This is a genomic window from Alistipes provencensis (genome assembly GCF_900083545.1).
In the GTDB taxonomy this organism is placed as follows: domain Bacteria; phylum Bacteroidota; class Bacteroidia; order Bacteroidales; family Rikenellaceae; genus Alistipes; species Alistipes provencensis.
In genome coordinates, this window is record NZ_LT559262.1 from 2,133,446 (window position 1) to 2,191,116 (window position 57,671).

Below are 57,671 nucleotides of genomic sequence, written 5' to 3' on the forward strand. Positions count from 1 at the left end.
CGTCGAGCTCAACAAGGAGCAGTGCCAGACGGGATTCGCCGTAGGGGACATCTACCTCGGGAAGGTGCGCAAGATCATGCCGGGTCTGAACGCGGCATTCGTCAACATAGGGCACGAAAAAGACGCCTTTATCCACTACCTCGACTTGGGAACGCAGTTTCCCTCGCTGCAGAAGCTCGTCGCCTCGCAGCAGCCCGGAAAACGGGGCCTGCGGGTCGAGAGTATGAAGCTCGAGCAGCCTGTCGAGAAGACCGGGAAGATCGGCGAATACCTTCAGGTGGGGCAGCAGATCATGGTTCAGGTGGCCAAGGAGGCCATTTCGACTAAGGGCCCGCGCCTGACGGCCGACATTTCGCTGGCCGGCCGCAACGTGGTGCTGGTTCCCTTCACCTCGAAGGTGTTCCTCTCGCAGAAAATCCGCTCGGCGGACGAGAAGAAGCGCCTGAAACGCATCGCCGCGGCGGTGCTGCCGAAGAACTTCGGCGTCATCATCCGCACGGCGGCCATGGAGGCCAAGGACGAGGACATCGAGCACGACATCCAGACCCAGATCGACCGCTGGCGCAAGACCTGCGCGGCGATCAAGAAAAATGCGGCGTCGGCCCCGGCGCAGTTGATGAGCGAGATGAACCGGGCCAACACGATCATCCGCGACTCGCTGAACGGCTCTTTTTCGCAGATCGCCGTCGACGACGAGGCGATGTTCAACGACATCCGCAACTACATCCGCCAGATCGAGCCCGAGAAGGAGAAGATCGTCAAGCTGTACAAGGGCAACGTACCCATCTTCGACAACTTCGATATTTCGAAGCAGATCAAGTCGCTGTTCGCCAAGTATGTGTCGCTGAAGCGCGGCGCCTACCTCATCATCGAGCACACGGAGGCCATGAACGTCATCGACGTCAATTCGGGCAACCGCACCAAGGCCGAGGACAATCAGGAGCAGACCGCCATGGATGTGAACCTTGCCGCGGCGAAGGAGATCGCCCGCCAACTGCGTCTGCGCGACTTGGGGGGTATCGTCATCATCGACTTCATCGACCTGCACAAGGCGCAGAACAAGCAGGCGCTGTTCGACGAGATGGTCCAACTGATGTCCACCGACAAGGCCAAGCACACGGTGCTGCCGCTGACGAAGTTCGGCCTGATGCAGATCACCCGCCAGCGGGTGCGCCCGGTGGCCGTCGAGAGCGTTTCGGACGTTTGTCCGACGTGCAACGGCACGGGCAAGATCGAGCCGACGGTGCTGCTGGACAAGAAGATCGAAAACCAGATATCGTTCCTCACGCAGGACCGCGGGCAGAAGTTCATCAAACTGGTGGTGAGCCCCTATGTGGCGGCCTTCCTCCGGAAAGGACTGCTGTCGCTGCGCCGTCGCTGGGAGTGGAAATACAAGGTGCGCCTCGAGATCGCCGAGGACCAGAGCGTCGGCATCGTGGAGGTGCATTACCACGACAAGAAGGACAACGACCTGATAACGAAATAAGGCATGGCAACTGCCCGCGAGCAGATGGCGCAGTTCGCCGCCGGGTCGAAGGCCCTCGGCAAGCTGTGCCGCGAATACAAAAACAGGAGTGCTACCGTCCACCTCGAAGAGCTGGTCGGCGGTGCTCTTTCGTTTTATGCCGCGGCGGCTGTGGAGAAGACCGGCGGCATACATGTCTTCGTGGCCGAGGACCGCGATGCCGCGGCCTACCTGATGAACGACTTCTACAACCTGCTCGAGGAGAAGCAGGTTTATTTCTTCCCCTCGTCTTGGAAACGTTCGGCGGCCTACGGCGCCGAGGATGCGCAGGGCGTCGTGCAGCGCACGGCGACGATGAATGCCGTGCGGGGATTTGCGGGGAAAGGCTATCTGGTCGTCTGCACCTATCCGGACGCCCTCGCCGAGCGGGTCGCCGATGCCGAGACGCTCCAGAAAGGGACGATCGCCGTGCGGGTGGGCGACAAAATTTCGATCGAGGTGCTCGAGCAGGCGCTCGTCGACGCCGCTTTCACGCGGGTGGATTTCGTCTACGAACCCGGGCAGTATTCGGTGCGCGGCGGTATCGTCGACGTCTTTTCCTATTCGGAAAGCAAACCCTACCGACTGGATTTCTTCGGCGACGAGGTGGATTCGATCCGGCGGTTCAACATTTCGAGCCAGTTGTCGTCGGACAAGTTGGACCGTGTGGAGATCATCCCCGACCTGAACGTCGGGGCCCCGGCCGCGGCGAAGGTCTCCTTCGTGCGTTTTGCGGGTGCGGAGGCCGCCTACTGGTTCTACGACGCCGATTTTGTACTCCGGCGGGTCAACGACGTGCGCCGCAAGACGCTGGCGGACATGGAACATCCCGAAGAGATCGACTCGCTGCTCACGAGCCGCAACGGCCTCGTGGCCGACCTGACCGGGTGTCGCGTTTTCGCCTTGCGGGACAATCTGCCCGAACGGCCGGCGGTGGAAACGATCCGATTTTCGACAGCCCCGCAACCGAAATTCAATAAGAATTTCGAGATGCTGGCGGACGACATGATCCGCAACGCCCTGCGGGGATACGACACTTATATTTTATCGGAGAACAAGGCGCAGGTCGAGCGTCTGGAGAATATCTTCCACCAGATCGGCCGCGGACAGGCCGTCGTGCGGTCGCTGTCGACGACCCTGCACGAAGGGTTCGTGGACAACGACCTGAAGCTGTGCCTCTATACCGACCACCAGATCTTCGACCGCTACCAGCGTTACCGCATCAACGGCGAGATCCGGCGCGACGAGCAGATGACCGTCGCCGAGCTGAACCAGTTGCGTCCGGGCGACTATGTGGTGCACATCGACCACGGGGTGGGGCGTTTCGACGGGTTGGTGAAGATCGCCGCGGGCGACGGCCGCATGCAGGAGGCGATCAAGCTGGTTTACAAGGACGGCGACGTGTTGTTCGTCAACGTCCATTCGCTCCACCGCATTTCGCGCTACAAATCGGGCGACGGCGAGCCGCCGAAGGTTTACAAACTGGGCAACGGCGCTTGGCAGAAACTCAAGAACGCCACCAAGAAGGCCGTCAAGGATATTTCGCGCGAACTGATCGCCCTCTATGCCAAGCGCAAGGCTTCGAAAGGATTCGCCTTCTCGCCGGACAGCTACCTGCAGCACGAGCTGGAGGCCTCTTTCAAGTGGGAGGACACGCCCGACCAGCAGTCGGCCACGGCGGCCGTGAAGAAGGACATGGAGTCGGACCAGCCGATGGACCGGCTGGTGTGCGGCGACGTGGGCTTCGGCAAGACCGAGGTGGCGATCCGCGCGGCGTTCAAGGCCGCCGTCGACGGCAAGCAGGCCGCGGTGCTGGTGCCGACGACGATTCTCGCCCTGCAACATTACCGTTCGTTCACCGAGCGCCTGCGCAATTTCCCGGTGCGCGTGGAGTATATCAACCGCACCAAATCCACGAAGGAGGTCAACCAGATCCGCGAGGACCTCGCGGCGGGCAAGATCGACATTCTGATCGGCACCCACAAGATGCTGGGCAAGGGGATCGTCTTCCGCGATCTGGGACTGCTCATCATCGACGAGGAGCAGAAGTTCGGCGTTGCGGCCAAGGAGAAGCTCACGCAGATGAGCGTCTCGGTCGATACGCTGACGCTCACCGCCACGCCGATTCCGCGCACGCTGCAGTTTTCGCTGATGGGCTCCCGCGACCTGTCGGTCATCTCGACCCCTCCGCCCAACCGCCAGCCGATCCTCACCGAGTCGCACGTCTTTTCGGAGGAGATCATCCGCGACGCTATCGAGGCGGAGCTCGCGCGCGGCGGGCAGGTCTATTTCGTCCACAACCGCGTCGAGGACCTCGCGGCCCTGCAAGGGCTCATCACGCGCATCTGCCCGAAGGCCCGCGTGGCCGTGGGGCACGGCAAGATGCCCGCCGAGCAGTTGGAAAAACTCATCATGGACTTCATCTACGGGGAGTTCGACGTGCTGGTCTCGACGACGATCGTCGAGAACGGCATCGACATTCCCAACGCCAATACGATCATCGTCGACAACGCCCAGAACTTCGGCCTGAGCGACCTGCATCAGTTGCGCGGCCGCGTGGGACGTTCGAACCAGAAGGCTTACTGCTACCTGCTCTCGCCGCCCGACGAACTGCTGTCGTCCGACGCGCGGCGGCGTCTGCGGGCCATCGAGGAGTTTTCCGATCTGGGTTCCGGGTTCAACATCGCCATGCAGGACCTCGACATCCGCGGAGCGGGCAACCTGCTGGGGGCCGAACAGAGCGGGTTCATCGCCGACATCGGGTTCGAGACCTACCAGAAGATCATGAACGAAGCCGTCGCCGAGCTGCGCGCCGAGGGGCTGAACGTCCCGGGGCTGAGCGACGGCGAACAGGACGTGGTGGAACAGATGCATTTCATCGACGACGCGCACATCGACATCGAGGTCGAAGCGGCGCTGCCGGACGCCTATGTGGCCCAGCAGGCCGAGCGCCTGAAACTCTACCGCGAACTCGACTCGACGAAGGACGAGGAGGCTTTGCAGGCTTTCGAGAGCCGTCTGGCGGACCGTTTCGGGCCCCTGCCGCGCGCCGCGAAGGAGCTGCTCAGCGTCGTGCGCCTGCGCTGGGAGGCCATCCGTCTGGGCATGGAGCGCGTGAAGGTCAAGAACGGGCTGATGATCGTGCATTTCGTGGGCGAGGAGAATTCGCCCTATTACAAGAGCGAGACCTTCATGACGCTGTTGCAGCGGGTTACCAAACACCCCGACCGATTTGTGCTCAAACAGCACAATAATCGGCTGGCGATGACCGTTAGGAATGTCAAAGACGTCGAGGACGCATACAAAACGCTGCAGCAACTTTGAATTTGGTCGTGGACATAGGCAATACCCTTGTCAAACTCGCCGTTTTCGACGACGGGCGGCTCGTTGCACAGCATTGCGTGGAGCGGCTGCTGCCGCCGATGCTCGACGAACTGCTCGGGGGCCGCAGGGCCGCCAAGGCCGTGGTGGCCTCGACGCGCGGCGAAGCGGACGACGTGGTGGAGACGGTGCGTCCTTTTGCGGATTACCTGCTGGAGTTCACCTCGCAAACCCCCGTGCCGATAGGCAACGCCTATCATACGCCCGAGACGCTGGGCCGCGACCGGCTGGCCGCCGCCGTGGGCGCCACGGTGCTCTACCCGGGCCGCGACGTGCTGATCGTGGACTTCGGAACGGCGGTGACGATCGATTTGGTGACGGCCGACAACACCTTCCGCGGAGGCTGTATCTCGCCGGGGATGAAGACACGCTTCCGGGCGCTGCACGACTATACGGCCAAACTGCCGCTGTGCGGGCCGACCGAGGACGAACGATTGCAGGGACTCACCACCGAAGAGGCCGTCCGGCTGGGGGTGATGAACTCGCTGACCTTCGAAATAGAGGGGTATATCGCCCGGATGCGGGAAAAAATCGACGATTTATGCGTTATTTTTACCGGCGGGGATGCGAAATACTTTGCGAAAAGAATTAAAAACACGATATTTGCAAATTGTAATCTCGTCTTTTGCGGATTGGATAGAATATTAGAGTATAATGCAAGTGAAGAACACCTTGATTAAGCTGATTGTCGCGGCCGTGGCGATAGTCCCCGCTGCCGTTGCAGCCCAGACAAGCAGTATTAACGCATTCTCGCCCTATACGATGTACGGCATCGGCGAACAGAACACCCCCGGTACGCTGTCGATGCGCTCGATGGGCGGTGCGGGTGTGGCCATGCGTATGCCGGGTACGCTCAACCTGCTCAATCCCGCGGCGTACAGCGCGGCTCCGCAGAAGACCTTCCTCTTCAACTTCGGGTTGGAGGGACAGAACTACTACAACTCGCAGAAGGTGGCCGGGGAGTCCAAGCGTACGGCGTACAATACGTTCAACTTCCACGACATCGCCTTTCAGATGCCGCTGGCCAAGAAACTGGGACTGGGATTCAGCCTGACGCCTTACAGTTCGGTGGGTTACCGGACCAAGTACTACCACGAGTACGATCCGAACGACCCGGTGTACGGCAATGTGGGTAATATACAGTATAACTATCAGGGCGAGGGCGACGTGACGGAGGTGAAGCTCGGCATCGGCTGGGAGGTATTCAAGAACTTCTCGATCGGCGTGGCCGCCCAGTACTACTGGGGCGATATCGACCGCACGTTCGTGATGACCCCGACGGCGATCGTCGGCGAAGGAACCTTTACCTCGACGGTGGGGACCGACAATTACAGCATCTCGAGCATCAAGGGGCAGGTCGGCGTGCAGTGGGCCGCGATCCAGAACCGGAAGCGTATTCTGACCGTCGGAGCCGCTTATGATTTCGGCGGGGACCTGAACCCGGAGGTGACCAAACAGCTCTACATCGGCGACCTTTACAACACCATCGTCAAGGGCGATACGACGCACCTGAAACTGGTGCTGCCGAGCCAGTTGGCTGCGGGACTTACCTATCAGACCGAGAAATGGGTCATCAGCGCGGATTACGTCTACCAGAACTGGGGCGGCCGCAACAAGGGTTACGAAATGACGGGCGTGAGCGGCAAGGGCGACGAAAAGACCTCCTACAAGGTCGCGTATACCAATACGAGCACGTTCAAGGTAGGTGTGGAATACACGCCGAACCGGTATGACATACGTCATTTCCTGAAGCGCTGGTCCTACCGGGCGGGTTTCCGCTACGGCAGCTACAACCAGACCTTCAACGGCGACCGGCTTGCGCAGTACGCCGTGACGGCGGGCATCGGGATTCCGGTGAAGCTATGGGCCGTCTCCGGAATCGACGTGGGTGTCGAGTACGGCCGCCGCGGTTACAACGTGGCCGACCGGTTGGGACTGGTCCGGCAGCAGTATTTCAAATTCGCGGTGGGCTTCACGCTCTTCGCGGGTCAGGAGAACGGCGAATACTGGTTCATGCGTCCCAAATACGAATAAGACAGGCAAACAACACAAAACAAAAATTAATCTGACCGATGAAAAACGTTAAATTCCTGCTTTCTGCCGTCTGCGCGCTCTTTGCAGTCGCGGCGATGGCGCAACAAGATTTCAGCGACCCGAAGTATGCGGCTTGGGGGGATACGCCCGAGGAGCGTCAGCAGAACATTCTGAACAGTAACTTCCTCAAGGAGTCGTGCGACAACAAGGACTACAATGCCGCCGCACACTACCTCAAGGAGCTGCTCGACAAGTGCCCGAAGGCTTCGGAGAATACTTTCGTGCGCGGCACCACACTCTATAAGAACAAGATCAACCGTGCCAAGAGCCTCGATGAGAAGAACATGTACATCGACTCGCTGATGCTGATCTACGACCTGCGCAACGAGTACTTCGGCGATCATCCGAAGCGCGGCACGGCCTACATCCTCGACCGTAAGGCCCGTGAGTACCTGATCTATAAGCCTGCCGACCGCAAGGGCATCCGTGAGGCGTTCCGTGCGGCCCTCGAGGCCGGCGGCGAGAGCACCGATCCCGAGACCGTAGTGGCTTATTTCTCGAACCTCTGCGACGACTACAAGAATACCGACGAGGTGATGCCCGACGAGATTATCGCCGAGTACGACCGCCTGACGCCGTTCTTCGAGAAGAACCCCGAGGCTGCCGAGTACAAGAGCCAGTTCGACGCCGCATTCGGACTGAGCGGCGCCGCCAGTTGCGAGAACCTCGAGAAGCTCTTCCGCAGCAAGTTGGAGGCCAATCCCGATGACGAGGCGCTGCTGGCGCAGGCCGTGGGTCTGATGTCGCGTGCCAAGTGCGACGGCGACTACTACTTCTCGATCGCCGAGAAATACTATCAGGTAAAACCGTCGTCGGAGACGGCGATGTTTCTGGCTCAGGCATTCCAGAATAAGAAGGATTTCACGAAGGCCAAGACTTACCTGAACGAGGCGCTGGAGGTGGAGAAAGATCCCGCCGAGCGTCAGAAGCTGCTCGTGCGCATCGCACTGGTGGGTCTCGTGTCCAATGACATCCCGGGTGCCGCCGCCGCTGCGCGTCAGGCCCGCGACCTGAATCCCGAGGACGGTGTTCCCTACTTCGTGCTGGCACAGTGCTACGCTTCGTCGGCTGCGGCCTGCGGCGGGTTTACCGGACAGGCGACCTATTGGGCTGCTTACGACACGATGGCCAAAGCCGTCGAGCTGCTGCCGAGCGATTCGGAATACCTCGAACACGCCAAAACCTCGATGAGTGCATTCCGCAGCCGCTTCCCCAGCTCGGAGGAGTGCTTCTTCAACGAGCTTCAGGAGGGCGCACGCTACACGGTGAACTGCGGTACCGCTGCCGGTATTTCGACCACCGTGCGCACCCGCTAAGCCGTTCCAACGGGGTTTCCGATGGGAAAACGCACTGCAAGATATCTCAGGGTAGCACTCTCCGTAGCGGGGAGTGCTATCTTGCTATTCTCTTGCGGGGAGCCCGACGCGGCCGCATCGGGTTCCGCAGAGACGATGATGACCGAGTACAGCGAGAACCTCTCGGTGGTGATGTCGCAGAACGGCCGCCGTTCGTACCATTTCCTGACACCGCTGCTCGAAGGTTATTCGCAGGCCCGCGAACCCTACCGCGAATTTCGCAAGGGGGTGAAGATCACTACCTATAAGAACGATTCGCTTTCGGAGGTCGACGCCGTGCTGACGGCCAACTACGCCATCTATTACACCGACCGCGAACTGTGGGAGGCCAAGGGTAATGTCGTGGTCGAGAAATCCGACGGCAAGACGCTCTATACCCAGCAGTTGTTCTGGAATTCGCGTACCAAGAAGATTTACTCGAACGTCGATTCGAAGATCGTGCAGAACAACGGCCGCGACGTCTTTATCGGCGAGGGATTCGAATCGGACGAGGAGTTCAAGGACTGGCGTTTCCGCCGGATGAAGGGCCGGATGGAGGTCGAGATGAAGCAGGCTGCCGACTCCACGGCGACGGATTCCACGGCCGTGCGGCCTGTGCGCCCGCAGCCCGAAACCCCGGAAACCGCCGAGGCCGCCCGTACGGAGGAACCGTCCGGGGATTCCCTGAAAGTTCTCCCGGTAGCCCGGACAAAACCCCGGCCGGAAGAGGGGCAGGGCCGGAAAACCCTAAACTGAAAACGATGTTATCCACTGTCATCCTGATCGTCGTGATGCTGTTGCTGTCGGCCTTTTTCTCGGGGATGGAGATTGCCTTTACGAGCAAGAACCGCCTCAAGCTGGAGATCGACCGCAAGCAGAGCCGCGTGTTCGACCGGATCGCCGCGGTTTTCGCCCGCCATCCGGGGCAGTATATCACCACGATCCTCGTGGGCAACAACATCGCGCTGGTCGTCTATTCGCTTTCGATGTCGCTGCTCCTGCGTACCACTTACGGCGCGCTGGGGTGGGACCATCTGGCTCAAAGCGGCTCGGTGGTGGCCGATACCGCCATCTCGACCGTCATCATCATCTTCTGCGCGGAGTTCCTGCCCAAGTCGGTTTTTAAGAACAATCCCAACTTCTATTACCGCACGCTGGCGCCGGTAATCTATTTTTTCTACATTCTCCTTTATCCGATCGCGCGTTTCACGACGCTGCTTTCGCACGGCATCCTGCGCCTGATGGGTCGCCGCGTCGAGGAGAAGGACATCACGCCGAGTTTCGACCGCGAGGACCTCGCGGCGCTGCTCGACACGAACAATTCGGAGGCGCATTCCGAACCCGACAACGAACTGAAACTTTTCCAGAACGCACTGGATTTCGCCGATCTGCGGGTCCGGGACTGCATGGTCCCGCGTGTGGACATCGAGTCGGTGGATGTCGACGACACCACGATCGAACAGCTCACGGCGCGGTTCGTCGATTCGAAATATTCGCGCATCTTCGTCTGGCGCAAGTCGGTCGACAACATCATCGGTTATGTCAATTCGAAGAGCCTTTTCACACGTCCCGCGCAGATCGCCGACGTGATGATGGAGGTCAATTTCGTGCCCGAGACGATGCCCCTGCAGGCGATGCTGGAGAATTTCATCAAACACCGGTCGAACATCGCCGTCGTGATCGACGAGTTCGGCGGCACGGCCGGCGTCATCTCGCTGGAGGATGTGCTGGAGCAGATTTTCGGCGAGATCGAGGACGAACACGACATCCCGGATCTCACGGAGAAACAGGTCGGCCCCGACGAATATGTGCTTTCGTGCCGTCTGGAGGTGAAGTATCTCAATGAAAAATACAACCTTGGCATCGAGGAGAGCAAGGAGTACGACACGCTGGCCGGACTGATCATCTTCAACTACGAGGGCATCCCCACCGCCGGTGAGACGGTTTTCATCGGCGGCCTGCAACTCCGGATTCTCCGCACGACGCGTTCGCGCATCGAACTGGCGCGGGTGAAAAAATTATAGCGGCAGCCGCAGCGAGGGGCGGGTCCGGCTTGTAAACACGGCAGTGCACCGGGAGTATATTTTTATTTTTATTCTGTTATTTTTACAATTAATTTTACTACCTTTGGCTGATAATTCGAAACAAACGAATAATTAACAATTTATATGGCAAGTTTAAACACTTTACGAACCAAGTTCGGCATCGTGCTTTCGATCATTATCGCACTGGCCCTCTTGGCATTCATCCTCTCTCTGAAGACCGAAATGGGATTTTCGGGTAACGATCCCCGTGTCGGTGTGATCGACGGCAAGAAGATCAACTATTCGGAGTACTACGACCAGTACGAGCAGATCAAGCAGCAGAACAACGTGCAGGAAAGCGACGAGCAGCAGTCGGCCATGCTGGCCAATGCCGCTTGGCAGACGCTGATCGCCAAGCATGTGCTGACGCCCGGTTTCGACCGGATGGGTCTTCGCGTCACGGAGCCCGAGCGTCTGGCGATGATCAGCGGGCAGACGCCTTCGCAGGCCTTCTACAACGCCTTTGCCGATCCCCGCACGGGTCAGTACGACGTGGCTGCCATCAGCCAGTTCCTCGCTCATGCCGAGACCAATCCTCAGGCTGCGGACGCTTGGACGCAGATCAACGAGCAGGCACGTCTCGAGCGCGAAGTGCAGAAATACCTCGGTCTGGTGAAGGGCGGCGTCTACGTCAATTCGCTGGAGGTTGCCGAGGGTGTCAAGGCTGCCAACAACACCTTTGCGGGCAAATGGGCCGGCAAGAAATATTCGGCTGTTCCCGATTCGCTCTTCAAAGTGTCGTCGAGCGACCTGAAAGCCTATTACAACAGCCACAAGGACATGTTCAAGCAGACCCCGTCGCGCACGATCTCCTATGTCGTGTTCGAGGTGGCTCCCACGGACGACGACCTGCTGGCGCTTGAGAACAGCGTTGCCGAGGTCGGCCGTGGGTTTGCCGCCGCCGGGGAGGTGAAGACCTTCGTGCGCGCCAACCGCAACGGCAAGATCGCCGACAGCTTCGTTTCGGCTGCACAGCTTCCCGACGAGGAGGCCAAGGCGCTGATGGCCGGCGAGATGTACGGTCCCGTGCTGAAGAACAACGAGTGGACGATGGCCCGCGTACTCGATTCGAAAATGGCTCCCGACTCGCTGGGCATTCGCCACATCGTGCTGCCCTATACGCAGGAGGCGCTGGCCGACAGCCTGCTGACGACGTTGCGCAACGGGGCCGATTTCGCACAGACCGCCCGCAACTACTCGGTTTACGACGCTACGGCTGCCAACGGCGGCGAGGTGGGCGTGATGCCTTTCTCGGCTTTCTCGGGTGAGTTCGCCGCGGCGCTTGCCAACGCCAAGAAGGGCGACATCGTGAAGATCGCCGCCGGCGACGCCATCCAGCTCATGCAGGTATACCGCGCCGACAAACCTTCGAAGCACATTCAGGTAGCGACGATCACCTATCCCGTGGAGGCTTCGGCCGCTACGCGCCGCGACATTCACAATCAGGCCGGTTCCTTCATGGTGACCGCCAAGGGCGGTTCGTCGAGCGCTTTCGCCGACGCCGCTTCGACGGCTGCCGTGACGCCCCGCGTGGCGGGTATCGCTCAGGGCGACCGCACGATCCGCGGTCTGGACGATTCGCGCGAGGTGGCCCGCTGGGCTTACGGTGCGGAGAAGGGCGATGTTTCGGATATCTTCAACGTAGGCAAGGACTATGTGATCGCCATGTTGACCGAGATCGACGACAACGAGTACGCTCCGCTGGAGAAAGTTTCGGCTCAGGTTCGTTCGCAGGTGCTCCGCGACAAGAAGTACGATTATATCGTCAAGGACCTTTCGGGTGCGACGCTCGCCGAGCAGGCTGCAAGCCTCGGTTCGGAGGTGGAGGATTTCTCGGATGTGACGTTCGGTGCGTTCTATGTCAACGGCGTGGGTGTCGAGCCCCGTCTGGTCGGTGCCATCGCATCGGCTGAGAAGGGTGCGCTGTCCGCTCCCGTGAAAGGCATGTCGGGAGTCTATGTCTTCGAGGTCGAGGATGTCCAGACCGCCGACAAGCAGAATTCCGAAGGCGAAAAGGTACGCGCACAGGCCATGGCCGAGGGTATGGCCCAGCAGTTCTCGATTCCGGCGCTTCAGCAGATGGCCAAGATTCAGGATTTGCGAGGCCGTTACTTCTAAATTTTCGATGATTGCGGCGCATCTGCCGCACATCGCTCAAATCCCCGAACGGGACGTACTTCAGTACTACCCGTCCGGGGATTTTTCACGATGCACGACATCTGCACCGCACTGATCGAAAATTTGCGGGTAATTTCTTGTGTAATCCGGCGTTCTTTTTGTTATTTAAGGTGTCGTAACACACTTTCAGGAGCCGGAAGGCCGTGCTGAACAGGATGACCCGGGTTTGGCAGTTGTCCGGTTATTTATTATCTTTGTGTTAAGATAAAATATTCGCCATGAACAACTTCATCTACCACAATCCCACCAAATTGGTTTTCGGCAAGGGCCAGATCGCCCGCCTGCCGAAACTCATTCCCGCCGATAAGCGCATCATGATTACTTTCGGCGGCGGCAGCGTCAAAAGCAACGGCGTCTACGATCAGGTCGTCCGGGCGCTCGAGGGACGCGATTTCGTCGAGTTCTGGGGTATCGAACCGAACCCCTCGGTCGAGACCCTGCGCAAGGCCATTGCGCTGGGCAAGGAGCAGAAGGTCGATTTTCTGCTGGCCGTGGGCGGCGGTTCGGTGATCGACGGCACGAAACTCATCGCCGCGGGACTGCTCTACGACGGCGATGCATGGGAGATCGTGCTCCGGGGCCGTGCCGAGAAGACCGTGCCTTTGGCAACTGTGCTGACCATCTCGGCGACGGGTTCCGAGATGAACTCCGGAGCTGTGATTTCGCGCTATGAGACCAAGGAAAAATATCCTTTCTCGGGCAACTATCCGCTCTTCTCGATCCTCGATCCCGAGGTGCTCTATTCGCTTCCCAAGCGGCAGGTCGCCTGCGGGCTTTCGGATACTTTCGTGCATGTGCTGGAGCAGTATCTCACCACGCCCGGGCAGTCGCGCCTGATGGACCGCTGGGCCGAGGGTATCCTGCACACCGTGTCCGAGATCGCGCCCAAGGCATTGGCCGACGAGCGTGATTACGACGTGATGTCGGAGTACATGCTCTCGGCGACGCTGGCGCTGAACGATATGATCCGCATGGGCGTCCGGGAGGACTGGGCGACGCACATGATCGGCCACGAAATCACGGCGCTGCACGGGCTGACGCACGGCGCGACGCTGGCCATCGTCATCAACGGTACGCTGCGCGTGCTGCGGGAGCAGAAGCGCGGCAAACTGCTGCAATACGGCGAGCGTATCTGGGGCATCACCGGAGGTACGGAGGAGGAGCGCATCGACCGCACGATCGCGGCTAACGAGGCGTTTTTCCGTTCGCTGGGGCTCTCGACGCGGCTCTCGGAGGAGGGCATCGGCGAGCAGACCATTGCCGAGGTCGAGCGGCGCTTCAACGCCGGGGGCTGGAACTACGGCGAGGAGGGGAATGTCGACGGCGCCATGGCCCGCCGGATTCTCGAAGCCTGCCTTTGACGCTGGTATATTGCATAAGAAAATCCCCGCAGCAATGAAAGTTGCGGGGATTCTTTATGTGGAGCGGGCTATTTGTCGACGCCGAATGTCGAGACGGTCAGGCTGCCCGGAGCATCGACCGTGATGCCGTATTCGCCCACCTGAACGCCCTTGAGGATAATCAGGTAGGAGCTGTTTCCGAACCGGCGTGATGTGAACGGCTGGCGTTCCAGCGTGTTGGTCTGCCGGTCGCCGAAGGTTCCGACCGAGGCGTATTCGGCGATCCGCATCTTCTTTTTGACCTTGAACCGGAAGACGCTGATGGACGACATCGGGTCGAGCCGGTTGTCCGGAACCCGGATGATGAAGGCGATGCCGTCGTTTTTCTTGAACCGGACGAACGCCCGCGGTCCGTTGAGCGTCATTTCGTCGATATGGTCTTTGCCGATGCCGAACAATTTTTGTCCGGTGGAGGCGCGGTGGCGGGGCGCCAAGCTCTCCTGAACGAGCTGTTCGGTCGTGTTGTCGGTGCGGATGGCCAGACACTGGCCGATGAATTCGGGCTCGGGGAACTCCGGAGCCTGCGCATGGAGCGCTGTTCCGGTACAGCAGGCCGCGAGGAGCGTGATGAGAAACTTTTTCATGATTGGATAAATTGACGCAACAAGATATAACAAATCGTCCCGCCGGGCAAATTTAAGGCGGAAAAAATCCGGATATTTCCACGAAAAACCCCGCAGACCTTTCGGCCGCGGGGCTTTTGTCATTCGGTATAGACCGTTTATTCGATGGCGAAGGTCGAGACGATGGTCCCTTTTTCGTCGAGACTGTTCGGGTTGCTGACCGTGATGCCGTATTCCCCGGCAGGCTTGTCGATCAGCGTCAGCAGGTAGGATTTCTCGCCGTATTTCTCGGCCGAGAAGCGCAGCCGTTCCAGTTTGTTGGATTTCACGCTGCCGAACGAGCTGACCGAGGACAATTCGGCAAGCCGTTTCTTCTTGTTGGTCTCGAACCGGAAAACGTTGATGATCGAGATCGGGTCGGTGGCGTTGTCCACGGCCTTGACGATGAACTGGATGTCGTTGTCGCCCTTGAGGCGCACGGCCGCTTCGGGGGTGTCGATGATGAGCTTCGTCTTGGCCTTGCCGATGCCGAAGATCTGGGCGCTGGCATTCGCCCGTGTGCGGAGCAGGACGGTCTCTTTCTCGAGTTTGGACGTGTTGCCGTCGGGCAGGATGGTGACGACCTCACCGATGAAATCGGGTTCGGCGATCTGGGGCGTTTGTGCGAAAGCACCGCCGAGGAACAGCCCGAGGAGGGCTGTGCAGAAAAGTTTCTTCATAGTCTGAATCGTAAAAAGGCGTTTAGTCGCACAAATATAGACATTGCCTGCTTTTACAACAACTTTTCCGACAATTTTTCGGACCGAACATACAAAAAATCCTCCCGGCCAAAAGCCGGGAGGATTCGATAGTGTGATTGCTGCCGGGATTTACTCGGCGAGCAGGATCTCGAGGATCTTGATGGCTGCCGTGGCGATCGGCGTGCCGGGGCCGAAGATGGCGGCGGCGCCGTCGCGGTACAGTTCGTCGTAGTCCTGATGGGGGATCACACCGCCCACGATGACGATGATGTCCTCGCGGCCGAGTTTCTTCAGTTCGGCGATGATCTGCGGCACAAGCGTCAGGTGGCCGGCGGCCAGCGACGATACGCCGACTACATGCACGTCGTTCTCGACGGCCTGCTTGGCGGCCTCCTCGGGGGTCTGGAACAGCGGGCCCATGTCGACGTCGAAGCCGATGTCGGCGTAACCCGTGGCTACGACCTTGGCACCGCGGTCGTGTCCGTCCTGACCGAGCTTGGCGATCATCACGCGCGGCTGACGGCCCTCTTTCTTGGCGAATTCGGCGCACAGTTCCTTGGCGCGCTCGAAGGATTTGTCGTTTTTCACTTCTGAAGAGTATACACCTGAAATGGAACGGATAACTGCTTTGTAGCGGCCTACGACGACTTCGCAGGCGTCGGAGATCTCACCCAGCGATGCGCGGACCTTCGCAGCCTCGACGGCCAGCTCCAGCAGGTTGCCCTGCTTGGTCTTCACGCACTCGGTGATGGCGGCCAGCGCCTTCTGTACGGCTGCCTCGTCGCGGTTGGCGCGCAGCTCCTTCAGACGCTTGATCTGGCTCTCGCGCACGGCCGTGTTGTCCACGGCGAGGATGTCGATCGGGGCCTCCTTTTCCAGACGGTATTCGTTGATGCCGATGATCTTCTCCTCGCCGGAGTCGATACGGGCCTGCTTGCGGGCCGAAGCCTCCTCGATACGCATCTTCGGAATGCCGGTCTCGATGGCCTTGGCCATGCCGCCCAGCTTCTCGACCTCCTCGATGCGCTCCCAAGCCTTGTGCGCGATCTCGTTGGTCAGCGTCTCCACATAGTAGGAACCTGCCCACGGGTCGACCTCGCGGCAGATGTTGGTCTCCTCCTGAATGTAGATCTGCGTGTTACGCGCAATACGCGCCGAGAAGTCCGTCGGCAGGGCGATGGCCTCGTCCAGCGCATTGGTGTGCAGCGACTGGGTGTGTCCCAAAGCGGCGCCCATGGCTTCGATGGTCGTGCGGGCCACGTTGTTGAACGGGTCCTGCTCGGTGAGCGACCAACCCGAGGTCTGCGAGTGGGTGCGCAGGGCCAGCGACTTGGGGTTCTTGGGATCGAACTGCTTCACGATCTTGGCCCACAGCATACGCGCGGCGCGCATCTTGGCGATCTCCATGAAGTGGTTCATGCCGATGGCCCAGAAGAACGACAGGCGCGGTGCGAACGTGTCGACCGACATGCCTGCGTTGACGCCTGCACGGAGGTACTCCAGACCGTCGGCCAGCGTGTAGGCCAGCTCGATGTCGGCCGTGGCGCCCGCCTCCTGCATGTGGTAACCCGAGATCGAGATCGAGTTGAACTTGGGCATGTTCTTTGACGTGTATTCGAAAATATCGGCGATGATGCGCATCGAGAACTCGGGCGGATAAATATAGGTGTTGCGCACCATGAACTCCTTGAGGATGTCGTTCTGAATCGTACCGGCCAACTGGTCGAGCGTGCAGCCCTGCTCCAGACCCGTGACGATGTAGAATGCCAGCACGGGCAGCACGGCGCCGTTCATGGTCATCGACACCGACATCCGGTCGAGCGGAATGCCGTCGAAGAGCACCTTCATGTCCTCCACCGAGCAGATCGACACGCCGGCCTTGCCCACGTCGCCCACCACGCGCGGGTGGTCGGCGTCGTAGCCGCGGTGCGTGGCCAAGTCAAAGGCCACCGACAGACCCTTCTGTCCGGCCGCGAGGTTGCGGCGGTAGAAGGCGTTGGATTCGGCGGCCGTCGAGAATCCGGCGTACTGACGCACCGTCCACGGACGCATCACATACATCGTCGAGTAGGGACCGCGCAGGAACGGGGCGATGCCTGCCGCATAGTTCAGGTGCTCCATGCCCTCGAGGTCTTCGGCCGTGTAGACGCCCTTGACGGGTATCTGTTCGGCCGTCAGCCACGGCTCTACCTGTCCGCAGCCTTTCGAGGCGCAGCAGCTTTTCTGCCCGCCTCCGTCATATTTCAGTTCTGAAAATTTAGCTCTCATAGTAATAATGCGAAAGATTGGTGCTTAGATTCCCATCTCTTTAAGGTAGAACTTCAGTGTTTCGAGGACGTTCGACTTCACGTTGATGAAGTTCGTGATGCCCTGTGCCTCCAGTTCGGGTGCGCAGGCGGGGGCTCCGGCGACCACGAGGATCGCTTTGCCGCCGAGCAGCTCCTTGACTTTCGGTGCGGCCTCGGCGTAGTCGTCGTCGGCGGCGCATACCACCACGATCTCGGCTTTCGACTCGAGGGCGGCTTTCACTCCCTCCTCGATCGACTTGAAGAACGTGTTGTCCTGCACGCGGATACCGGCGCAGCCGAAGAAATTGCACGAGAACTGGGCGCGGGCGCGGGCCATGGCCAGACTTCCGCAGGTGAGCATGAACGCCTTGGGCTGACGGCCCGAGCGGTCGACATGGAGACGCATCTCCTCGAAGGCCATGGCGCCGCGGTAGGGCACCAGCGTGTTGCCCTCGGCCGGCTTGCGCGTCACGGCATCGGCGGTGATGGCTTTGTCGGCGACCTCCGTGAAGTTGGGATACTGGTTGGCGCCGAGCAGCGTCTGGCGGCGCGTGGCGATGGCCTTGTCCTTGGCGGCGGCCGAAGCGGCGATGCGCTCCTTGATGAAGCCGGCCTTGTAAGCCGCAGTGTAGCCGCCCTTCTCCTCGATCTCGAGGAAGAGCTTCCACGCCTCGGCGGCGATCGACTGCGTGAGGTTCTCGATGTAATACGAACCGCCGGCGGGGTCTACCACCTGATCGAAGTGCGACTCGTTCTTGAGCAGCAGCTCGACGTTGCGGGCGATGCGCTTCGAGAACTCCGTGGGATCTTCGAAAGCGGCGTCGAACGGCGTCACCTCCAGCGAGTGTACGCCGGCGATGGTGGCCGACATGGCTTCGGTGGTGCCGCGGAGCATATTTACATAGGGATCGTAAACAGTCTGGTTCCAGTCCGCGGTGCGGGCGTGGATCATCATCTTGCAGGCGCAGTTCTTCGCGGGGTTGTACTCCTTGACGATGTTGGCCCAGAGCATGCGCGCCGCGCGGAACTTGGCGATCTCCATGAAGTAGTTCGAGGTCACCGAGAACGAGAAGCGCAGTTTGCGGGCTGCCGTGTCGGCATCGATGCCGGCGTCGGTCAGGCGCGCGAGGTAGTCGTTACCGGCCGCGAGGGCGAATGCCAGCTCCTCGACGATGGTCGATCCGGCGTTCGAGAAGATGCCGGCCGAGACGGTCACGATGCGGATGTGCTTGTACTCGCGGGTGCGCTCGATCAGCTCGGCGATCTTGGCGAAGCACTTTTCGCCGTCGGGCGAGCAGAAGTCGCCCTTCTGCGAGAGGCCCTTCACGAGCGGGTCGATCACGAACGCCACATGTGCGTCGGCGGCGATGCCCTCCCTTTCGAGTTTGGCGATCACCAGATCGGCCATGTTGGCCGTCTTCATGCCGCAGAAAGTGATCTCGACGGCCGGGATTTCGATCCCTGCGAGCAACTGGTCGATGTCACCGGCCATGAAGCCCTCTTTGGCGATGCAGAAGCCGAGCGAGTCGACGCCCGAGTTGAGGAGTTGCAGCGCCTCGGCGTTAGCCTTCTTGGGGAACTGCACCTCGATGGTCTGATGCACGCGCCAGCGGTTGTGGGTACGCGTACCTCTCACGAACGGGAACTCGCCTGCCTGCGAGCCCAGAAACCGGATGCCTTCGAGGTTCTCGGCGCGGTAGTAGGGGCGGACATTGAAGCCTTCGCCCGTGCGCCACACCAGTTTGCGCTCGTAATCGGCACCTTTCAGGTCGGCTGTAATCACCTCTTCCCATTTCTCGGTCGGGACCGGCGGGAACTCGGTGAACAGCTTTTCACGTTTGGAAATTGCCATAACTATTTAGAGATTAGTATGAGTGATGTTTCTTTTTGTTTCGAAATAGCGCATAAAGGTACAAATTAATTACCGAATTGTAACAAGAAATTGTTACGAAAATAACAGTAGTCCGGGGTTTTTGTCGATTTCGCTGCCGGAGGTGTTTGCCGAAACCCGGAGCCCGAAATTTCGCCCGTTGAGGTGTTATAGTTGAAAATTGTTCTTAAATACCTCGATTTTTAAAGAAATCAAAATTCGTTGTTTTTCGGAAAGTGGCGTGAAAAATAGGGTGTTTTTCGGAAAATGACTGAAAAAATCGGGGTGTTGTCGGAAAAATAGCCTTATTTTTCGGAAAAATGCTGAAAAAATCAACTGTTTTTCGAAAAAATAGTGATTTTGTAAAAACAACGTAACGATAATATTCGTACATTTGTCACCAGAACAGAAAACATGCCGTCGCGGGGAAGTGATCCCAAGGTTAGTTAGGTCGGTGGACCCTGCCGGGAGGCAGTCATCCGCTTGAATTTTAGGTTAGGTTTTAGTTTGCAATTGTCAGGACCTTCCCCGCGCGGTTTTTTCGAACCCCAAAAATTCCTCTAAACTATGTCATTACTCAGGTTTAAGATGGTCGACGCGGCGATAAACCATACCGCCGTGAAGGTCAAGGCTCCCGAGGGACGTCCTTCGGACTACTTCGGAGAGAAGGTATTCGGACGCGCAGCCATGCGTAAGTATCTCGACAAGAAGACGTATGCGGCACTGCTCGACACGATGGACAATCGCACGCCGCTCACGCGCGAAGTGGCCGACAGTATCGCCGCAGGCATGCGCCAATGGGCGTTGGAGCACGGCGCCGACCACTACACCCACTGGTTCCAGCCCCTGACGGGCGGTACGGCCGAGAAGCACGATGCCTTTGCCGAGCCCGACGGATTCGGCGGCGTGTTGGAGGAGTTCTCGGGAAAACTGCTCGTGCAGCAGGAGCCCGACGCCTCGTCGTTCCCCAACGGCGGCATCCGCAATACCTTCGAGGCGCGCGGTTACTCGGCTTGGGACCCTGCGTCGCCGGCCTTCATCGTCGATACGACGCTTTGCATCCCGACCGTCTTCATCGCCTACACGGGCGAGGCCCTCGATTATAAGGTACCCCTGCTGCGTTCGCTGACGGCCGTGGACAAGGCCGCCACGGAGGTGTGCCGCTACTTCGACAAGAATGTCCAGAAGGTCTTCTGCTACTTGGGCTGGGAGCAGGAGTATTTCCTCGTCGACGAGAGCCTCTGGGCCGTGCGTCCCGACCTGATGCTCACGGGCCGCACGCTGATGGGCCACGAGTCGGCCAAGAACCAGCAGTTGGAGGACCACTATTTCGGGGCTATCCCGACCCGCGTGATGGCGTTCATGAAAGACCTCGAATACGAGTGCCTGAAACTGGGAATTCCCGTCAAGACCCGTCACAACGAGGTGGCTCCCAATCAGTTCGAGCTGGCTCCGGTCTACGAGGAGGCCAATCTGGCCAACGACCACAACCAGTTGCTGATGACCATTATGGACAAGATTTCCCGCCGCCACCAGTTCCGGGTGCTGTTGCACGAGAAGCCTTTCAAGGGCATCAACGGCTCGGGCAAGCACAACAACTGGTCGCTGGGCACCGATACGGGCGTGAACCTGCTGGGGCCGGGCAAGACTGCCTCGGAGAACCTACAGTTCATCACCTTTCTGGTCAATGCCATCTCGGCCGTGTACAAGCACAACGGCCTGCTGAAAGCGTCGATCATGAGCGCCACGAACGCCCACCGATTAGGAGCCAACGAGGCGCCCCCGGCCATCATCTCGACCTTCCTCGGCACGCAGGTGTCGGCCGTGCTGGACAAGCTGGCCGCTTCGAAGGGCGACGACGCCATCCGTTTCGACGCCAAGAACGTCTTCAAGATGAGCGGCATTTCGCATATTCCGACGCTGCTGCTCGACAACACCGACCGCAACCGCACCTCGCCGTTCGCCTTCACGGGCAACCGCTTCGAGTTCCGCGCCGTGGGTTCGTCGGACAACTGCGCCGAGGCGATGATCGTGCTCAACACGGCGATGGCCAGCGAACTGACCGAGTTCCGGAAGGCCGTGGACGCCAAGATCGAGGCCGGGGCCAAAAAGGAGAAGGCCATTTACGAGGTGCTCAAGCAGATGATCAAGGCTTGTAAGGCCATCCGCTTCGACGGCAACGGTTATTCCGACGAGTGGAAGGCCGAGGCGAAGCGCCGCGGGCTGGATTGCGAAACCTCGACGCCATTGATCTTCGACCGCTACATGGATGCGGCGAGCGAGAAGCTGTTCGGCGATATGGGGGTCTTTACGAAAGTCGAGCTCGAGGCTCGCACCGAGGTGAAGTGGGAAACCTATACCAAGAAAATCCAGATCGAGGGCCGTGTGCTGGGCGATCTGGCGATGAACCACATCGTGCCTATCGCGTCGAAATACGAGGCGCAGTTGCTCGACAAGGTCTATAAGATGTCGCAGATCGGAGGACTGGATGCTTCGTCTGATATCCTGCTCATCAAGAAGATACAGAATCACACGGCGGAGATTCAGAAGCTCACTGCCGAGATGGTCGATGCCCGCAAGGTCGCCAACAAGATCGAAGATCCGCGCGCGAAGGCGATCGCCTACCACGACACCGTCGCCGTCTGCTTCGACGAAATCCGCCGCCACATCGACAAGCTGGAGGAGATCGTCGACGACCAGATTTGGCCGTTGCCGAAATACCGCGAGCTGCTTTTCCTCCGCTGATTTTCGATTTATAAGCGGCGATTTCCGCATATCCCCCGAACGGGGCGAATGGAATGTACCTGAATACTGCCCATTCACATCCAGATAGAGTTGTAACTTAAAAAGTTATGACTCTATTTGCATATAGCAGGTAATGGTTAGGAAACGGTTGTATGCATTTGTTCGCATCTGCTTTCCTTCATGCCAAACAACTCCTGTTATTGAATACAAATTCAATAAAAAGTCCCGATTTTTCAGATAGGCATAATTTATGTCATAGTAACTCATTTTAGGAAATAGACTGTTCTTCGATGGTCATATTCCATCAAAGGTCGTGAGCAACGAAACCATTTCGGAGGATATGTCGTTCTCGTTCCGGAATATTGAGGAACATAAACACATTGACAAGCGCTTGTACGCTATATAAAGCGTATGATTTTGAATATTTGGAATACGAATATCAAAGCGCATTGTATGGATCGCCGATAGCGCAGCATTCGAGCAGGCAGGCCAGACATTCCCGGAACGAGCATATGCAGAGAGTTCAGTTTCAATAGGCTCTCCCGTTTCGAAATAGGTTGAACCTGATAGATAAGCCGATTATATGCGATATTGAGCCGTCCACATTCCGGTTCGGAAAGGTCCTTGTTTACCAGCATGTGCAACAGAATCATAAAGTTGCTTTTTTCAAGTTTTCTGATTCCTTTCGGCATAAATATCGATCGCTTCTGAACCGTACGATAAGCCCCGGAAATCTTTGATTTTGAAAACTCGTAAATCTCCGGGCCGGTTTATGACGGGTCGGTTATCGATCGGGGTACTTACTGAAAGCTTGTGTTCGTGATATTGTCCCCTGCAAATTCACCCTCGACCGCAAACCGGTAAGTTCCGCTGCCGACCCTGTAAACCCGGTATCCGTCGACAGTGAACAGGTAGTGCACGTTCTTGCTACGGTCGGCACAGACACCCGATTCGGTTACGGCGTCGTCCGGAGCTGCCGGAATCCATATCTGAGCGGTCGTGTTGGCCGGGACCGCGACCTTCATCCGGAAGCCGCCGGGTGTTATCTTCCAGTCGGTCGAGATCGTGCCGTAGGGCGATTCGAACGAGGTTCGGGCGAATGTGATTTTCCCGATGACAGAGGGTTTTACGATGAAATGTTTATAGGCCGGACTCTCCGGGTCGCGCTGGATGCCTCCGACTTGCGTGTAAAACCACTCCTGCAGGTGGCCGAGCATCAAGTGGTTGTGCGAATGGTCCGTACGGGCGTCCCATGTTTCGGGCAGGGCGGTCGCTCCTTGTGCGATCTGATAGCCGTAACCGGGCACGTCGTAGCGGGAGTTCATGGCGTAGATGATTTCCGACATGCCGTGTGCCTCGAGGGCCCGCAGCACGAAGTTGTAACCTACATCGCCGGCTGTCAAGGCATTGCCCCGGGCACGGATGTCCGACGCGATGTTCTCGGCCACAGCCCGTTTGTCCTCCGGTGCGACCAGACCTGCACACAGGGCAATCGCATTGGCGGCCTGACTGCCCCGGTCATAGGATTTGGTGTCGGGGTGGAAGAATTTTGCATTGTAGGAGCATTTTATAGACTCCGCCAACTGCCGGAACCGTGCGGCATCCCGTCCCCTGCCAAGCAATTCGGCGGCTTGGACCATCGTTACGGCATCCATGTAGAATACGGGCGTTGCGGTGGCCGCGAGCGACGTATGCTGCGACACGCCGGGGCGCTTGGGCCCAATGTCGCACCAGTCGCCCAGTCCGTGATTGAGGATGTAGTCCGTCGCTTTGGATTCGAGGTACTCCAGATAGCGTTTCATGCTGTCGTAGTGCCGCTTGACGAGCGACGGATCGCCGTAGTATTCGTAAACCTTCCACGGGACCAGAATCATCGAACTTCCCCATTCGGGCGAATCGACAAATCCGCCGTTGAAAAGGAAATACATCGGAGCCACGTCGGGTATGAGCCCGTTTTCCCACTGGGCCGCCGCCATGTCCGCCGCCATCTTTTCGTAGAGTTTGTAGAGGTCGAAACTATGTTGCAGCGACCCGAACATCAGGTGCAGTTGCTCGATCCACGGCAGCTTTTCGCGGTGGGGGCAGTCGGTCAGGAAACTTCCCATATTGCCTTTGATGCCCCATTCGATCAACGTGTTAATCCGGTTGAGCAATTCGTCCGAGCAGCGGAAAGTGCCGGCCGTGGGAGCCGAATTGCGGACGTGCAGTCCAATGATTTCTTCGATGACGGGGAGCTCTCCGGGATTCTCCTCCCCGGCAGGCACGGCGTCCGTCACCTGCACATAGCGCAGTCCATAGTTGGTGAACTGCGGATGCCAGGTTTCCGGACAGCCGTCGCAGCCGATGGTGTAGGAGAAACGCACTTCGTCCTTGTAGCCGCCGAACCGGTGCACCGAGTCGGCTTTCTCGTCGTAGAGTTCTGTGGCGTGCAGCACCACGCGCTGTCCTTTTTTGCCCGTTAGGGTCAATTGCACGATTCCTTGGAAATTCTGCCCCAGGTCGTAGAGCCATCTACCGTGACGGGTCAGGCGGCGGGTTACGGGGCGGAACCGCTGCATGACACGCAGGGGATAGGAGGTCTGTGCTTCGAGAACGGTCCCTTCGGCCAGCGGCGCGGGCAGCGCCCGCTGCCATGTCGAGTCGTCGTAGCCTGGTTCCATCCAGCCTGTCGACAGGCGTGTGGCATCGTAGTCCTCGCCGCCGTAGACGCTGCTGTAAGTCACGGGGCTTTCCGTCGTGCGCCACGATGTGTCGGAGACGACCGTTTCCCGGCTGCCGTCCTCGTATTCGAGCGCCAGTTTGAGAATCATTTTGGGATACATGTAACTCGTCAGCCCTTTGTAATAGCGTTCCCGGGGAATACTGACGAATCCGTTGCCGAGCATCACACCCAGCGCATTGCACCCCTGCCGCAGCAGCGGGGTTACTTCGAAAGGAACGTAGTTCACGAGTTTGTCGTAGTCTGTGGCTGCCGGATCGAACAGGCGGTCGCCGACTTTTCGGCCATTGAGGAAGAAGTCGAAATGCCCGAGCCCCGAGACGTAGGCTACGGCCTGTTTCAGGGGTTTGCGGATTTCGACCTCACGGCGGAACTGCGGAAGTTTGTTCCGGCCCGGATTGCGGTCGCCGAGCCGTTTCCGAAGCGTTGCGTCGTTGGCCGCACCCGGAACCAGTCGCTCCTTTTCGGGCATCAACTCCATGGCGATCCACTGTGCGCCCTCCCAGTCCTGCTCATCCAACAGTCCTATTCCGAACCGGGCCGGTTCGCTCCACGCGGAGGTTTTTCCGGCCGCGTCGTGGATGCGGACGCTCCAATAATAAAATCCGCCCGGACGGAGCGCCGTCCCCGCATAGGGAATATGCAGCGATTGCGTACTGCGCACCTTTCCGCTGTCCCACAGGCATTCCTGTTGTTTGCCGAGCTTCTCCGGGGCATCGGCAACGCGGATTTCGTAGGCTTGCTGGATGAATCCCTGCCGCTCCGATGCCGCTTTCCAACTGAATTTCGGGGTGAGGGTGTTCACGGCCAGCGGATTCTCAAGGTATTCGCACTTCAGTTCATAGGCGGAAAAGGAACCTGCGAATCCTTCGGTCGTTATGAATACCGACAGGCAGAGGAGAATGAGGCGGATGCAAACGGTTTTCATGGGGGCTTCGTTTTGTGATTGTCAGATATTCAATTTTTCGCAGGCCGGTTTTTCCCCGAGCCACTGCATGCCGTCGACACGGGCCGAAAGTTCCCGGTTGCCGAATAGGGTCCTGATTTGAACGGGGACAGCCGTATTCATGTGTATTCCGGTGATGCAGGTTTCAGCAGGCGTTACTTCAATGACGTTCCCGCGCCGCCGTGCCGTGCAATTCCATGCGGCCAGCGAGCCGTCCGCGCGGACGATGACGAATGCTTGCGTCAGGGCGCACTCTTCGAGCGCTTTGAAAATCTCGAAAACCGTATAGTCGCCCTGCCCGCCTTTCTGGCCGAAATCCATCACGGCAGCATCGTCGTCGGGACGATGCCACGGCGTAATCAACTCCAGATACTGTTCTCCGACGATTGCATCCGTCGGAATCCCTTCGCCGGGATGCGCCGGGTCCTCCGCAAAGACTTTCGCCCGCACATAGGGATCGGGAACGAAGCCCCAGCGGAGCCATCCGTTCCCGTCCATAATCTGCACGCAGGCCCCGAGCGTATCCATCGTATCCCGCAGGTAATTTTCTTCGCCGGTAAGCAGATAGAGGTAGTAGGAGGCGTAAATCTTCCAGGCAGTCCACCCATGGGGCGAGTTCATCACTTGATTGGGTGCGAAATAGTGGTCGAGCGCCTCCCAGTAGCGGAGCGTCCCACCCCGCATCCGGGCGTCGGGGATTTCCGATTGCTGGAGGCAGCGGTGTTTGTGGTAGAGGTATTCGGCAGCGGCCGTATAGGCGTTGCGTGCCGGGGCTTCGTGTTGCATGAGGGCGTAGAGTGCCAGTTGGAGCGCGCTGCATGTAATCATGCCGTCCTCGAACGTCATGTCGCCCTCGGTTTCGATATCGTCGCGGCGCAACAGCAGGTCGGCGCAAGCCCGGGCTCCGGAGAGGGCGTGCCTCTGCGCGCGTTCGGCCCATTCGGCGGAGGCGGGGGCCAACTCCTGCTCTGCGGCGGCCAATTCCAGCATTGACTTGGCCGGATAGATGACGGCCGTGTAATGGACGTTGTTTCGTGAACGGTAGGCGCCGTCGGCGCTTTGAACCTGTTCCGAACAGATGTAGTCGCCGATGTGCGAAGCCTGGCGCAGGTAATTCTCGTCGCCGCTCATGCGCCACAGGTCGACGAGAATACCGATCAACGTCGTGTGGTTCTGGATGCGGTGGGGCCTGAATACCGGCCGGGGCTGCCATGCCACGGTGTCCCAGGTACGGGCGAGCGCATCCTCAAAGCGTGCGGTCAGCCGGATACTTTTTTCCGGCGTCGGAAAATACCGTTCCGCCTGAAAGATCGTGTAATAGCCGTACATACTTTCCGCCCCCGAATGAAGCGGTGGATAACGCGTCGCAAAGTCCCGTGCGCAGGTCAGATACCACGACCATTCGCGGCGGACGTGCACGCGGGCTTCGGCCTGTTTGCCTGCGGATGTCGTAACGGTCAGCAGGTATTCGCCGGGGCCTTTTGCCGGGGTGAATGTTCGACCGGAAAGTTCTTCTACACTGCCGTCCGGAGCCGTTACGGTGACTCTTGCGGTTTCGGACGTACAGCCGTAAAGTTGTAAGTCGGTCGATTCGCCGGCGGAGAGGGTGTAACGTCCGCATTCGATTGCCGGAATACCTCCCCATGCCGCAAGCGCGGGCTTGAGCGTTTCGAGCCCTTCGATTTCTCCCAGATGGAGCTCCCATTCCCGCCGTTCACCGGGAGCAAGCGAATTCATTCGCTGCGGATGTCGTGCAGGCAGGGGGCCCGTGTGCAGCAGGTCGAGGCTTCCGGTGAAAATCTGGTGCCCCCACTTCGGCTTTAAAATACCTTCGTAGATATAGTTAATGCCATAGGAGGCGACCGGCCCGGATGTGCAAATGCCTGCGATACGCCCTTCGGGCGACATGAAATAGCCCCAGAAATGGCTCTTTTCACAGCGCATCAGCGTCGGGAAAAACTTTTGGTTCCACGCCGGATAACTCCGCATTTCGGCGTCGATTCCCAAATACAGCCGTGACCGGAACGGCACGAAAAGGCTGTCCGTGCGGTTCTCCATTTCGGCCGTCACCACCAGATGGTCTTTTTCGGCCCGGTAGGCGAGGCGGTAGGCGATGCCGTTCTGTTCGGCCGTGAATACCGGAATGCCGGATACGGGCTGTGATAGGGCTACGTTCTCCCAAGCCGGTCCGGATTTGTCGTCCGTGCGGAACGGAATCCGCATCCATTCACCGTTACGGAACGTTTCATAGCCGCGAATCGTGCCATTGTCGGCTATGAAAGCACGCCAGGTCGTTTGCGGTCCGGCATCGAGAATCGTGATTCCCGATGCCTGCACGGTGAAAGGAAAACAAAGCAACCACAGCAGGCGGGAAAGTCCCGGTTTTCCAAGATTCATCATTCGTTTGTTTTGGTTGTAATAATTTGCTTTTGTGCAGCCTGAATTCGGATGCAGGCAGGTGCTCCGGCCGATTTTATTCTATGTCCTTGAAGAAGAACTCCGCATATTGGAACCCAGCTTTCTTGTAGAGGTTCGGTAGGAGGCGTTTTGCGCGGCGTTGGAAATCGTCGTAATTCTTACGGTCGTATGCCCAGGCAATTTCGGCTATCGCGGCCATTCTGGGCAGTGTCATCCGCTGGACATGTCCGAAATCCGCGATGTATTCGGTCCATACGTTACCCTGAATGCCGAGAATATTCTTGTACTCGGCGGGTTTCAGCCGGTCGTAGGGGTCGAGGCGGTATACCTGCCTCATGGAGAGGTATCGGGTCGGCCCTATTGGTTCCAGCTTTTCAGGATGGGATGTCTGCGCATAGTCGAGGTAGCAGTTCCACTTCGGGGTCATGATTACGCGGTTTCCCTTCTTTGCGGCGTCGGTCCCCCTAAACTGGTCGGTCCACGCCATGATGACCGCGGATTTTGAAATTCCTCCCTGCATGATTTCGTCCCACCCGATCAGTTCTCGTCCGTGGTCGTGAAGCCACTTTTCGACGCGGTGCATGAAATAGCTTTGCAGTTGTTCCTCGTTTGCGAGCCCCTCTTGGCGGATGCGTTTTTGACAGGCCGGACACTCTTTCCAACGGTCTTTGGGACATTCGTCGCCTCCGACGTGTATGAGTTTCGAAGGGAATAGTCCGAGCACCTCCCCGAGCACATTTTCCACGAATTCGAAGGTCGTCTCTTTCCCCGCGCAGAGCACGTCCTTGGATATTCCCCAATGGGTCCATACTTCGTATCCTTCGCCGCGGCACCCCAACTCGGGATATGCGGCCAACGCCCCTAACATGTGTCCGGGCATGTCGATTTCGGGAATTACCTCGATGTATCGTTCTGCGGCATAGGCCACGATGCAGCGGATATCGTCCTGGGTGTAGAAACCTCCGTAGGGTTTTCCGTCGTATCGGTTGCGGCTTTCGTCGGACTTGTCGTATCGTCCGATGACGGTCTCCTTACGGATGGAGCCGATCTGGGTGAGCCGGGGATATCGCTTGATTTCGATGCGCCATCCCTGATCTTCGGAGAGGTGCCAGTGGAATACGTTCAGTTTGTGCAGGGCGAGGATGTCGATAAATCGTTTCACCTCGTCCACGGTCCAGAAATGGCGTCCGGAGTCGAGCATTCCCCCGCGATGTGCGAAACAGGGTTTGTCGGCAATGACAACGGCGGGTACGGTTCCGTCCGGGGCGACGAGCTGACGGAGCGTTTGCAGAGCGTAAAACACGGCCTGCGGGGAGCCTCCGGATATCCGGATGGCTTTGGGCGTCACTGCAAGCGTGTACTCTTCATTCTCCAGTTCGTTGTTTACAGCGAGGGCGACGGCTCCTTTTTCTGCCACGGGAATCCGGTGACCGACAACGGAAGCGATGTCTTCGGCGAAGATTTCTGCGGGACGTCGGAGTTCGCCTTCGGCGGCGACTGCCGTTTTGGGAGAGATATGGAATACGCCCTTTCCCGGAGTCAGGGAGGCGGGGCGCGGTATGATATCGATGTTTCGGGCGCAGATTGCTGCGGCGAACATCAGGGCGAAAAAGGTCAGAATAGTTCGTTGCATCGGTAAACGGGTTGAGGATACGCATGTTGGCGGGGCTTTTCCCCGGTTGGTATCCGGTCAGATAAAGTTAATTCGTTTATTGTAGTTTGATATCGACAAATACCGGTAAATGGTCGGAAACAAGGTTCAGTTTGACGGAACCGGAGAGCCGCACCACCTGTGACTGTACAACCTGATATTTTGCATTGTTCCTGTAAGCAAGGATGTAGTCGAGGCAGCGGTCGGGATTATTCGCCGGGAAGGTCGTCTGTGTAGCCGAGATGACTTTCCATTTCTGCTGGTAAAGGGTCATCGTCTCCGATTCGGGGCGGGCGTTCATATCGCCCGCCAGAAAGATAGGTTTGGCGGAATCTGAGTAGTGCCGCTCGACATAGTCGTTGATTACGGCGATCTGCCCGGGATGTGCCGCTCCGGTGGAGTGTTCGAGGTGGGTGGCGATGAACACGAAGTCGTCGAATTCCAGTACGCACATCACCCTTCGTTCGGTTCCGACCCCCTTAGGCAGGAAAACGTAATCCTTGGCAATGGCTTTCTTCTTGGAGAGAGCTGCGTCGCCGTAGCGGCCGCCGGTGGGGTGCGGATCGAGCGCCGGGCCGAAAATATAGTCCCAGCCACCCATGATTTCGGAAAAATGTTTAGGCTGGTCGACACCGTCCGTGCGCGGTACGCCGTCGTCTATTTCGTTGATGCAGAGGACGTCCGCTTCTATCTCTTTCAGAAAATTGCCGATCGCCCCGTAGGCCCGGTCCGGAGCGGGGAAGTTCTCCGTATCGAACCGGAACGTCGCCACATTGTAGGAAACCAGGCGGATTACGCCTTCGCCTTTGCCCTTGCCGGGCGTTTCGGGGCTGTCATTGTCCTTACTGCAGGCCGTATTCAGGCATAATCCGGCGGCACATGCGAATAACATCAGTGTTTGGATTGCAAGCATGTTTTTTCGTATTGTTTATGCCGGCCCTGCCGACTGACAGGACCGGCTGTTTGTTATCGGTTGAGGTACGGATTTTCGTTTTTCAACAGCGAAATCCCTTCCGTTACATCGGTAGTGAATTCCGAAGATTCGTACTTGTTGTTGTAGCGGTCCGTAACGATTACCTTCACCTCGGCGTTTTTGTCCTTGAGTTTATAGGAATAGAGATGCGTGCAGGTTACGCTTACGGCCAGCCAGCGGTCGATGCGGGTTTCGTAGGTGTTGCCTTCGTGTACGGCCATGCCCCACATGTCCTTCATGTTGATACGCGACATGCTGCCCGAATATTCGCCGTTCTCATAGACGGCGATGTCCCATTTTGAATCGGCGTTCCAGACGTTGGCCACGATCACGTCGTCGGCCAGCCCGAACGTGTAGTCGTACAATACGTCGGCGCTGCCTGCACCGTACAGGTCGTCGGGGTTGCCCCAGCCTTTGTAGGCATGGTTGCCGCGATAGAGGCGGAACTGGAAATTGCGGTCGTGGTTGACGGGCTGGAAGTAGGCATTCTTAATCGAGTTTCCCGACATTTCGTAGACCGTGAATCCGAGCGGTGTAGCGTCGGTGTTCAGGTTGCTCCACCACCAGGCGCCGCATGCCGCACCGTGGATGTGTTCGTAATAGGTGGCGTTTTCGATATTTTGGTGGTCGTGCGTGTGACCGGAGAATACGTCCAGCGACTTGAAGCGGGAGAGAATGTCCAGTATTTTCGTCGAATTTTTCGAATTGCGCATCGGGATATGACAGAAAAAAATCACCGAACGGTCCGTGCCGACGGGCGCTACCTGTTGTTCCAGCCAGGCGACCTGTTCATCGGTGAAACCGCCGTGATAGCTCGAGCCGTTCTCGAAAATGACGTTGTCCATGCCGACGAAAAGATAGTTACCCATGTTGAACGTGTAGTCGGTCGGCCCCCACAACGCGCTGTGGTCGTCGGCGTTGCGCGGGAGCGAGGAATTTGCCGCATCGCGGAGTTTGTCGTGGTTGCCGACGACGGAGAATGCCGGGGCACCCGTCGACCCGAGGTTCAGCCGTGTGGCGGCCATGTAGTCGAGGTTGTCTTCGACCTGATCGCCCATCGACAGAATGATGCAGGGCTTGGTCTGCCGGGCGACGGCGTCCTTCAGCGCCGGGGTCGTTTCGTTGGTGAAACGTTCGTTGTCCATGGGGACCCTCACCTGCGGGTCACCCACGCCGATCACCGTGAAATCGGAGGCGTCGCCCGTGCGCTTGCGCAACTGAAAATCCTGACGGTGCACGCCTGCGTTTTCGGGAATTTCGGCGTAGAATTTCGCCGCCGAACAATCCTCGGCCGTTTCGATTTCGTAGTCCCAGGGCGTCGAGTAATAGACGAACTTCGCTTCGGGATTGCGCTTGATCTGGTAGATGCCGTAGGCGTTGGTCGCCACGCTGGTCGTGCCGTCGCTCACCACCACGCCCCGGATGGGTTTTCCGTTGGTGTCGGTGAGCTGCCCGTAGAGGTCTTTGCCGACGGCGGGCTTCACCTCGATTTGCGAATAGTCGATTTCGCCGCCGCCTTTGCCGCCCTGATCCTCTTTTACGCCGCAGCATACGGCGAGGAGGGCTGCCAGTGAACACATTGTCAATATGCGGAATGTTTTCATTATTTTCGGTTGTTTTTCGGTTGCCGGAGGCTCCCAGCTCCGACCGGAGCCGGGAGTTTCCGATGACAATTAGTTGTTTTTCAGGATTTCCGTGATTTTCGAACGGTCGTTTTGTGACGCTTCGGTCGCAGCGTCCTGACGGGTCGGATCGTTTACGCTGCCGGGATCGGCCGCGCGCACTTTGTGCGAGAAGGCCCAGACGTTCTGGATGCAGCCCGCCTTGTTGACCTCGGCCTTGAGCGTCCCGGTGTTTTTGCAATTCTCGATACTGTAATACTGCACGTTGTTCTCATCGGCGGAGGCCACGACCGAGACGCCTGCCACGATCGGGAGCGCCCTGCCTGAGCCGTCCGGTCCGTTACGGGTCGTCGTCAGGTCGAAATCGCCGGTGTTCGTGCAGTCCTTCACCACCGAGACGACCGAACCGTCGTTCTTGCCCGTCGGGTTGTCGGAGCGCCCCGAAATGCCGCCTGCAGCGAGCGAAATAGTTCCGCTGAGTTTGCCGCTGTTCGTGCAGCCCTCGATCCGGGTGCCTGCGAAATAGGCGACGATGCCTCCAAGAACATTACCGTTCTTAGCCATGTTGATATGGCCGGTGTTGGTGCAATTCCGGATTGTCGCCGAAACACATTTCTCGATGCTGCCGACAAGTCCTCCGACGAAATGCGCCGCTATCGTCAGGTCGGCCTCGTTGCGGCAGCCGGTCAGGTCGATTTTTCCGGTCGCGGCATCGCCCTGGTCGGGACGGGCACCCAGAATGCCGCCGTAAAAGTCATAGTTGACGTTGCAGGTCGAAGCGTCTATCGCGCCTCGGTTGATGCAGTTCTCGTACGTTCCGTAGACAGCTCCGGCAATACCCCCGCATAGGATGCGCAGGCCGCTTTTGCCCTGTCCGTCGATGGTGATCTTTCCGGTGTTCGTGCAATTGGTGAAGGTTCCGGCGAAGGTTTTGCGGGTTCCGCCGATCAGACCGCCAATGAACTTGAAGGCGCCGCAGTCGGCGTTGATCGGGGCCACCAGAATGTCGGAGGCGTTGGAGCAGTCGGTGAATACAATGCCGTTGTCGTCGTCCAGATGGCCGACAAGTCCGCCGAAGTAACGCATCAATCCGTTCTTCATGGTGATCGAACCGCCGATGGCGTGGCAGTCGGTGAATATCACGGCGCCTTTGGCCAGGCCGACGATGCCGCCGTAGCGCGTGTCGTCGAATTTGGACCACTTCGTGGGTTCGTAGGAGAAGTCCACGGCGACTTTCACGCCCGTGAATCGGGCTCCTGCGGGCGCTTCGCTCAGCACGCCGCCGCAGGCCGCCCAGTTGGCGGCGTCGGAATTACGAATCGAGCCTTTGACCGTGATATTCTTGATTTCGGCCGTCCCGCTCATCTTGTGCATCAGGATGCCGTAGTAGCGCTCCGTGGTGGCGATATCGGCCTTTACCGTATGACCCAGGCCGTTAAGGGTGCTCTCGAAAGTCTGGTTCTTGGAGACGAGCAGGTAGGGATTGCTCTTCGAACCGAAATCGATGTCTTCCAGCAGCACGATCTCGCCGTTCTGCATATAGGGGGAGAGCCCCGCAGGATTTTTGTCCGCCAGGTAGGCGTCGTAGGCCTTGCGGAAGGCTTCGGCCTCGGCCGCACCGGCGATGCCGTCCAGCCGCACGTCGATCGTATAGGTTTGTGCAAAATCGTCATCGCCCAATTCGTTATAGGTTTTCAGCGTTACCTGCCCGCCGTATGCCGTATGGTTGTCGGCGTCCGGGGCCGTGATGGTGATCTTCTTGCCGGCTACGTCGGGCGTGACCTCCCAACCCTCTGGTTTGTCGGCGACGACGATATCGGCGACGTATTGTCCCGTATAGCCGATCTCAACGGGCGTTTCGAACTGGAAACGCACGTTGTCAGTTTCCAGCGTCATGGCGGGGTCGTGGGCGTCGACGGCCGTTCCGCGGAACGTCGCCGTGACGCCCCGCTGCCCGCGTACGCTCAGCGGGGTGACCGAGAGGTCGCCTGAAAGTACGGCGCCTTCGTCGTCGTCGCCGGGCGAGGTGATCGTGAAAGACGTTTCTCCTTTCTTGTAGCTGCCTGTCCAACCTGCGGGCAGTTGGAAGTCAAAGCCACCAAAACTTTCGTTGGCCGTAAATTCATAGCTGCGGGTCGAAGCATAGGCGAATTTCGTCTCGCCGGGATTCTCGAAAGCAAAGTCGAGGCGTATCTCGGCGGCGGCCACCGCGACGGTGTAGTTTGCCGTGCGGCCTGCCGGAGAGGTGAGCGTAAAGACGATGCTGCCGCTTTCGTTACCGTCGAGGTAGGCTGCCATCGGCGGTTCGATGATACACTGCCTGTCGCGCAGGTTGGTCTTGACGACCCAGCCTTCGGGGCGTTCCGTCGTTGCGGAAACAACGTTCTCGGCCTTGATGGTATAGCTGCGCGGCGTGTCGAACACGAACTCCTGCGTACCGCCGACGGGGGTGCCGTTTTCGGTGAGTTCAAAGACCATCGTGCCTTCGTTCAGGCCTGCGTCGTCCGATTCGCAGGCGGACAGCCCGGCCGAGCAAAGAACGACAGCCATTGCATAACTTATGATGTGTGAAATGTTTTTCGCTTTCATTTTAATCATTCGTTGAGGTTTGTACTCGTTTTTCCGGCTCACAGGGCGATGACTTTCACCACATAATCCATCTGCTGCTTGTCGGGGCCGGTCAGGTTGACCACGACGTTCCCCGCGGTCTCGCCGACCTCCGGGCTGGCCGGTGCGGAGATCACCACCGAGCCGTCGTCGCCGCCGTTGTAGAATTCGGCCTCCCAGCCGAACGGCGCGACGACCTTCATCGTCGTAACGTACCGGCTGTGCAGTTTGTACGCTTTCGTTTCGCCGAATTTGAATTGCTGTGTACCCTCCAACTGGAAGGCTCCGTCGTAGAGCTGGAACTGGATTTTACCGTGCGGCTCCTCCTTGTCGAGTTTGCAGGAGGTCATCCCGAAAGCCAGCGTCAAAACCGCCGCTGCGGATACTATTTTCTTTAACATGGTTTTGTTCGTTTAGCTGTTAATAACCGGGATTCTGCTCCATATTGGGGTTCATGGACATCTCGTCGGCCGGAATGGGCCACAGGTAGTCGCGTTCGTTGAAGACGCGGACCTTCGCCTGATGCTGTTTTCCTGTGTTGGGGTTGTAGGCGCCGAGAACGGGGCCGTTCATCACCTGCGTACCGATCTTCCAGCGACGGATGTCGAACAGGCGGTGGCCCTCGAATGCCAGTTCCACGCGGCGTTCGCGGCGGACCAGTTCGCGCAGTTTCGCCTGCGTTTTATATTTTGTGCGGTCGACCTCAGGCATGCCGGCACGGGTGCGGATATCGTTCAAGAAGGTGTAGATGTTCTCGTCCGAAAGTTCGTTCAGTTCAATGGCTGCCTCCACATAGTTGAGCAGCACGACGGCGTAGCGCATCAAATAAAAGTCGTTGATACCTTGCGTGTCGCCGCGTTTGTCTACCCAGTCGCGATAATTGCCCCATTTTTTCACCCAGTAGCCCGTCATCGTCGAGTTGATACGGCCAACCTGGTCGAGACTGCCAGGGGTCCATGGGTCGGGACATACGTTGATGAAATTCTCGTTCGGGAAGAGTATTGTAGCTGTCAGGCGCGGGTCGCGCGGCAGCGCCTTCGGGTTCCGGATTAGTTCGTTGCGCGTCGCGTCATCCAGCTCGTCGAGCGTGCGGCCGTCGAGCAGTTCGTATTCGTTGACCAGCGAGGCTGTCGGCGAGTCGACTACGCCGCCGGCCGTGCCGCCGTACGGAGCCAGACGGGCGCGGACCTGCTGGGCGCCGTTGTTCTTGAGGAAGATGGCCTCGGTGTTGTTTCCGGCGGCGGTACCTTCGAAGTTCTTGGCGATGAACAGGGTCGAGTAGGCGCTGTGGTGTACGGTGTAAGGGGCCGTGCCCTCGTCGGTTTCTGCGCGCATGAGTTTGTAGCGGCCCCCCTCGATTACTTTCCAAGCCCATTTCTTAGCATTGGCCCAGTCACCCACATAGAGGTAGAGATAGGATATGTAAGCGTAGCAGGCGTCCTGTGTCCAGCGCCAGGCCTCGGTGGCCGTATAGCCCGGGCCGTCCTTTACCGGGAGGTCGCCGGCTGCAGTTTCGAACTCACCGGCGATCCAGTTCACGATTCGCTCGGCGCTTTCGCGGCTCAGTTCCTGCTCGGAGGGCAGCGTGGGGGTTTCGACGATGGGGATGTTCCCGAAATGCAGGAAGAGGTCGAGGTGGTAGAAGGCCCGGCAGGCGCGTACTTCGGCGGCCATGCGCGTCACCTGCGATTTGTAGGAGGTAGGAACGAATGCCCGGTGGTAGTTCTCCAGAAACCGGCACGCGCGGCGGATACCCCGCCAACGGTTGAACCACAGTGTACGTGCGAGAATGTCGCTGGTGGGAACTGTGCCGCTGTCGTAATTGCTGAAATTGACGTAGTTAGCGCTTCCGATGCAGTTGTCGGTAAGGGCTTCCCGTTCTACTATTGTATTGCTGGCCGCTCCGGGGGTAGTGGAGCTGTCGTCCGAATTCTGGTAGAGGATCAGCCCCGAAGGGATGGTTTTGTAGATACTGTTCAGGGCGGTGTTGAGCTGTCCGATTGTCTGCCACCACTCCTCCTCGGTGGTGTCGTTGGGCACGTCTTTCTGGAGGAAGTCCTCACAACCCGTCAGAAAAGTTACGCTTCCCAGCAGGAAGGCCGCCGTAAGGTATTTTGCGATTTTATGCTGAAATTTCATACTAGGATGTTTTAAGAGTTAAAACCGTACGTTCAGTCCCACGGAGTAGGTGCGGAACATGGGATAGGTGGAATAGGTTCCTTTGCTTTCAGGGTCGATCAGTTCGACGTTGGTAAAGGTAAAGGGATTCTGTACGTTGGCGTAGATGCGGATGCTTTCGGCCCGGATTTTCTTGGCCAGCCATGGGCAACTGTAACCCAGTTGGATGTAACGTACGCGCAGGAACGCGCCGTTCTCGCGCCAGAACGTCGAGAAGAGTCCGTTGTTGCCGGCCTGGAGCGTCGGGCGTGGAAACCGGGCCGTCTGGTGGTCTTCGGTCCAGTAGTCGAAATGCCAGCGCTGGGGTTTGCCGCCGTTATCGCCGTCGAGCGGATTGGAAATCAGGTTGGTGTAGAAGACCGGAACCGAACCCACGCCGTTGGCCTGCGCCTCGAAATCGAGGTTTTTCCACGAAAACGACAGGTTCATGTAGTAGACCGATTCGGGGTCGACCCGGCCGATGGGCATGCGGTCACTGTCGTTGATTATTCCGTCGCCGTTCATGTCGACGTATTTCACGTCGCCGGGCTGCTGGGAGAGCGATGCCGAATTGTAGCCGCCGATGATCGGGTAGTTGTCGTCGATGTCGCGCTGGGTCAACAGACCGTCGGCCACATAGCCGTAATACTCGGTAATGGCGCGCCCCTGTTGGTAAATACGGTCTCCGGAGACGATTTTGCTGTTGATTACCCGCGTCAATTTCGACTTGGTATACGAATAGCCGGCGTTGAAGCCGATACGCGTGTGTTTGTTGAAGTTGTGATTGTAGCCCGCGCTGATCTCGAACCCGTCGACCTTGGCGTCACCGGCGTTCTGGAACGAGTTGAGCAGCGCCGAACTGAGCGTCGAGGGGGTGTTGACAATTAGGTCGGTAGTCTTTTTGCGGAAGACGTCCACTGTGAGGTCCAACTGGTTGTCGAAGAAACTCAGGTCGAGACCGGCGTTCCAAATCGAGACGACCTCCCATGTGAGGTTGGGGTTTCCGTTGACGGTCTCGTTGCCGCTGCTGCTTACCAGACTCTGGTATTTGTAGGGGTTGACGTGATTGTTGCCCAACTTGCCGTAGGACAGGCGTAGTTTCATCGTGTTGAGCCACTTGACGTCCTTGAGGAACGACTCGTTGGCGATGTTCCATCCCACGGCGGCCGAGGGGAAGAAGCCCCATTTGTGGCCCTTGTCGAAGAGCGACGAGCCGTCGCCGCGGGCCGAGATTTCCAGCATGTAGCGGTTGTCGTAGCTGTAATAGGCTTTTCCGAAGAACGAAACCAACGTCACCACGTCCCAGGCGTTGCGCATGTCGTATTCGGACGACCAGCCGCCGATGAGGTTGAGCGTATGGCCGTTCTTGAAATCCTTGTTCCAGTCGAGCATCAGATTGGCCGTCCAGTACGATTGGCGATTGGGATAGGAGGTCTCACTCATCTTGCCGCTGTCGAAAACGATGTCGTCGGTAAAGTAGTCGATCAGTTGGAAAGCCGGGCGTGTGCGGCGCGTGAGTCCTGACGAGAGGCGGTAACCGACCTGTCCTTTCAGGACCAGTTCCGGAATGATGTACCATGTGGGGCGGATGTTCAGCGTCACATAATCCTTGAACTCTTCCCGTTTGATGCCTTTCTGGAGGTTGTACAACGGATTCTGCACGGTCTGGTAGATGCCGTAATAAACCATGTCCTCGCGCTGACCCTCCTTGCGGGGATAAATGCCCGCGACGGTCGGCGGTGTGCGGTAGATGAAGTCGATCAGCGATGTATTGGTGGTGTTGGGCTGGCGCTGTACGTCACGGTTGACGAAGGCGTCGACATAGGTGAAGAGCGTCTTCGAGAGGTTGATGGTCGTGTTCAGACGCACCGACAGGCGTTCGAAACCGTTGTCCATGTATTTGTAGATGCCGTCCTGCGACATGTACTGCGCTGCCAGCGCGAAGCGGGCCGTGGTGTTACCACCCGAGACGCTGAGGTTGTGTTCCTGAATGTTGGTGAACTCGCGCATCGTTTCCTTCGTCCAGTCGGTGTTGGGAAAGTTGATCGGGTCGGAGCCGTTGCGCGTGGTTTCAATCATGATATCCGTGTAGCTCGGGGATGCGCCGCTGTTCACCGAAGCTGCGTTGTAGTAATTCATGTAGTCAACGGCGTCGCCGAAATCGGGACGGTAGAGGGGCTGCTGCACGCCGAAGTAGCCGTTGTAGCCCACCTGCACACGGCCTGCCGTACCGCGCTTGGTGGTGATGACGATTACACCATTACCGGCCTTGGCTCCGTACATCGAGGCTGCCGAAGCATCCTTGAGCACCGAGATCGACTCCACGGTCGAGGGGTCGAGTTTGTCCATGTCCGACTCGAAGCCGTCGATCAGGACGAGCGGATCGGAACCCAGCAGCGACGCGACACCGCGAATCTTGATTTTTGCACCGTCGCCGCCCGGCATGCCGGAGCTCTGCGACACGAAAACACCAGTTGTACCACCCTGGAGGGCCTGCGACAAGCGGGTGATGGGTTTATTGGTGAAATTGGTGTTTTCGATGATGCCGACCGACGAGGCGACTTTGACCTTCGCCTGCGAGGTCATTCCCGTCACGACCACTTGTTCGAGCGCCGTAGCGTCTTCGGCCAGAGCGATCGACATGTTCGATACCGATGCGTTGACGCGAACCTCCTTGGTCTGGTAACCCAAGTAGCTGACGACCAGCATGTCGCCTTTCTTTGCTTTGAGGGAGAAGAAGCCGCTGCCGTCGGTGGTCGTACCCGTGGGGGTTCCCTTTACGATGATGGTGGCGCCGACAAGCGGTGTGGGAGGCTCTTTGGTATCGACTACAACGCCCCGGACGGAAAGCAGATTACCCCCCCCCTCAGTTTCTTTGCTCGCTTCGGATACCCGGGCGGTTTTATTGTAGACGGTTATCTGGCCTTCAGTGATGAGGTAAGCGAGATCGGTTCCCGCAAGGAGGCGTTTCAGCGCCTCGGGGAGTTCCGCCTCTTTGATTTCGAGCGTTACGCGCTTGTCGAGTTCGGCATCTGAGGCGTCGGAGACGAGGAAGACATAGCCGCTCTGCTTTTCGATGGATTTAAAAAGCTGCCGGAGCGAGGTGTTGTTGGCCGTGAGGCTGATTTTTCCCGCCGGGGTGGCCGGTGCGCCGGCGTCGGAAGGGACTGCGTAGGACGGCACGGCCAATGCCGAAAGTAGCAGGAATAGCCCAAATTTTAGAAAATTGATGGGCATGAAGGTCTTTTTGGCAATACATAAGACAGAGTTAAATCTTTCTTTCATATATTTGCATCAAGTTTAGGTTTACATCTTGGTAACTGTTAATGGTTGGGTGTGGATCTGAATCCGGGTCGGATGGAACTCGTACTTCCATCCGGCTCTTTTGTTTTTATCGTCATTGTTCCATAGGCAGACTGCTTTTTCGGGTGATGTATACGGTGTTCCCCTCACGTTTGTAGGAGGTGTCTGAAATGACGGTCAGGGCCTGCATGATGTCGTCGATGTCCGATGCGAGGTAGAGTTTTCCGGTGCAGGTTTTTTCCGAAAGGGTTTTATCGCCGATGTCGAACGAAACGTTGTAGTACCGGCCGATTTTCTGCAGGATTTCGGAGATCGTGGCGCGCCGGAACAGCAGCACATTGTCTTTCCAACTGATATACTCTTCGACGTCGACCTCCGATCGAGCGATGCCGTGCAGGGCGTTGTAAGTTGCCATCTGGCCGGGAACTATCTCCATTGCCTCGTTGCCGGTTTCGACGGCGACTTTGCCTGCGACGAGCACCACGGCGCATTGCGGATCGTCGGCATAGGCCGAAACGTTGAATTTCGTGCCGAGGACCCGGACGTCGAATTTGTCGGTATGGACGCGGAAGGGCCGTTCGGGGTTTTCCGTCACTTCAAGGTATATCTCTCCGCTTACCGTGATATCCCGGGTAGGTCCGGCAAATTCGCCCGGAAATTCGAGCTCCGTGCCGGAATTGAGCCACACTTTCGTCCCATCTGCCAACGTAAGGGTAGCCCGTTGGCCGTAAGGAACAACGAGTTTGTTGTTGTTTTGAGCGGGTGACAGGACGGAAGTCTGCTCGTCGGTGACCGTAATGCGTCCCTTGTCTACAACGATCGAGGCATCTCGGGTAAGCGCGACCACTTCTTGTCCTGTGTGGAGTTGGATTTCCTGTTCCGGGAATTGCTCGCCGACGATCGAGGATACAAGGACAACCTCCGGGTTGCGATTTGACAGATAGAATCCCGAAACGAATATAAGAATGATACTTGCCGCTGCGATCAGTTGCCGGACGAACTGCTGTCTCCTCGCTTGACGTTGCCTCTCGGTGGTTGCCCGAATGCGTTTCCACAACTCGTCCAATTGTGCTTCGGAAAGCCGGGAGCCGTTTATCCGAACCGCCTTGAATTGATCGATGGCCCGGTCCAGTTCGTCGGAACACTCCGGATGCTCCTTACGGAACAGCATCCAATAATTATCCAATTCAGGCGTTCGTTGAAGTCGCCATGCTATGAATTTTTTATCATTTAAGAAGCTCGGGCGATCGGGAGTATTGGCTCTGTCATGCATAATTGTCCGATAAGTTCTGTTTTCATTAAAACGAACGAACTTATTTTTTGTGGACAGTTTTCGAAGCTAAAAGTGAATAAATAGCAAAAAAAACGCAAGCGTGGGGTTTCTTTTTGCTGCAAGACGCATCTTATTCATTGCCCGGAAGACGTTTTTTCGAGCCGATTCCGGAGTGATATTCAACAATTGTGCGATCTCTTCGTAACTCATTTCCTGCATGTAGCGAAGATATACGGCTTCCTTTTGACTCGGAGTCAATTCAGACATCAACTCTTCAACTTTTGCCTTTAACCTTTGATATTCTTCTTCGTCAGCAAGGGATTCCTCAATTGAGATCTCAAATCCGGACGGTACGATCTCCGAACAAAAGCAGTCTGTTCGGCTTTCCCGACGGGAGATGTCGATGAGGCGATTTTTTAAACAGCAGAAAAGATAGAATTTTTCATGGTTTTCGCCGGTGAATTTCTCTATCCGGGACTCATTGAGGGCCAACTTACAGAAAACATCGTGGATAGCGTCCATACATATGTCTTTTGGAAATCCCAGCCCTGAGGCATAGTTGTAGAGTACATTTGCATACCTATCGTACAGATCGGATAGTTTATCCGCTTTGTTATCGGCGAAACTGTTTATGATTGGGATGCCTGACATTGTTTTCCGAAATTGTCGAATAAGCAAATATACTAAAATATTTGATAACTTGACTTCCGGATGGTTTTCTATTATCGGCTGACAAATGGATGCAAACCCGCGAATCGTTGCCATCAGCCTGTGTTAGGCTGTATCTGCCAGATTTTTTTACCGACGGAAGATTTTTCGTATTGATGCGGCATAGTCCGCGAATGCCCGTCGATTCCTGAATCCAAAAGCGGCTAATATGTTGTGAGCGAAAATTGCAATTAATCCCTTTTGCTGCTGAAAACCGTTTCATGGTCTTATCGGTCGTTTTCCGGTTGGTATCCATATATGGTCAAAAAAGGGGCGCGACTTGGGAGCGACTCCGGCCTCGCAGAGCGAGCACCTTTGTCGGACAAATGCCAATTTGTCGGACAAAGGTACAGCTCGCTGTTGTCTGGCGACAACAAGAATCCGCGCCGGAAATTTTTTTGTGAAAACTTTGAAAAACCTCCGAAGCGGCTTCCGGGGCGGTCTTTCCCATGTGCAATATTACAACCGTGCGGGCGCCAAAACAAGCCCTCGGTGCGGACTGGCGCGGCCGTGAGCGGACATCGAAATCGAAGCGTTATCCTGTTTATATTGCGGCAGGAATAAAAGAAAGCGTTTGTGAACCATAAAATTGAATCATCCCGAAAGGATATCGTGTCGGTGCGACGGAGATTGTTCCGGGACGAAATTCGTTGTTAAAATTGCTCTTTCCCTCTTTCGGAATAAAGGATATTCATAAACGCTGAATTCCTGAAAGAATGCATTTCTGAATGCAGCAAAAATGCGAAATTTGGCAGAATGGCTATCCCCAAACGCGTGTTGTTGAATCTTTTAAATACTGTATCATGAACATCACCCCTGTAAACATTGCCGTCTGCAATCAGAAAGGTAGCGTTCAGCAAAACGCCGGCGGAAAATGTCAGGGTTCAGTTTCCGTTTGGAATTTATCCGGCATTTTCTTCGGGTAAACGCGGGAATTGAAATCGCTCACCGATCTTACCTTCGATCTGGGTAATGGCTTTGTCGATCATCGGATTCGTGACCTTGGCATAGATCTGAGTCGTGGTCGTATATTTGTGCCCCAGCATTTTTGATACCGTTTCCAGCGGAATGCCGTTCATCAAGGTAACCGTCGTGGCAAAGGTATGCCGCGCCATGTGGAATTTCAGATTCTTCGCAATTCCGCATTGTCTGGCGATCTGTTTCAGGCTGGCGTCCGAGGATTTCAAAGAAGCGACCGGGAAGACCCTGTCCGGATTTCCGGGAAAAAGTCGGTTTAACCGGATTGTCGGAATACGGTACTTTTCAAGGATTGCGTTTGCAACCGAAAGAAGTTTTACCGTAAACGTGACTTTCGTCTTCTGACGGGTACTGCTAATCCACCATGTTCCGTCCGGTGTTTGTTTCAACTCCTCATAACTCAGTTTCGCCAGATCGGCATAGGACAATCCCGTAAAACAGCAGAACAGAAACATATCCCGTGTCCGATCCTGACGCTGCTGCCTGACTTTGCCGATAATTAGTTTATTGATTTCTTCTTCGGGAGATATTCAATTTCCGGCTGGTCGGTAAAGTAGTAGTAATAGGCAAACGGATTCTTGTCTATTTGCCCGTCGTTAAAGGCTTTCTTGACGATATGCTTCAGCGATTTGATCTCAACGCTGCTCGTCGTGTCGGCAAGGCCTTTGACATGCTTCAGATAAGCGGTAAATTTCTCTGCAAAAGACTGATCCAGTTCCGCAAGGGGGACATCCCTGACTTTATAGTTCCGGCAGACGAAGAGACTCAAATCACGTCTTAAGGTTTGATAACGAAGTAAGGAGTGGATGGTACGGTCGACGTCTACACGGGTCTTGTAATCCTTACAGAATTCATCGCATAACTCCAGTAACAGTTTATACTTTCTGCCGAAACCCAGATAAGCATTTTTTACCTTATCGGCGGAAACATATTCGTCATGGTCGCAGATAGACTGATAGTGTTTACCTATCTGGATACGGATATTATCCAGATGGCGGTTGATACGGTCGGCTTCAAAGCTTTTGCCCTTGGCTCTTCCGCCCTTCACTTCCCACAGATGGGGAGGTACGTTGAGTTTGGCGCTGAACTGGGAGATCGTACCGTTGACGGTAATACGGCCCATGACAGGAACTACCGGCTGAGGTTTGTGTTTGTCCTTTTTGAGGTAGAACAGAACCTTGAATGTGCTGCGCATACTCCGAGGAAATTTAGGGGTTAAAACTAATTTCTTCAGAGTTGTCTGTCAAGATGAAACGCGATGCAAGAAATTGCAAATGAATATCTTATATAAGATACAGCAAAACAGACGAGGTAACGATCTGGAAACCGTAACCTCGTCTGGAATTACCTTTTTATGCCGGTCCTTCCCAAAAAGAGAAAACTCTTGCAAATATTAAATCATTGAAAACTCAATATTTACACCATTTTTCATCTCTCGGAATGCAAATGGGTAGTACAAACGTACTATCCATCCGCCCCGTTCTTCACGGTGCGCGAAATTTGCTCGCTTAAAATCAAAACCGGCCCCTGCCCGACGGGTTCCTCCGACCCCTTTCCTTCTGCCATACGGCACAAAAAAACGGGAACCTCCTTTTTCGAAGTTCCCGTTTTTCGGAAGCCCGTGGGCTTATTCCTCGTCGCGGTACATGTGTTCCACATATACGGCGTGCATCATCGCTTCGCGCTTCGCAATCGAAGGCTTGGTGAAGTACTGACGACGGCGGAGCTCCTTCAGGACGCCCGTGCGCTCGTATTTGCGTTTGAACTTTTTCAGGGCGCGCTCGATGTTTTCGCCCTCTTTTACCGGCATGATAATCATAATATTCTCAGTTTTTTGTTGTTTTTTAATTCGTTCGTTTGTTACAGGCTGCGGGGCGTGCATCCTCGATGCCCTCTCCCCTTGAAAAAAGTCGTTTACTCGTCGGCAAGTCCGCTGACAGACCCGAATTGCAGATAGGGAACCAGCCGTGCTGCCTCCTTGCGGGTCATTATGTTCTCTTCAATTAACTCCTCAGCGGTACTCCAACCTCCTTTCAACTGTCTTGCTTTCAGCAATTTTCGTAATACCTGCGGTGCTATGTAGGGGTGTCTCCCCAGCACTTTCGGGCTTGCAAAGTTAATATCAATTTTCCGAATTTTGCAACTATCGCAGTAAATTTGTTTCAAAATCTTTTCATAATTGCGTTCCGTGACTCCCGGAACCTCTGCGAGTTGCTCTGCGCGGAGGAATCCGCCGAGCCGTTCGCGGTAGGTGAGGATCGCCCCGACGGTCTTGGGGCCGATGCCTGAAACGGAGCGCAGGGCGGCTGAATCGGCCGTGTTCAGCTCGACGGGCTCCTCGATCGGATGGGGTTTCCGTTCGGGGAAGATGACGTAGGGTTCGAGCGCCGCGGCCACCGAGTCGCTCACGACGTAGCAGTCGCGCAGCTCCTCCATGTCGTAGATGCCGCTCAGGTCGCGCCAGCGGACGAATGCTTCGGCCTGCCGCTTCGACAGGGCCCCGATGGCCCGCAGGTAGCGGACGCTCACGGTATCGATGCGGAACGGCCGGGGTGTCATCGGTTCGGGGAGGATGCGCCCCGTGCGGTACTCCTCCGGGGCGATGGCGTATTTGCGGCCGATGCGGACCCACGGCGCCAACTGCCGGTAGAGCGAGTCGCTGATGCCGTAGCAGAGCGCCAGATCCTCGGGGATGCGGAACACCTTGCCCGCGGCGCGGTATTTCAGCAGGCTCACGGCTTCGTGTTTCGAAAGCCCCAGTTCCAACAACTCGTCGAATGTCGCCGTGTTGGGGTCGAAGTGCCGCATTGCGGTCGTATCCCGGCGTATCTCCATCACGGCCTCGGCACGGCGGGCCGCCTCGGGGTTGGCCGACGGGCGCACGAGAACCAGCGCCGTGATGAGCAGTCCGGCCAGCGGCAGGAATACCGCAATGGCGCGTATCTCGCGGTCCGAAAAGAGCTTAGCCATTTTTCTTTTGTTTTTCGATCTCCTCCAACGCCCGTTTTACCGAGCCCCAGCGCAGCAGCGACTGTTGTGCTTCGGCTTCGCCGAGTCCCGACGCCTCGGCGACCATGCGCGTTCCGCGGGCCACGAGTTTGTCGTTGGTCAACTGCATGTTGACCATGCGGTTGCCCTCGACGCGCCCCAGACGGATCATTACGGCCGTGGAGAGCATGTTGAGCATCAATTTCTGGGCCGTTCCGGCCTTCATGCGCGTCGATCCGGTCACGAACTCGGGCCCCACGACGGCTTCGAGGGCATACTCCGCTTCGGCCGCTGCGGGCGACGCGGGGTTGCAGGTGATAGAGGCGGTCAGTAACCCGTGGCGGCGCGCCGTGCGCAGTCCGCCGATGACGTAGGGCGTGGTGCCCGACGCCGCGATGCCGATGAGCGTGTCGTCGGCCGTGGGGTGGTAGGGCGCCATGTCGCGCCACGCTCCCTCGGGGTCGTCCTCGGCATGCTCCACGGCCCGGCGCAGCGCCCCGTCGCCCCCGGCGATCAGCCCGATCACCCAATCGAACGGCACGCCGTAGGTCGGAGGCAGTTCCGAAGCGTCGGTGACACCCAGCCGGCCGCTCGTCCCGGCGCCGATGTAGAACATCCGCCCGCCGCACCGCATGCGTTCGACGATGCGTTCGACGAGCTGTTCCATGACGGGAATGGTCTGCCGCACGGCTTCGTGCACGCGGGCGTCCTCGCGGTTGATGCCCGTCAGGATGTCGTGTACCGACATCTGTTGCAGGTCGTCGTAGGCCGAAGCCTGTTCGGTGATTCTATCTTCCATGATGGTATTTCAAAAGCCCTTCTGCGGGCGATTCGACAATGGTTCCGATGCGGTAGCCCTCCGCCGCCAGCGCTTCGCGCAGCAGGGCTTCGAAATGGGCCGCGACGCCGCCTACGAACGAAACGGCAAGCCCCTGCGGGTAGCGGCTCAGGTTGCGGAAGGCGAAGTCGCCGAACGAACGGCGGACCATTTCGCGCACTTCGGGACAATCCGTGTGCGCGAGGATGAAAGGGGCGAACGACGCCAGAAACCGGTTGGCATAGGGTTCGCGGTAGACGCGGCGGATGATCTCCTCGTAACTGAGCCCGGTCGCCGTGAGAAATTCCTCTTTCAGCGGAATGTGTCCCTTGAAGATGCCGTTTACCAAGTTGCGGCCCAGATGCACGCCGCCGCCCTCGTCGCCCAGCACATAACCTAACGGGGGAACGTTTTGTACGATCTCCCCGCCGCGGCACCGACACGAGTTGGATCCCGTGCCGAGGATGCAGGCGATGCCTTCGCCGCGGCCGAAGAGGGCCCGCGCCGCGCCCAGCAGGTCCGACTCGACCGCGATGTCCGACGTCCCGAAATGCGAGGCCAATTCCCGGCGCAGTTTTTCGCTCGCTTCGGGGAAGGTCGCGCCGCATCCGGCGCCGTAGAACCGCACGGCCGTGACCGCTCCGCACGGGGGCAGTTCCGCGAGCGCTTCACGAATCTGCTCCGCGGAGTGCTGCACGGCGTTGATTCCCCGCGTGCGCACGGTCGTCGTGCGCACGCCGTCGTTGGTGATCCATGTGCATTTGGTCGATCCGCTGTCGGCAATGATTAGCATGGGCTAAATATACATATTTAATATAAAAAATCGAAAAAAACAGACCAACTAAATTTTTTAGTTTGAAAACTATGAAAAATAGTTGCATGTGAAATTTTTTTAGTTACCTTTGCCTGAGTAGAGTCCGGTTTCAAGGGTAACGGCAGGTTTTCGGGTTTCCGGGCCTGATCTGCGCCTTTGCCGAAAATAATAATATGATGGAAAAACTGACACGCAGGGAAGAGGAGCTGATGCGCTGCTTCTGGGAGCACGGACCGCTGTTCGTGCGGGAACTGGTGGCCCTGTCGCCTGATCCCAAACCCCATTTCAACACCCTTTCGACCATGGTGCGCGCGTTGGAGACCAAAGGGTATGTAGGTCACAACTCCTTCGGAAGTACCTACCAGTATTATCCGCTGGTCACCGAGGAGGAGTTCTCCCGCTCGACGCTCGGAAGCGTCATCAGCCGCTATTTCGAAAATTCCTACCTCGGGGCTGTTTCGGCACTGGTCGAGGAGGAGAAGATTTCGGTCGATGAACTGCGCCGCCTGATCGACCGCATCGAGCACGAAAACCGCCGGTAGCCATGTATGACCTGATGATCTACAGCCTGAAAGTCGGAGCTTGTCTGGCTGTTTTCTACCTGTTTTTCAAACTGCTGCTGAGCCGCGAGACTTTCCACCGCTTCAATCGCATCGTGGTGCTGGGGGCGATGGTGCTCTCGTTCGTGCTGCCGCTGTGCGTGATAACCGTCTACCGCGAGATGCCCGTCCTGCCGGAATTTCCGGCGGAAGAGATGGCGACGGCCGTTGCCGCCGAACCGATTCCGGCGCCTTTTCCGTGGGAGAAACTGGCCGGAGGAGCGTTTCTGACTGGAGCCGTCGCCGCGCTTCTCTGGACCTGCTGGTCGCTTTTCGGCGTGGTGCGCCTCGTGAGGCGGGGACGCCGCGAACGGCTGGAGGACGGGTCGGTGCTGGTGCGCACGGACCGGGCCGTGACGCCTTTCAGTTGGGGGCGTTACATCGTCATGTCCGGGAAGGACCTCGCCGAGAACGGCGACGCCATCCTGCTGCACGAACGCGCCCACCTGCGGCTGCGCCATTCGGTCGACCTGATCGTGACCGATGTCGCGGGCTGCCTGCAGTGGTTCAACCCGGCGATGTGGCTGCTGCGCCGCGAGCTGCGGGCCATCCACGAGTACGAGGCCGACGAGGCGGTGCTCGAAAGCGGTGTCGATGCCAAGAGTTATCAGTTGTTGTTAATAAGGAAAGCTGCCGGCGGGAGGTGGTACTCAGTCGCCAACAGCTTTAATCACAGTAAACTTAAAAACCGAATTACCATGATGTTACGCAAAAGATCGTCGCGGTGGGCCGGAGTCAAAGCACTCCTGTTGTTGCCGCTTATGGGCGTGGCCCTCGGGGCTTTCGCCGAAACCGCCTACCGTTTTCCGGAGGACAAAGTTACAAAAGAAAAACCGGTAATCCGCATCCGGGGCGTGAAATCTTCGCCCGGCAAGGAGCCGCTGGTGCTGGTCGACGGTCGGGAGACCGACAAGATGGATACCCTCAAACCCGAACGGATCGAGGCGATTTCCGTGCTCAAAGATTCGACGACGAAGGCTGCTTACGGTGAAAAAGCCAAATACGGCGTGATTCTTGTAACGATGAAAAAAGATACGGAGCCGACGAATCACATGTATCTTGCGATGACAAAGGCGAAGGTTCTTCCCGGAAAATCGGTGACTGTGACTTCGGCCGACAGCATCGGAACGGTGGTCACATCGGGCAAACCGGACGAAGTGCGGGTGATCGGTTACGGGACGAAACCCAAAGACGGGAATTCCGTCCGGGTCCGGGGACTGAGGGCATCGGATCCCAAATCGGTGGTCTATCTGGTCGACGGGGTTAGGGTGCCGGAGATCGAGTCGCTCGATCCCGACCGGATCCAGAGCATCTCGGTGCTGAAAGAGTCTTCCGTTCCTGCGGAGTATGCCGAGGAGGGGTACGACGGTGTGATTATGATCACGACCAAGCGGGAGGCTGCCGATGCGCGGCGGCCCGCTGTAAAATCTGGCGAAAGTTCCCCGGAAAGTTCGACGACGATTTACAAGGGCCGTGTTACGGTCAGGAACGATTTTCCGGAAGGTACGCTGATCCTTATCAATGGTAAGGAATCCTCTCAGGCAGATGTCAATGCTCTGAAGCCCGGAAAGATCCGGAAAATGACCGTCTACAAGGGCGACGAGGCTGTGAAACGTTACGGCGAGAAGGGGCGCAACGGCGTGGCCGACATCCGCGTCCGGAAGTAAGGCTTAAAGGAGATACACCATAAGCAGATAAAAAGTTCAGCAGGGGGACGGAGCCATTCCGTCCCCTTTTTCGTGCCGTGGTTACTTGAACTCGACGATCTCGGGACGTGTCGGACGGTAGCGGTACTGCTCCATGCGCGTGGAGTTCGAGAGGCGGAAATATTCGCTCTCGACCAGCCCGTTCTTGCCGAAAGCGATGCCCAGCCGGATTTGTATCGTGTTGAACACCAGCCGTTCGTTTCGCAGCCGCACGCCCAGTCCGAACGAGGTGAAGAAGTCGTTCTTGAAGATGTTGGGCGAATAGCCGATCAGCCCGAAATCGGCGAATCCGAAGACGGCGATGCGGAATCCCAGCGGCTGATAGGGAGTGAAAATTACCGTCTCGGTGTTGAGGATCATGCGGTTGGTGCCGATGATGTGCTCCTTGAGGGCCTGCAGTCCGTCGATGCGGGTGAAGCGGATGCTTTCGTCGCTGCCTGTGCCGCGGTTCCAGCCTTGGGTGTAGTTGAAGGCGAGGAACTGGCGGATGCGGCTGCGCCGGAAGAGGAACAGGTTGGAGAACCACCGCAGGTCGACATCCACGGCGCTGCGCTGCCACATGCCGTCGTTGAGGTCGATGTAGCTTCCCAGCGTGAATCCGCCCATGATGTAGCCCACGCCGCGAAATCCTCCGGTTTCGTAGCTCATGCCCAGATACATGGCGTCGTTGAACTCGCCCCACGAATAACCGGTCGTCAGTTCGGCCTTGTAACCGGTCGCAAGGTACTCGCGGAGTCCGAATCCGTAGATCATGTTGGCCGTGTAGAATTTCTCGCGGTAGAGTCCCGCTCCGACCAGCAGGGCGTCCTGATCGTGCAGCGCCGGATTGAAATGAGGCCCCACCAGCGGACGGCGGCTGACGCGGCGGTAGTTGTAGCGCCCCGTGAGGTAGACGCTCGAATTGATCCGCCGCAGGAAGTGGGAGTAACCGCCCCAAGCGTCGAGGTTGCGCTCCTTGACCAGCAGCGAGGTGTCCTGCTCGACCATGTAACGCTTGGCCTTGATGTCGCTGTAGGTGAGGCCGATTTCGTAGTCGGTGGGCTTGATGAACTCCTTGCGCAGCCCCATGTCGAGCGTCGAGTTGTAGAAGTCGCGCCCGGCGGCGAACTCCGCGGTGTAGAAGGTTCCCAGCACGTTGGGAATCTCGTATTCGACCATGTTGCCGCCGTAGGAGAAATCCTTGCGGCTGAAGTTGGTCATGAATTTGAGCTTGTTGCCCCATCCGAGGATGTTGGCGTCGGAGAGCCCGACCATCGTCCGGCCCTCGGAGTGGAGCCCCCCGTCGACCGTGATGGTCCAACTGTCGCGCGTGGTGATGGAGAGGTTGACGCGCGTCGAGTCGAACGCGTCGGGCAGCACCGCGACGTCGATGTCGGCGATGTAGCCGCGCGAGCGGATCAGTTGTTTGTTGCGCACGACGAGTTCCGGGTCGAGCGTGTCGCCCGGTTCGAAGAGCAGGTCGCGGCGGATGACGCGTTCGCGGGTCAGTCGGTGGGTCTTGTTGGCGGTGCGTTCGAGCCAGTTGCCCCCGGGCTCGAAGATTTGCTGGCGGTTGATGGTGATTTCGCCGATGGTTTTTCCGGAGTAGGGCTCCAGCAGACGGCTTTCGTCGGTCACACGGCCGCTCATGGTGGTGTCGAGGACGGGTTTCACGAAAAGCATCTGGTAGAGCATGCGCGGCACGGCGCGGCGGTTGGTCTTCGACTGGATGCTGTCGTAGAGCCGCTTGTTGCGGGCCGAGGCGTCGGGATTCGACACGCGGGCGCTGTCCGGGGTGAAACGGTCGGGAGTATGCGCGCCGGGGCCTGCGACGCGGGCAAAGGAGGCGGTTGCCGCCGCAGTCAGGATCAGTACCAATATGCAGAACCGGGCATACATTGTCCAAAGATAACGTTTTTTTCCGGTATAAAGTATGAAATACTGCATCCGGGAGCGCTCCGGATGCGAAAAAAGGTCCACCCGATGGGTGAACCTTTTTCTATTGCGTCGGCCGGGCGGAGTGTTCGGCGGGTCGCGCTGCCCCCCCCCTCCTCCGGATTATCGTTGGACACTCCTCTGCCCCTCCTCGGATTATCGGCGGCCTTCCTTGGCCTCGATGCATTCGGTGGCATGGGGCACCTTCATCAGCCGCTCCTTGGGAATGAGCTTGCCGGTGGTCTTGCAGATGCCGTAAGTCTTGTTCTCGATGCGCACGAGCGCCATTTCGAGGTTGCGGATGAACTTCATCTGATGAGCCGCCAGCCGGCCGCTCTCCTCTTTCGAGAGGGTGGCGGCGCCCTCCTCCAGCACTTTGAACGTCGGCGATGTATCCTCGGTGTCGTTGTCGGCCGTATGGGTGATCGTGGCGCGCAGCAGCTCATAGTCCGCGCGGGCGTTCTCGAGCTTTTTCAGGATAAGCTGCTTGAACTCTTCGAGTTCCGCGTCGCTGTACCGTGTTCTTTCGTCTGCCATAGTCGTATCCTCCTTGTTTTGGTTTCATGTAAAATTAAGCAATATTTCCGATATTACCAAATTTTACAGGATATATCGGGACTATATCCGCGTCACCGCGATGCGCAGGGGCTCTTCGTCGACATCGGTCTCCACGACCGCCTCTCCGGACGGCTCTGCCGCGGCTTTTACCTCCACGGCGAGGGTCTGCGATGCGATGTAGTCGGCGAAGCGGGCGATGCCGTCGGCCACGCAGGGCTTGTCTTCGATTTCGACACGGATCTTGTCCGTGACCTCGAATCCGGACTCCTTGCGGATATTCTGGATGCGGTTTATCAACTCGCGTGCCACACCTTCGGCTTTCAGCTCCTCGGTGACCGTAATGTCGAGCGCCACGGTGAGTTTCCCTTCGGAAGCGACCAGCCATCCGGGCATGTCCTCCGAGGTGATCTCGAAGTCGGCGGGCGTCACGGTGATCTGCTCCCCGCCGAGGTCGAGCACCGTTTCGGGTGCCGCTTCCACTTCGGCGATGCGCTCCTGCGAGAACTCTGCGACGAGGGCGGCGATCTGCTTCATGTACTTGCCGTAACGGGGCCCGAGGGTCTTGAAGTTGGGCTTGATACGCTTGGTAATCAGTCCCGTGGTCTTCTCGATCAGCTCCACCTCCTTGACGTTCACTTCGCCCATGATGAGGTTCTTCACCGCGGCGATATGCTCCGCCATGGCGGGGTCGAGTACCGGGATCAGGATTTTGGTCAGCGGCTGGCGCACCTTGATCGACACCTTGCGGCGCAGGGCCAGCACCATCGACGAGACCTTCTGGGCCAGCGACATCATCTCTTCGAGGCGCGCGTCGATCAGCTTCTCGTCGGCCTTGGGGAAAGTCGAGAGGTGCACCGATTCGTCGCTGTGACGGCCGCTCACGGCGTTGAGGTCGGTGAAGATGCGGTCGGAGATGAACGGTGCGAACGGCGCCACGAGCATCGAGACGGTCTCCAGACAGGTGTATAACGTCTGGTAGGCAGCCAGTTTGTCCTCCGACATGCCGCCGCCCCAGAACCGCTTGCGGTTGAGGCGCACATACCAGTTCGAAAGGTTCTCGCCCACGAACTCCTGAATGGCGCGGGCCGCCGGGGTCGGGTCGTAGTTTTCCAGCGATTCGGTCACCTCTTTCACCAGCGTATTCAAAAGCGAGATGATCCAGCGGTCGATCTCGGGGCGCTTCTCCATCGGCACCTCGGGCTCCTTGCCCGTGAACGAATCCACGTTGGCGTAGAGGGCGAAGAACGAGTAGGTGTTGTAGAGGGTTCCGAAGAACTTGCGGCGCACTTCATCGACGCCGTCCTTGTCGAATTTGAGGTTGTCCCACGGCTGCGAGTTGGAGATCATGTACCAGCGCGTCGCGTCGGCTCCGTAGGTGTCGAGCACCTCGAACGGATCGACGGCGTTGCCCAGCCGCTTCGACATCTTGTTGCCGTTCTTGTCCAGCACCAAGCCGTTCGAAATGATGTTTTTGAACGCTACCGAGTCGAACAGCATCGAGGCGATGGCGTGCAGCGTGAAGAACCAGCCGCGCGTCTGGTCGACGCCCTCGGCGATGAAATCGGCGGGGTAAACTTCGTTGAAGCCCTCCTTGTTCTCGAACGGGTAGTGCACCTGCGCATAGGGCATGGCGCCCGAGTCGAACCACACGTCGATCAGGTCCGACTCGCGCTTCATCGGCTCGCCTTTCGACGAGACCAGCACGATCGAATCCACATAGGGACGGTGCAGGTCGATGTTCTCGGTCGAATAGTTCTCCTTCGACATGTCGCCGACCTTGAAATTCCTGTACGGGTTCTCCTTCATCACGCCCGCGGCGATCGACTTCTCGATTTCGCCCATCAGCTCTTCGACCGAACCGATGCACTTCACCTCCGAGTAGTCCTCGGTAGCCCATACGGGCAGCGGAGTTCCCCAGAAGCGCGAACGCGAGAGGTTCCAGTCCACCAGTCCCTCGAGCCACTTGCCGAAGCGGCCCGTTCCGGTCGATTCGGGTTTCCAGCGGATCGTCTTGTTCAGTTCGATCATCTTGTCGCGCAGCGCCGTGGTGCGGATGAACCACGAGTCGAGCGGGTAGTACAATACGGGCTTGTCCGTCCGCCAGCAGTGGGGGTAGGAGTGGGTGTGTTTCTCGATCTTGAAAGCCTTGTTCTCGGCCTTCAGCATCACCGAGATGTCGATGTCCAGCGTCGGGTCGGTGTCGCACAGCCGCTCGTCGTAGACGTTCTTCACATAGCGGCCCGCATACTCCGCGTATTTCGCGGCGTCGACGTTCGTCTTCACGAACTCCGGGTCGAGGTCTTCGACGAGGAAGAATTTGCCCTGCTTGTCGACCATCGGCTGGTTCTTGCCGGCGCGGTCGACCATGAAGAGCGGCGCGATGCCTGCGACTTTCGCCACACGGTCGTCATCGGCGCCGAACGTCGGGGCGATATGCACGATGCCCGTACCGTCGGAGGTGGTCACATAATCGCCGACGATCACGCGGAACGCGTCGCCCATCGGCTTCACCCACGGGATCAACTGCTCGTAGCGGATGCCCTCCAGCTCGGGCCCCATCCACGTCTTTTCCGCAACCTCGTAGGTGCCCTCCATCTTCTTGGTGAAGTACGATCCCAGCAATTCTTTGGCGAGGATGACCGTCTGCGGCCGGTCGGTATAGGGGTTTCGGCACTTGACTTTCACATATTCGATCGCGGGGCCCACGGCCAGCGCGGTGTTCGACGGCAGGGTCCACGGCGTGGTGGTCCATGCGAGGAAATAGAGCTCGCCCTCGACTCCGTCGAAGAGTTTCTCGCTCTTCGCGTCGCGGATCACGCGGAACTGCGACGTGCAGGTCGTGTCCTTCACGTCGCGGTAGCAGCCCGGCTGGTTCAGTTCGTGGGTCGAGAGACCCGTTCCGGCGGCCGGCGAGTAGGGCTGGATGGTGTAGCCCTTGTAGAGCAGGCCCTTGTCGAAGAGCTGCTTCAGGAGCCACCACAGCGTCTCGATGTATTTGTTGTCGTAGGTGATGTACGGGTCGTCCATGTTGACCCAGTAGCCCATCTTGCGCGTGAGGTTCTCCCAAGCGCCCGTGAACTCCATCACCGCCTCGCGGCATGTGCGGTTGTACTCCTCGATCGAGATTTTCTTGCCGATGTCTTCCTTGGTGATGCCGAGTTTCTTCTCGACGCCCAGCTCCACGGGCAGTCCGTGGGTGTCCCATCCTGCCTTGCGGTGCACGAGGTAGCCCTGCTGCGTTTTGTAGCGGCAGATGATGTCCTTGATCGTGCGGGCCATGACATGGTGAATGCCCGGCATGCCGTTGGCCGAGGGAGGCCCTTCGTAGAATACGAACGCGGGGTGTCCCTCGCGGGTGTCGATGCTCTTGTGAAATGTGTCACGGGCGTCCCACTCGCCGAGCACGTCGGCGGCTACGCCGGCCAGATCGAGGCCTTTATACTCCTTGAACTTCATATCGGTAAGAAATTTCTTCGCTGTTTTTCTGACAGGCAGCAAAGATATAAAAAAGATTTAATAATCGGACGTTTTTTTAAGTCCGATTATCAAGATGCAGCTATGGCGGAGCGGAGTTATTCCGGGATGGGGACGTCGAGCCAGAAGCACGAACCCTGACCGACGGCCGAGTCGACGCCGACGCGTCCGCCCAACTGTTCGGCGATCGACTTGCAGATCGAGAGCCCGAGGCCGGTCCCCTGCGTGAAAGTGTCGAGTTTGACGAAGCGTTCGAAGATGCGTTCGTGTTCCCCGGGGGCGATGCCGATGCCCGTGTCGCGGACGTAGAAGCGTACATGGCCGGAAGTCTCGCGGAATCCGATCGTTATCGACCCTTCCTGCGTGAATTTCAGTGCATTGCGGGTGAAGTTGCCGATAATCCGGCTGATTCCCTGCTTATATCCCCGGATCGGGAGCGGCGGAAGGTTCTCCTCGATGCACAATTCCACGTTCGGAGGACACTGGAACCGGAACATGCCGGCCGTTTCGAGGCAGAACTCCCGCGCGTCGAAGACCGTGCGGACGATTTCCGACCGGCCCGCTTCGATGAGCGCGAGGTCGAGCACGTCGGAGATGATCTGCAACAGCAGCGTGTTGTTGCGCTGGATGATGTCGCTGTACTCCTTGCGGGTCTCGCTCTTCGGCTCGTGGGCGAGCAGTTCCGAGAATCCGACGATGGCATTCAGCGGCGTGCGGATCTCGTGGCTCATGTTGGCCAGAAAGGCCGATTTGAGTTTGTTGGCCTCTTCGGCGTGCTCCTTTGCCTTGCGCAGCTCCTCTTCGGTGCGTTTGAGTTCGGTGATGTCGTAGTTGACGCACGCCAGATCGATCACGCCCTCCTCCGGACGGTAGTCGCGGCAGACGACGTGGGTCATGAGCCAGCGTGTGGGCTCGTTCGGGCGGATGACGCGCACCTCGTCGGCGCAGGAGGAGATTTCGCCGCGTTCGAGGGCCGCGAGCAGTTGCCTCAGGTGGGCCCGGTCGTCGGGATGGACGTGCCGCCACGTCCCGATGATCTGTGCGACGGGCATATCTTCTGTCTCTCCGTAGTTCTGTACCCAGGGACCTTTGGTGTAACCCTCTCCGGTAAGGGGGTTGTAGCTGACGCAGCCCACATGCGCGAAGTCCGAAATGAGACTGAACAGGTTCTCGAAATCGGCCAGTTGCTCCCGGCTGCGCGTGGCTTCGGTGACGTCTTCGAGCAGGATGACCAGTTCGTCGTCATCGCCCGGAGTGTTGTAGAT

At 57.9% G+C, this 57,671-nt stretch carries 37 protein-coding genes (2 of these 37 running past the window's edge); 12 read left to right on the top strand and 25 right to left on the bottom strand.

Features of this window, described 5'->3' with window-relative positions; genetic code table 11:
- The 9 genes from BN5935_RS08425 to BN5935_RS08465 all read left to right on the top strand — a co-directional run.
- Positions 1-1,486: the 3' portion of an Rne/Rng family ribonuclease gene (locus tag BN5935_RS08425; RefSeq protein WP_064975716.1), read on the top strand. The gene continues 71 nt to the left of window position 1, outside the view; only the last 1,486 of its 1,557 coding nucleotides appear in the window; its start codon lies beyond the left edge, outside the window; it ends in the stop codon at positions 1,484-1,486.
- Positions 1,487-1,489: 3 nt separating this feature from the next.
- A complete protein-coding gene (gene mfd, locus BN5935_RS08430; protein WP_064975717.1) occupies positions 1,490-4,828 on the top strand; it encodes a transcription-repair coupling factor in 3,339 nt (1,112 codons plus the stop codon).
- On the top strand, positions 4,825-5,565 hold the full coding sequence (locus BN5935_RS08435) for a type III pantothenate kinase (RefSeq protein WP_064975718.1): 741 nt from the start codon (positions 4,825-4,827) through the stop codon (positions 5,563-5,565). The genes mfd and BN5935_RS08435 overlap by 4 nt, the downstream gene beginning before the upstream one ends.
- Positions 5,540-6,919, top strand: a complete 1,380-nt coding sequence (locus BN5935_RS08440; protein WP_204244900.1) for a BamG family beta-barrel-assembly machinery protein — start codon at positions 5,540-5,542, stop codon at positions 6,917-6,919. Before BN5935_RS08435 ends, BN5935_RS08440 begins: the two co-directional genes overlap by 26 nt.
- A 38-nt stretch (positions 6,920-6,957) precedes the next feature.
- The gene (locus BN5935_RS08445; protein ID WP_204244901.1) at positions 6,958-8,295 is read left to right on the top strand and encodes a tetratricopeptide repeat protein; all 1,338 of its coding nucleotides are present in this window, start codon (positions 6,958-6,960) and stop codon (positions 8,293-8,295) included.
- A 21-nt stretch (positions 8,296-8,316) separates the two neighbouring features.
- A complete protein-coding gene (gene lptC / locus BN5935_RS08450) occupies positions 8,317-9,069 on the top strand; it encodes an LPS export ABC transporter periplasmic protein LptC (RefSeq protein WP_082944068.1) in 753 nt (250 codons plus the stop codon).
- 5 nt (positions 9,070-9,074) lie between these two features.
- Positions 9,075-10,337, top strand: a complete 1,263-nt coding sequence (locus BN5935_RS08455; RefSeq protein WP_064975720.1) for a hemolysin family protein — start codon at positions 9,075-9,077, stop codon at positions 10,335-10,337.
- A 144-nt stretch (positions 10,338-10,481) separates the two neighbouring features.
- Positions 10,482-12,515 carry a peptidylprolyl isomerase gene (locus BN5935_RS08460; RefSeq protein WP_064975721.1) on the top strand — a complete coding sequence of 678 codons (2,034 nt, stop codon included), beginning with the start codon at positions 10,482-10,484 and terminating at the stop codon, positions 12,513-12,515.
- Positions 12,516-12,793: 278 nt separating this feature from the next.
- Positions 12,794-13,936, top strand: coding sequence for an iron-containing alcohol dehydrogenase (locus BN5935_RS08465; RefSeq protein ID WP_064975722.1), 1,143 nt, complete (start codon positions 12,794-12,796; stop codon positions 13,934-13,936).
- Between the two features lie 68 nt (positions 13,937-14,004).
- Here BN5935_RS08465 and BN5935_RS08470 read toward each other — a convergent pair whose 3' ends face one another.
- The 4 genes from BN5935_RS08470 to BN5935_RS08485 form a co-directional block, all read right to left on the bottom strand.
- Positions 14,005-14,559, bottom strand: a complete 555-nt coding sequence (locus BN5935_RS08470; protein WP_064975723.1) for a hypothetical protein — start codon at positions 14,557-14,559, stop codon at positions 14,005-14,007.
- Positions 14,560-14,696: 137 nt separating this feature from the next.
- Complete coding sequence (locus tag BN5935_RS08475) at positions 14,697-15,257, bottom strand: hypothetical protein (RefSeq protein ID WP_064975724.1); 561 nt, start codon at positions 15,255-15,257, stop codon at positions 14,697-14,699.
- A gap of 150 nt (positions 15,258-15,407) precedes the next feature.
- Complete coding sequence (gene scpA, locus BN5935_RS08480; RefSeq protein WP_064975725.1) at positions 15,408-17,546, bottom strand: methylmalonyl-CoA mutase; 2,139 nt, start codon at positions 17,544-17,546, stop codon at positions 15,408-15,410.
- Positions 17,547-17,570: 24 nt separating this feature from the next.
- Positions 17,571-19,418 (bottom strand): methylmalonyl-CoA mutase family protein, encoded by a 1,848-nt coding sequence (locus tag BN5935_RS08485; protein WP_064975726.1) that lies wholly within the window; start codon positions 19,416-19,418, stop codon positions 17,571-17,573.
- Positions 19,419-20,003: 585 nt separating this feature from the next.
- Here BN5935_RS08485 and BN5935_RS08490 point away from each other — a divergent pair.
- The gene (locus tag BN5935_RS08490; protein ID WP_235821051.1) at positions 20,004-22,181 is read left to right on the top strand and encodes a glutamine synthetase III family protein; all 2,178 of its coding nucleotides are present in this window, start codon (positions 20,004-20,006) and stop codon (positions 22,179-22,181) included.
- 800 nt (positions 22,182-22,981) lie between these two features.
- Here the strand turns inward: BN5935_RS08490 and BN5935_RS08500 are convergent.
- The 17 genes from BN5935_RS08500 to BN5935_RS08575 form a co-directional block, all read right to left on the bottom strand.
- Positions 22,982-25,828: a family 78 glycoside hydrolase catalytic domain gene (locus BN5935_RS08500; protein WP_064975729.1), complete on the bottom strand. Its 2,847-nt coding sequence runs from the start codon at positions 25,826-25,828 to the stop codon at positions 22,982-22,984.
- A gap of 21 nt (positions 25,829-25,849) precedes the next feature.
- On the bottom strand, positions 25,850-28,243 hold the full coding sequence (locus tag BN5935_RS08505) for a hypothetical protein (RefSeq protein ID WP_147625793.1): 2,394 nt from the start codon (positions 28,241-28,243) through the stop codon (positions 25,850-25,852).
- Positions 28,244-28,319: 76 nt separating this feature from the next.
- Entirely contained in the window at positions 28,320-29,897 is a 1,578-nt protein-coding gene (locus BN5935_RS08510; protein ID WP_064975731.1) for a beta-N-acetylhexosaminidase, read from the bottom strand.
- A gap of 76 nt (positions 29,898-29,973) precedes the next feature.
- The gene (locus tag BN5935_RS08515; protein WP_082944069.1) at positions 29,974-30,828 is read right to left on the bottom strand and encodes an endonuclease/exonuclease/phosphatase family protein; all 855 of its coding nucleotides are present in this window, start codon (positions 30,826-30,828) and stop codon (positions 29,974-29,976) included.
- A gap of 53 nt (positions 30,829-30,881) precedes the next feature.
- The gene (locus BN5935_RS08520) at positions 30,882-32,468 is read right to left on the bottom strand and encodes a calcineurin-like phosphoesterase C-terminal domain-containing protein (RefSeq protein WP_064975733.1); all 1,587 of its coding nucleotides are present in this window, start codon (positions 32,466-32,468) and stop codon (positions 30,882-30,884) included.
- A gap of 93 nt (positions 32,469-32,561) precedes the next feature.
- Complete coding sequence (locus BN5935_RS08525; RefSeq protein ID WP_147625794.1) at positions 32,562-35,060, bottom strand: hypothetical protein; 2,499 nt, start codon at positions 35,058-35,060, stop codon at positions 32,562-32,564.
- 77 nt (positions 35,061-35,137) lie between these two features.
- Positions 35,138-35,518, bottom strand: coding sequence for a hypothetical protein (locus BN5935_RS08530; RefSeq protein WP_147625795.1), 381 nt, complete (start codon positions 35,516-35,518; stop codon positions 35,138-35,140).
- A 19-nt stretch (positions 35,519-35,537) separates the two neighbouring features.
- Positions 35,538-37,256 (bottom strand): RagB/SusD family nutrient uptake outer membrane protein, encoded by a 1,719-nt coding sequence (locus tag BN5935_RS08535; protein ID WP_064975736.1) that lies wholly within the window; start codon positions 37,254-37,256, stop codon positions 35,538-35,540.
- Between the two features lie 18 nt (positions 37,257-37,274).
- Positions 37,275-40,511 carry a TonB-dependent receptor gene (locus BN5935_RS08540; RefSeq protein WP_162272063.1) on the bottom strand — a complete coding sequence of 1,079 codons (3,237 nt, stop codon included), beginning with the start codon at positions 40,509-40,511 and terminating at the stop codon, positions 37,275-37,277.
- A gap of 160 nt (positions 40,512-40,671) precedes the next feature.
- The gene (locus tag BN5935_RS08545; RefSeq protein WP_064975737.1) at positions 40,672-41,850 is read right to left on the bottom strand and encodes a FecR family protein; all 1,179 of its coding nucleotides are present in this window, start codon (positions 41,848-41,850) and stop codon (positions 40,672-40,674) included.
- 66 nt (positions 41,851-41,916) lie between these two features.
- Positions 41,917-42,615, bottom strand: coding sequence for an RNA polymerase sigma factor (locus tag BN5935_RS08550; protein WP_082944072.1), 699 nt, complete (start codon positions 42,613-42,615; stop codon positions 41,917-41,919).
- Between the two features lie 845 nt (positions 42,616-43,460).
- Positions 43,461-44,066 (bottom strand): site-specific integrase, encoded by a 606-nt coding sequence (locus tag BN5935_RS15530; RefSeq protein WP_394330955.1) that lies wholly within the window; start codon positions 44,064-44,066, stop codon positions 43,461-43,463.
- Positions 44,036-44,731 carry a phage integrase SAM-like domain and Arm DNA-binding domain-containing protein gene (locus tag BN5935_RS15535; RefSeq protein ID WP_235821053.1) on the bottom strand — a complete coding sequence of 232 codons (696 nt, stop codon included), beginning with the start codon at positions 44,729-44,731 and terminating at the stop codon, positions 44,036-44,038. The genes BN5935_RS15530 and BN5935_RS15535 overlap by 31 nt, the downstream gene beginning before the upstream one ends.
- Positions 44,732-45,163: 432 nt before the next feature.
- Positions 45,164-45,355, bottom strand: a complete 192-nt coding sequence (rpsU, locus tag BN5935_RS08560; protein ID WP_064975738.1) for a 30S ribosomal protein S21 — start codon at positions 45,353-45,355, stop codon at positions 45,164-45,166.
- 95 nt (positions 45,356-45,450) lie between these two features.
- Positions 45,451-46,506: a helix-hairpin-helix domain-containing protein gene (locus BN5935_RS08565; protein ID WP_064975739.1), complete on the bottom strand. Its 1,056-nt coding sequence runs from the start codon at positions 46,504-46,506 to the stop codon at positions 45,451-45,453.
- Complete coding sequence (locus BN5935_RS08570) at positions 46,499-47,323, bottom strand: N-acetylmuramic acid 6-phosphate etherase (protein WP_064975740.1); 825 nt, start codon at positions 47,321-47,323, stop codon at positions 46,499-46,501. The genes BN5935_RS08565 and BN5935_RS08570 overlap by 8 nt, the downstream gene beginning before the upstream one ends.
- Positions 47,313-48,134, bottom strand: a complete 822-nt coding sequence (locus BN5935_RS08575; RefSeq protein WP_064975741.1) for an ATPase — start codon at positions 48,132-48,134, stop codon at positions 47,313-47,315. The genes BN5935_RS08570 and BN5935_RS08575 overlap by 11 nt, the downstream gene beginning before the upstream one ends.
- Before the next feature lie 197 nt (positions 48,135-48,331).
- Between BN5935_RS08575 and BN5935_RS08580 the strand changes: the two genes are divergently transcribed.
- Entirely contained in the window at positions 48,332-48,697 is a 366-nt protein-coding gene (locus tag BN5935_RS08580) for a BlaI/MecI/CopY family transcriptional regulator (protein WP_064975742.1), read from the top strand.
- Between the two features lie 2 nt (positions 48,698-48,699).
- Positions 48,700-50,421 carry a M56 family metallopeptidase gene (locus tag BN5935_RS08585; RefSeq protein WP_064975743.1) on the top strand — a complete coding sequence of 574 codons (1,722 nt, stop codon included), beginning with the start codon at positions 48,700-48,702 and terminating at the stop codon, positions 50,419-50,421.
- 81 nt (positions 50,422-50,502) lie between these two features.
- Here BN5935_RS08585 and BN5935_RS08590 read toward each other — a convergent pair whose 3' ends face one another.
- The 4 genes from BN5935_RS08590 to BN5935_RS08605 form a co-directional block, all read right to left on the bottom strand.
- Positions 50,503-52,338 (bottom strand): BamA/TamA family outer membrane protein, encoded by a 1,836-nt coding sequence (locus BN5935_RS08590; protein ID WP_064975744.1) that lies wholly within the window; start codon positions 52,336-52,338, stop codon positions 50,503-50,505.
- Between the two features lie 192 nt (positions 52,339-52,530).
- Positions 52,531-52,911 (bottom strand): TraR/DksA family transcriptional regulator, encoded by a 381-nt coding sequence (locus tag BN5935_RS08595; RefSeq protein WP_009598700.1) that lies wholly within the window; start codon positions 52,909-52,911, stop codon positions 52,531-52,533.
- Between the two features lie 81 nt (positions 52,912-52,992).
- Entirely contained in the window at positions 52,993-56,388 is a 3,396-nt protein-coding gene (gene ileS, locus BN5935_RS08600) for an isoleucine--tRNA ligase (protein WP_064975745.1), read from the bottom strand.
- Between the two features lie 116 nt (positions 56,389-56,504).
- Positions 56,505-57,671, bottom strand: partial view of a PAS domain-containing sensor histidine kinase gene (locus BN5935_RS08605; RefSeq protein WP_064975746.1) — the 3' portion only. 705 nt of this gene lie beyond the right edge of the window; 1,167 of the gene's 1,872 nt are visible here — the last part of the coding sequence; the start codon falls outside the window, past its right edge — the gene reads right to left on this strand; it ends in the stop codon at positions 56,505-56,507.

Bases quoted from the DNA above. Each gene is read 5' to 3' on its own strand.
- BN5935_RS08440 (WP_204244900.1), top strand. From the start codon at position 5,540: ATGCAAGTGAAGAACACCTTGATTAAGCTGATTGTCGCGGCCGTGGCG.
- ileS (WP_064975745.1), bottom strand. From the start codon at position 56,388: ATGAAGTTCAAGGAGTATAAAGGCCTCGATCTGGCCGGCGTAGCCGCC.
- BN5935_RS08565 (WP_064975739.1), bottom strand. From the start codon at position 46,506: ATGGCTAAGCTCTTTTCGGACCGCGAGATACGCGCCATTGCGGTATTC.
- BN5935_RS08540 (WP_162272063.1), bottom strand. From the start codon at position 40,511: ATGCCCATCAATTTTCTAAAATTTGGGCTATTCCTGCTACTTTCGGCA.
- BN5935_RS08530 (WP_147625795.1), bottom strand. From the start codon at position 35,518: ATGTTAAAGAAAATAGTATCCGCAGCGGCGGTTTTGACGCTGGCTTTC.
- BN5935_RS08545 (WP_064975737.1), bottom strand. From the start codon at position 41,850: ATGCATGACAGAGCCAATACTCCCGATCGCCCGAGCTTCTTAAATGAT.
- BN5935_RS08485 (WP_064975726.1), bottom strand. From the start codon at position 19,418: ATGGCAATTTCCAAACGTGAAAAGCTGTTCACCGAGTTCCCGCCGGTC.
- BN5935_RS08465 (WP_064975722.1), top strand. From the start codon at position 12,794: ATGAACAACTTCATCTACCACAATCCCACCAAATTGGTTTTCGGCAAG.
- BN5935_RS08590 (WP_064975744.1), bottom strand. From the start codon at position 52,338: ATGTATGCCCGGTTCTGCATATTGGTACTGATCCTGACTGCGGCGGCA.
- BN5935_RS08575 (WP_064975741.1), bottom strand. From the start codon at position 48,134: ATGCTAATCATTGCCGACAGCGGATCGACCAAATGCACATGGATCACC.
- mfd (WP_064975717.1), top strand. From the start codon at position 1,490: ATGGCAACTGCCCGCGAGCAGATGGCGCAGTTCGCCGCCGGGTCGAAG.
- BN5935_RS08460 (WP_064975721.1), top strand. From the start codon at position 10,482: ATGGCAAGTTTAAACACTTTACGAACCAAGTTCGGCATCGTGCTTTCG.
- lptC (WP_082944068.1), top strand. From the start codon at position 8,317: ATGGGAAAACGCACTGCAAGATATCTCAGGGTAGCACTCTCCGTAGCG.
- BN5935_RS08535 (WP_064975736.1), bottom strand. From the start codon at position 37,256: ATGAAATTTCAGCATAAAATCGCAAAATACCTTACGGCGGCCTTCCTG.
- BN5935_RS08500 (WP_064975729.1), bottom strand. From the start codon at position 25,828: ATGAAAACCGTTTGCATCCGCCTCATTCTCCTCTGCCTGTCGGTATTC.
- BN5935_RS15535 (WP_235821053.1), bottom strand. From the start codon at position 44,731: ATGCGCAGCACATTCAAGGTTCTGTTCTACCTCAAAAAGGACAAACAC.
- BN5935_RS08505 (WP_147625793.1), bottom strand. From the start codon at position 28,243: ATGAATCTTGGAAAACCGGGACTTTCCCGCCTGCTGTGGTTGCTTTGT.
- BN5935_RS08455 (WP_064975720.1), top strand. From the start codon at position 9,075: ATGTTATCCACTGTCATCCTGATCGTCGTGATGCTGTTGCTGTCGGCC.
- BN5935_RS08445 (WP_204244901.1), top strand. From the start codon at position 6,958: ATGAAAAACGTTAAATTCCTGCTTTCTGCCGTCTGCGCGCTCTTTGCA.
- BN5935_RS08580 (WP_064975742.1), top strand. From the start codon at position 48,332: ATGGAAAAACTGACACGCAGGGAAGAGGAGCTGATGCGCTGCTTCTGG.
- BN5935_RS08585 (WP_064975743.1), top strand. From the start codon at position 48,700: ATGTATGACCTGATGATCTACAGCCTGAAAGTCGGAGCTTGTCTGGCT.
- BN5935_RS08550 (WP_082944072.1), bottom strand. From the start codon at position 42,615: ATGGCAACGATTCGCGGGTTTGCATCCATTTGTCAGCCGATAATAGAA.
- BN5935_RS08595 (WP_009598700.1), bottom strand. From the start codon at position 52,911: ATGGCAGACGAAAGAACACGGTACAGCGACGCGGAACTCGAAGAGTTC.
- BN5935_RS08525 (WP_147625794.1), bottom strand. From the start codon at position 35,060: ATGGCTGTCGTTCTTTGCTCGGCCGGGCTGTCCGCCTGCGAATCGGAC.
- BN5935_RS08520 (WP_064975733.1), bottom strand. From the start codon at position 32,468: ATGTGTTCACTGGCAGCCCTCCTCGCCGTATGCTGCGGCGTAAAAGAG.
- BN5935_RS08570 (WP_064975740.1), bottom strand. From the start codon at position 47,323: ATGGAAGATAGAATCACCGAACAGGCTTCGGCCTACGACGACCTGCAA.
- BN5935_RS08490 (WP_235821051.1), top strand. From the start codon at position 20,004: ATGTCATTACTCAGGTTTAAGATGGTCGACGCGGCGATAAACCATACC.
- BN5935_RS08515 (WP_082944069.1), bottom strand. From the start codon at position 30,828: ATGCTTGCAATCCAAACACTGATGTTATTCGCATGTGCCGCCGGATTA.
- BN5935_RS08510 (WP_064975731.1), bottom strand. From the start codon at position 29,897: ATGCAACGAACTATTCTGACCTTTTTCGCCCTGATGTTCGCCGCAGCA.
- scpA (WP_064975725.1), bottom strand. From the start codon at position 17,546: ATGAGAGCTAAATTTTCAGAACTGAAATATGACGGAGGCGGGCAGAAA.
- BN5935_RS08475 (WP_064975724.1), bottom strand. From the start codon at position 15,257: ATGAAGAAACTTTTCTGCACAGCCCTCCTCGGGCTGTTCCTCGGCGGT.
- rpsU (WP_064975738.1), bottom strand. From the start codon at position 45,355: ATGATTATCATGCCGGTAAAAGAGGGCGAAAACATCGAGCGCGCCCTG.
- BN5935_RS08470 (WP_064975723.1), bottom strand. From the start codon at position 14,559: ATGAAAAAGTTTCTCATCACGCTCCTCGCGGCCTGCTGTACCGGAACA.